Origin of the sequence: Mesorhizobium norvegicum (genome assembly GCF_004919685.1) — a bacterium.
Taxonomy (GTDB): domain Bacteria; phylum Pseudomonadota; class Alphaproteobacteria; order Rhizobiales; family Rhizobiaceae; genus Mesorhizobium; species Mesorhizobium norvegicum.
In genome coordinates this window covers 57,672-98,404 of record NZ_SMYZ01000031.1, presented here as the reverse complement: position 1 = coordinate 98,404, position 40,733 = coordinate 57,672, and the positions used below count along the sequence as shown (strand labels likewise).

Below are 40,733 nucleotides of genomic sequence, written 5' to 3'. Positions count from 1 at the left end.
CTCAAATCATCCCGCTCTAATTGATCCTGCGGTAATAGACCTTGCCGTCAGGCTGCTGGATGCGCTGGTAGTTGGAGCTTGGGGGAGGGGGCGACGCCGATGCAATCCTCTTCCTTGGCGCACGCGGCGCTTCGATGACGCTGGGTTCGCCCGCGCTCGCGCCGTCGAGGGCTTCGGGCGCTTGCGCCAGCGTGCTGGTGGTGAGCTCGGACGGTTCGGCCGCACTCGACATGGCCTCGCCGCCGGCAACCGGCAAGTTCTGCCCCAACCGGGCAATGTTGCCGTCGATCTCGTTGAAGCTGCCTTGCAACTGGCTGTCCAGTTTCTCGAACCGGCTCTGGAAGCCGTTGTTGACCGTGTCGAGCCGAGCCGTGATCCGCTGCTCGAACGCTCCGAGCTGCTCCAGTCGCGCTTCGACAAAACGCAGGTCGCTTATACCCCGATAGAGATAGACCGCAGCCGCCATGTTGATCGCAGTGATCAGCAAGGCGCCGCTGGCGAGGACGATGCCGATCGTCCTTGGGTTGCTGGGTTTCTCGATGGCGCGCTGTTCGCGCTGTTCCTGGTTTCCGATGTCGATCGCCGGCATGTCAGGTTCGCTGATCGTCGTCATTGGACCACCACCTTTGCGCCGACCGCGACGCGCTTGAAAAGATCGATCACATCCGTGTTGGTAAGACGAAAACAGCCTGACGTTCCGTCGAAGCCGACACCCGACGGATCGTTGGTGCCGTGAATGCGGTAGAGCGTGTCGCGCCCGTCCCGAGACAGATAGAGCGCCCTTGCGCCGAGCGGATTGTAGGGGCCGGCGGGCACCATTTTCGGCAGCTCCGGCTGGCGGGCCCGCATTTCCTGTGGCGGGCGCCATTCCGGCCATTCGGTCTTGGCTCCCACCTTGACGACGCCGGACCAGCCAAACCCGTCGCGTCCGACGCTGATCTGGTAGCGCAGCGCCTGGCCCTGGCGGGTCACCAGGTAAAGCGCTTTCTCGTCCTTGCGGATGATGATCGTTCCGGGTTGCTCGGTGGTTGCGAAGGCAACGGCCTTGCGCAGGCTAGGCCCCATCGCCGGCAGCGGCGGCCGTTCCGAAAGCGCCGATCGCGCCTCGGCGAAGTCCTGGACGGACAGCGCCAGCGCCACGCCGAGCACGCAGGCGCCGGCCAGCCTCGGGGCGATCCGATATTTATCGGGCAGCGTCATCGAGCCGTTCTTTGAACATCCGCTTCAGATCCTTGTTGAAGCGCGCCCGCCCATCCACTTCGGAAGGTGGGATGGCCCTGTTCAGCGCATCGGTCAGAAGCGCGTTGTCCAGCGCGACCGACTTGATGTGCGGCGCCTTGAATATCTTTTCGAGTTCACTGCGCGAAAAATGGTTCCCGAACCATTTGCGCTTGTGCTTGTTGGCGACCAGCGTGATGTTGACCGCGTTGCCGCGCAGCTCGCGGATCTTCTTGTAGAGCCGCTTGCCTTGCCGCAGTGAAGCGACGTTGAGTTCGAAGACGATGAAGATCTCGTCGCTCGTCGACAGCACGGAATTGTGCCAGGGCGTTTCGAGATTGGGCAGGTCGATGACGATGTCGTCGAAGCGGTAGGCGACGAGGTCCAGCAGCCGGAAGACGAAATCGCTGCCGTGCGGTTCGAAGGGCAGCTGCGGCCGCTCGAACGCGTAGAGGGTGAGGCCGGACGGGCGCGACAGCTTGATCACATCCATCAGCTCGACATCGAGCCGTTCCGGCTGGCCGATGATGCCGGCAAGATCGAACTGGTTGAACAAATTGAGATAGGCGCCGCAATTGGCGCTCTGGAAATCGAGATCGACCAGGCAGGTGGACGCCGCGCGCTCGGCCGATTTCGAAGCCAGGAATTCGGCCGCCGACAGCGCCAGCGTCGTGGCGCCGGCGCCGCCGCTGGCGCCGATGAAGGTGATGATCCGGCTTTTCGTGCCCTGGTTGCCGGTGTCGTGGAAGGTCACCGCGTTGAGCAGCTCCTTGCCGTCGAGCGGCTTGTGCAGCCAGTCCGAGGCGTTCATGCGCACCAGCACGCGCGTCTGTTCCGACGTCAGCTCGTCGGAAACCGCGATCAGCGGCACGTTGGCCCAGAGCGCGCGCGCCTCGACGATACCGGGCCTGCCGAGCAACTCGCCATTGCCGAGATCGAGAATGACGATGCCCGGGCGCGTATCGGCGGGCGGCCCCTTGAGAAAGTCGTTCGTCTCGGAAACCCGCACATCATAAATCGCCAGCGCATCGAGCCGCGTCGCCACGTCGCGCTTGAAATTCGGATCCGACGAAAACAGCGCAACCTGCTTTCGCTTGGTCGGCGTAACCTTGGTGTTGATGGCATTCATGGATAGGTGCTCTTCATGTCTTCGCCCGTGACCGTGCTCAGCATGGAGGGCATGGTGATGGTTCCGAATCCGAGAAAACCGGCCAGAAAGAAGAACTGGAAGGGATGTTTTTCAATGCTGACGGTGATCGTTGGTACCGGCCCACTGGGGCGCGTCCAATAGCCGAGGCCCGAAGCCTGATACTGAATCTGGACCTCGGATTTCAGAAGGGTTGGCAGGAATGTCAGCATTCCTGGCCGGTTGCTGCTGCCGCTAAAGATGAAGTCGAAAGCGGCTTGGTTCACAGTGAGGTTTTGGCATGTGGCGCCTGTTCCACAGGTGCAAGACACAACTCCGGCGGCACTGGCAGTACAGATATAGCTGTAAGTGTTGATTGGAACCGCCTTTCCCACGTCCAGTGAGTCGCTGGGTGTTATTGCCTCGAGCAGAAGTCCGCTGGCGATCGGAGCGGAAATCTGCGCCAGCCTGGCGCCAGCCTGCACCGCTTTGTTACCAGCATTCCATTGGTAGAAGGCGTAGCCGAAGTCGACGAAACCAAGCAGCAAAGTCAGCAGCATGGGCATTGCAATGGCCGCCTCCACCATTGTCGCGCCGGATTGGTTTCTCCAGAACGTGCCTTGCGAGATCACCATCCCAAGACACGCTCCTGATGGAACACAGTGAGCTTAACGTTACCAAAGCCGAGATAAGACCAGAGGCCCAGAGTAGGATACGGATATGAGGCGCTGACCTCCACGACAACGACGGTGCCAGTGCTGCTGAGATAGAGCTGGGTGCCGGTAGCGGTATCGATCGCCGGGGTCGATAATACTGGCTTGATGGTGACTTGACCCGTGGTCCACCCGGTAACCCTCGCACTACCGCCCTGGACGGCCCCGTTCACTGCGAGGTTTGTTGCCAACACTGAACAAGTATTCCAGTCACTGCTGCAGCGCGCCATATAGCGAGAGGCATCCTCGACGCCAGCTTCGAGAAGCAGACGCGTGTTGAAGATGTTCGAGAACTCGAAGACACCCGCTGCCAGCAGCAACACGAGTGGCGTGACGATCGCTATCTCGACCAAGGCAGCGCCTTGGTCGTCGTGGTGGAACCGAAAGAGGAACTGTCTCAGTTTGATGAACATGGCGCTACCGGTACAATTGCGCTTCGTTTCGAAAAGCCTTGTCGACAAGGGTGTTATTGGCGAAGCCGCCATCGACGTCGACTATCTCCAGACTAATCGGCTTCTCCCCGGCAGATGGGTCTTCTGGATCCTTTGTGTTGTCCTGCTTCTGGACCGGGGTGTTGATGAACACGCTCGCGTAGCCATCCGGCTTGAGTTGAACATGGCCATTGATCTTTGCCTGATTGGCGATGCAGTTGATAATTGCCATATTCATGAGCCGGCGTTCGGGATCTGCCGTCGGCGTATCTCCCTTGAAGCATGACGGCGTACCGGATTCTTTGGTGGGCGCTATTGACTTGTCGCCAACCAGACCGTGAGAAATCTCGTATTTGTAGACGTCATATCTGGAAGCTGGGGCGGAAGTGGTGCCGGTCGGGTTGGTGGCGCTCGGGATATTTGGATATGCCACCCCGTGGTTGATCGACCAGTAATTTGTCCAGAAGCTTTGGGATGATATCTGGTCTGACATTCCCTTTGCGTCGACATAGTTGGTTCCGGTCGGGAGGGGCAGCGCCGTATTATCCGTAACGGGGTCGTATTTGCTGCAGCCGGTCTTCTGGCCCTTGCGAACGTTGCTCGACGGTCGGTACGCCCAGTCCTTATTATCCTTGTTCAGGGACCCGCTGTAGAGATCGAAGCGGACGTTCAGGCCCGTATTGACCTGGCCCAGGGTGACGCCGGTTTTCGTGGTGAGTTTATCGCGGCTATAGCAAGTGCCGGATGTGCCGATGGCAATGGCATCGCGCAGTGAACTCAGGTTGTTGTCGATCAGCCCAAAATTGCCGGGGCCAGGGTTGGAATCAACCTTGAGGATGCGGAATTCGCGGCTGTAAGTATCCCCCGATGCGAACGCCTGCTGGATCGTCTTGCTGGTGGACGGGTCGGTTGTCTCGAACGGATTGCACATGAAGATCGGCACGGTTTCACAGATCGACTGAACAAACCCAGCGACAGCCTGGGCCCGGATGTCCATCGTATCCTTGCTGCCGACGAAGCTTGCTGGAAAGATGGTAGCGAATGCCCCGGCACCCTTCGCCAATCCGGACGCGTTTATCGTCACTTCCGCTAAAGACACCACTTTAGGATCGGTGCTGGCCCAGTTCACGCCGTTTGCATCGACGCCAGCGCTGGTCAATGTGGTCTCGTCGCTGGCTGGTATCCCGGTCAAGAAGGTGATGGTCACGTCTGCCAGAGCGAGAGTGTGACCGGCGCCTTGCTCTGAATACAGGGTCTGGTTGGCGAGCAGGGTCGTCACGGCCCGGTTGGCTCGAGTGATCGAATCCGACCTCCCGTCAAGTTCGGCGGCAGCCGCCAATGCAAGACCGTCAATACCCTTTTGCAACTGATGGTGAAGCCCGGTCGCCCGGCTCATGTCGAAGGCCAGCAGCGAAAAGCCAATAAGCACGGGCAGCATGATCGCCACGAGGATCATCGCTACGCCGCGTTGATCGTTCCAGAAGGCACGAATGGTCCCCAACATGACCTTACTCTCTTTCACCTCGCGCCAGGGCTCCTCGCATGCCCGGCGCCCTCCGCATCCTTCCGTTCAGTTCACTGCGTCACACCCGACCCGCCGACATTGACCGTGATCGCCGGCGGCGGCGGCGGTGGCGGCGGAAATTTGTAGCTGTGGGCAATAGCGGCGGCGCGCGTGCCGTCGCCTTCGATGTGGGTGTTCCGGGAGGCCGGATTGAGCGGGTCGACCGTCTGCAGCATCGAATTGAATTTTTGCGTGTCGCCGGCGGCCAAGGTCACCGAGTCGTAGTGGTTCAGATAGTCCGCGGCGCAGCCCGACAGAGCACCGGCGCACAGAATGAGGATCAAGGCGCTATTTCTTGACATAGAGCATCTTGTCCTTCGATTTGAAGTCGAGCATGTGGCCATAGGGGCCGGTGACGCCATCGCCCGTTTCATACTTTCGGATCATGTCCTTGTTCACCTCGAGCTGACCAAGCACGAAGAATTCCGGATCGTTGGCCGGCCGCGTCTTGTCGAAGGGCGTGGCCAACTGCTCGCCGGGCTTCACCGGCCGCACGATGTGCGGCGTGACGATGACGACCAGCTCGGTCTCTTCCTTCTGGTTGCTCGAATTGCGAAACAGTGTCCCGATAATCGGCACCTGGCCGAGCCACGGCACCTGGTTCTGCAGCTTGGTTGTCTTGCTCGACAGAAGCCCGCCGACGGCGAAGCTCTGGCCGTCGCGCAGTTCGACGACGGTTTCCAACTTGCGGTTGGTGAAGATTGGGTCACCGGCGGTGGTGAAGCCGGTCAGATCGCTGACCTCCGGCGCCAACTGGATGTGGATCTTGTCGTCGGCGAGCACGATAGGCGTGAACAGAAGATTGACGCCGAACTGCTTGTACTCGATCTGGACTTCGCCATCCTTATTGACGCTGCGGATCGGCACCTGGCCACCAGCATTGAAGCTGGCCGGCTCGCCGGAAAGCGTGGTCAGATTGGGCTCGGCCAGCGTGCGCACCACGCCCTTGGCCTCAAGTGCCTCGATGACCAAATCGACTTTGATGTTGCTGTCAATGACGCGGGTGATCAGCGCCGCGAAGGGATTGCTGTTCGACAACAGGCCGACGAGAACATTGCCCGGTCCGGCCACCACATTGTCCTCGTCGAGGGCGGCACTGCCCGTTCCGACGCGGGTCGTGCCATCGCCGTTCCTGCTCCGGATCGACACGCCGAGATCGCGGCCGGCGTTTCGCTTGGCTTCCAGCACACGCACTTCGAGATTGACCTGCTGGCTGTCGTCAACGGTGACGGCATTGATGATGGCGTCGGGGCCATATTGCTGCGCGACTTCCATGATCGCCGCCAGCGTCGCGCCGTCCTTGACATGACCGCCAAGCCGGACCCTGCCATTGACCGAGCCAATTTCGATGCGCGACCTTGGCGACACCTGGCGGATCGCCTGCGCCATGTCGCTGACGTCGACGCCGACCTCGATCTGGATGACGCCAAGCGAGCGCTTGTCTGTTGAAAACAGATTGACCGTGGTGGTGCCGGCGCCCTTGCCGATGACATAGAGTGTGCGGTCAGTCATCGGCTGGGCATCGGCGATCTTCTCGTCGCCAACGACGATGTCGCCCAGATTGGCATTCACCTGGATCGTTACCGATTGCGACATCGGCAGGAAGATCCGATGGACGCTGGGGTTCGACACGTCGATGAAACGGTCGGCTGCATCGGCCGCCAGGCTCGAAAGCAACAGCGCTGCCAGACACGACAACGCGGCCGCCACCATCCTCAACCAAGTCCCCTGCATCCCCAACTCCCCACTCGCTGCCGGTGCTGGCAGCCTCATTTTATTAGTCGCACCTTATCATGGTTGTCGCGGCACATCATATGTCTCGAGCTTCACGCCCCGAAAAACGCCCACGGTAGCACGCGACGGTGGCTCGGGTGTGACATATTTGACGACTTCCTTAACGACTTCCCGTACTTCAGGAGCCGACACCACGGCCGGAGCCGGCTTGACCTTGCTCAACTGGTCGAGACGGCTTCCCACTTTTTCAACGGCCTGCGTCAAACCAGCTATCTTGTCTTCGGCGCGTTTGCGCTCCTCCGCGGCCGCGGCTTCCGCTGCTGCCTTCCTGTCGAGTTCCGCCTGCCTAGCGGCGACGTCGGCCGGCGTTTCACCGGTCAGGTCGGAAAGCGTCACACGTTCGGTCGTCTCGCCCTTGCTGGCCGCAGCCTGGCGAAGCGCCAGCGACAATTGGCCGGCGCCGGCTGCCAGGGTCAGCTTCTGCGCATCCTTGGTGCTGGCCTCGAGCGTCACCGATTTGACGACGGTCGGGCTATCCTTGCTCACATCGGCAACCTGGTCGACGGCAAGCACCTTCATGCTCTGCAGCAGCACGTCGACGAAACTCTTGTCGTCGCCGTCGCCGCGCTCGGTTCGCGTCAGCAGGACATCGACCCGGTCGCCCGGGAAGACGAAGCCGGCCACGCCGAGCACGTCGTTGACCCGGATGGATACTGCCTTCATGCCTTCGCCGAGCACCGCCGAAAGCGTGGCGCGCTGGCCGGGGCCGGTGATCTTGGTGGCCAGCACAGGTTCGTTGACGCCGATCGCCTGAAGCGCCTGCTTGCTGCCTCCGCCCGCCGGAAGGTCTTTCGTCAAGAGCTCTTCCGTCGTCTTGAAAGCGCCGTCCGGAATCGCGCCCGCCGGCCATGCGACCTCACGCAGTTTGTCAGCGGACAGCGTGTCGCCGAACTTCAACGCGACGGCAGCCACCACGACCGTATCGCGCGGGACGTCGTCCGTCCGCGCCATGGCATTGCGCTGGCTGGCCAGCCAGATATTGGCGAGCACCACCGCCAGCACGCCGAACACGCCGGCGAGAACGATCATGATAAGTGTATTGACACGCATCTTCCCACCCCACTATCGCCCAGCGGGCGAATGTCAGCCCCTTCAAAGCGCAAAATCCTGGGCCGAAATCGAGCGATTCCGGCCCAGAAAGTTCTTAGCAAGTGCCGCCGGCACCGCCAGTGCTGGATAAACCCTTAGTGTTCAGGTTCGCGCAAAGGCCGGTGAACTGACTGCCGACCCATCCGCCGATGGCAATAACCGCAACGATCGATGCCGCGGCAATGATGCCGATCAGGATTGAGTATTCCACCATCGCAGCGCCGTTTTCATCGTCGTGGAACTGCCTGGCTACGTCGGTAAGACGGTTCATGGCTATCTCTTCTTGATCAACTAGGCGTGGCGCAAGTGCCAGTGCCAGTGCCAGCAGCGTCGAGACCCTTGCCGGAGATCTTCGCGCAAAGGCCGGTGAACTGGCTGCCGACCCATCCGCCGATAGCAATAACCGCAACAATCGATGCCGCGGCAATGATGCCGATCAGGATTGAGTATTCGACCATGGCAGCGCCGTTTTCATCGTCGCGGAACTGCCGGGTCATCGTCATGAGCTTCTTCATGTCAATTTCTCCCTTTGGAGGTTTGAACCCGACGAGACAGAGCAAAGGATGAAATCCATACCCAAGCATCCCCCGTCATCTCGATCCTAGGTCCCGAGAAAACGCGGAGTCAAACGACATTAACGGTTCCTTAACTTTCCAATACATGAACTTTCGAGTTGAGAGCGGCCCTAAATTTCAGCAAGACCTTGATTCGTTTAATTTTTCAAGCGCTCTTAACCATTCGTTCACAATTATGACGCCCCGCTAATTAAGCCCTACCTACTTTAGCGATACCGCATATCCCTTTATATCTAAGGGGTTATAGCCAATTATGGAATGGATACCGATGTCGGATTACGCAATGGGCACGGGGCGCTCCAAATCTTAGTGAACCATGTTTGGCGGCGTGGAGACCAGAAATAAAAACGATATTTTTCTTGGCGCACTCCTTAACTATGTTGAAAGTATTGGCCGCGTGTGAGGCGCTCCTGCGCTTGTGCGTCGCGTGGTTAACGTTTAGTTTCCGCTAATATGCGCTGGTGGGGAGTATAGGGGATTATGCTGGGGCGGTTCATCAAGGGTGGCGAGGCGCGGATCGAGCCAAGGGTGGAGTCGACCACGGTTGTCTCTGCCGTCCCGGCACTATCGCCTGTTGCTGACGTCGAATCGCACGGCGACGATTTCCTGACGCTCAAGGTCGAGCTTCACCGCCATTTGATTGACCGATTCAATCTCTCCGCGCTCGAGACGTCATCCAAGGACGAGATCCTGAACGAAATCAGGCCGATCGTGCGCGAGTTTGTGCGCAGCCGGAGCGTGCCGCTGAATGCACGTGAACTCGACCAATTGACCAGTGAGACAGCCGACGAGATGCTCGGGCTCGGGCCGATTGAGCCGCTGCTCAAGGACGATACGATCACCGACATAATGATCAACACCCACAAGCGCGTCTTTATCGAGCGGCGTGGCATCGTCGAAGAGACGGCAATCCGCTTTCGCGACGAGGCGCATCTGCTGAGGGTCATCAACAAGATCGTCTCAAACATCGGCAGGCGCGTCGATGAATCGTCGCCGATGGTCGATGCCCGGCTGGATGACGGCTCACGCGTCAACATCGCGGTGCGGCCGGTCTCGGTCGACGGCCCGCTGGTGTCGATCCGCAAATTCTCGAAAAATCCCTATTCGCTCGAGCGTTTGATGGCATTCAATTCGATCCGTCCGCCCATGATCGAATTGCTGCGGATCGCCGTGCAGGCTCGCAAGTCGATCCTGGTTTCCGGCGGCACCGGCAGCGGCAAGACGACCTTGCTCAACGCGCTATCGAGTTACATTCCGTCGAGGGAGCGTCTGATCACCATCGAGGATGCGGCGGAGCTGCAATTGCAGCAGCCACATGTCGGGCGGCTGGAAACGCGTCCGCCCAATGTCGAGGGCAAGGGCGAGGTGCGCCAGCGCGAATTGCTGAAAAACGCCTTGCGCATGCGGCCGGACCGCATCATCGTCGGCGAGGTGCGCGGCGAGGAGGCCTTCGACATGCTGCAAGCGATGAACACGGGCCATGAAGGCTCGATGACCACCATCCACGCCAACACGCCGCGTGATGCGATCTCGCGGCTGGAACAGATGGTCGGCATGGCGGGCATGCCGATGACGCATGATTCAATCCGGGCGCAGATCGCATCCGCCATCGACATCATCGTCCAGACACAGCGTCTTTCGGACGGAGGCCGGCGTGTGACCTCCATATCGGAACTGACGGGCATGGAAGGCAATGTCGTCCAGCTCCAGGAAATCTATCATTTCGTCCGCCGAGAGGTCACAGCCGAAGGCAAAGTCATCGGAGACTTTCGCGCAACCGGTGTCCGTCCGCGCTTTGCTCCGGAGGCGGCGACGCTCGGGCATCATTTTGCCAAGGATGCCTTCAATCCGCAGGTTGCCCTCTGATGCCGACGGGTCAAGCTCTGCTGTACTTCATCTACGTGCTCGCGGCGGCCTCGGTCATTCTCGCCGGAGAGGCACTATATCTTTCGTTTGCCGGTCGCCGGTCGCGGATGGGCGTGATCAACCACCGGCTGAGGCGGTTGGCTGACGAAGCGCCAGCTGAACAGACCCTGCAAGGATTGCTGCGCGAACGTGGGCTGACGGAGTCGGGTGATTTTCTGTTTGGCATGATCTGGCTGAACAGGCTCTATACTCAGTCCGGTATTACCGGAAACCCGATATTTTTCGCTGCGACGTTTCTCAGCGCGGGACTGGCACTTGCGTTGCTGATGTCGATCTTGTTGCACTTCTCTGCCTTGGTGTCGCTCATCGTTTTTCTGGTAGTCGGATTCGGCCTGCCGCTTTTCGTTCTCCGCCGCGCCCGCAACAAACGAATTCTGAAATTTGCTAGACAGCTCCCGGATGCGCTCGACATGATCGTCCGTTCGCTGCGAGCTGGACATCCGGCTTCGGTGGCGGTCGGGCTCGTAGCGCGGGAGATGCCGGATCCGCTCGGCACCGAGTTCGGCATTGTCTCCGATGAAATCACCTTTGGTCTGAGCATAGAGCAGGCCGTGCGAAAGCTTTCGCAGCGTGTCGGCTTCGAGGGCCTTCATCTGTTGTCGGTGTCGCTGTCGATCCAGTCCAAGACGGGCGGCAATCTTACCGGGATCCTGGCCAATCTCTCCGTGGTGCTGCGCGATAGGCAGAAACTCAGGATGAAGATTCGCGCGCTTTCGGGCGAGGGTCGTGTGTCCGCGTGGATCATTTCACTGTTTCCGGTGGTTATGTTCCTGATCCTTCTGCTGCTTGCCCCGTCCTACTACGGCTCCGTCTGGGGCAGTCCGCTTATCTTGCCAGTGTTCACGATTTTCGGGCTGTGGGCGCTATTGGGCGACTTTATCATGTACCGTATGGTCAATTTCGATTTCTGACGGGAGCGAATCATAAACTTGTTTTCGAATATCCAGGATCTGAGCTTTTTGATCTCCGTTGCCGTCTTCGTGGCGGCGGTTGCGTTGTTCCTGTTCGGCGCGCTTGTCTTCTTGCCGGCGTTGCAGACGCGGACGCTGGTCGCGCAAAGCCTGATGGCCGAAGGGATTGCCGATCGCCGTTCGCTCGCTGGACAAGAACTGCTTGCAAAGATTTCCGCGCAACGGCCGGTCGACGCCTATTTCCGGTCGATGGAGAAGGAGCGGGACGAACCAAATGCGCTTGAGGCGAAGCTGTTTCGAGCCGGCTTCTATCAGGCCAGCGCTCCGCTCATTTACACCTTGTCGCGGCTTGGTGCTGTCTGTGCCGGCTTTCTGGCTGCCTATGCGCTCTTGTCGCGAGTGCTCCCACCTCAGTTGCCCAGTTTCATAGGTTTTGCCGGCTCGGCTCTGTTCGGGCTAGCGTGCATCGTGATGCCCGCCATCCTGCTCGATCGCTTCGAGAATGGGCAGAAGGAGATCTATCGCCGCGCCTTTCCCGATTTCATGGATATGATGATCACTTGCGCGGACGCGGGCATGAGCCTGGAGGCAGCGGTGGAGCGCGTCAGCAGCGAACTGGCTGGCACGCATAAATGGCTCGGCATCCAGCTCGCGATCATGAATCTGCAGTTGCGTGCCGGCAAGCCGCTGCGCGAGGCGTTGCGCGACCTCGCCGACCGAATCGGTCTTGACGAGGCGCGGGCTTTGGCCGTGCTTTTTCGGCAGTCGGAAGAACTCGGCACCAGCCTGACCGACGCTTTGCGGGTCTACAGCGAAGAGATGCGCAGCCAGAGAATTCTTCATGCTGAAGAACGTGCCAACGCCTTGCCTGTCAAAATGATGATTCCGTTGGGGCTGTGTATCTTCCCGGTGGTGATGATGGTGATCATGTTGCCGGTGATCATCCGCATGAAGGGCATTTTCTTCTAGTTACGTATATGATTTGGTCCTAACGTGAGTCGGGACCCTTTTTGGGGACACAATATGAAGAAGGCTATCGCGGCCGCAGCCTGCCTGTTGACGGTAGTGCTTGCCGGTTGCCAGACAAACGGGGCGGACACAACCGACGGTGTCGTTCGCACCAACGAGCCGTCGAAAGGCGACGTAACGTCCTTTGGCGATGCCTTCGATGGGCTGAAGACGGTCAGCGACGTCGAATATTACGCCTCGGACCAGGCTGTTGCCGAAGCCAAGAACCAGTTCCGTGCCGAGAATTACGGCAATGCCGGTGCGCTGTTCTTCAAGGCGACGCAACTGGCGCCCAACGATGGTGGCGCCTGGATGGGCCTGGCTGCCTGCAGCGACCGCATCCATCGCTTCGATCTTGCCGACCGGGCCTATGCCCGTGCCTTCAAGCTGGTCGGCGCTACGCCTGAATATTACAACAATGTCGGCTATTCCTACCTGCTGCGGGGCAAGCTGCAGGATGCACGCAGCAATTTCCTCAAGGCTTATGAACTGGCGCCCAACGATCCGACAGTAGCCAACAATCTGAAGCTTCTGTCGTCCAGCGTGCAGAATATCGAGCGCTAGCATGTTGCTCGTCGAATCTCTGCTGCTGAAGGCGCTCGCGATCCCTCTGCTGGCAAGGATTGCCTGGCTCGATTTCACTACCCAGAAGATTGCCAATCGCGACGTGCTGCTGCTGCTCTGCCTGGGCGCGGGGGGCATGCTGCTGCTGTCGTTGCAGTCCGGATCGTGGTGGGACATGGGCTTGAGCGCGGTTGCTGGCCTCGTGCTGTTTCTTGCGTTGTTCCCGTTCTGGATCTTGCGCAAGATCGGCGCCGGCGACGTCAAGCTGATGGCGGTCGTCCCTTTCCTGACCGGCGGAACCGATCTCGTCGTGTTTTCTATGCTGCTGCTGGTTTTCGCCCTCGTCACTGCAGCGGCCATGAAAAATCCGTTCCTGCTGCCCGCAGGCGCCTTTCGCCTCTATGTTCAGCATCTCGACCGCAAAGGCGTTGTGCCGTTCGGCGTGCCAATCTCGGTCGCGGCGATCTGTACGATAGCGTTCCTGATCTACAAAAGTCTGGTGTTGGCGAGCAGCTCAGGAATTCTGGATCAGCTGAACTGAACCTCGGCAGTCCGCTCTGCTATGCGAAAATGCGGGACATCCAGCCGCATTCATAGGCAACGCCAACCAAAACGCAAATGTTGCGCTGTGAGGATCGAGCGCGATCATCGCAGTGGCTGAAATCACAATTGAGATCGGCGCCAGGACACGAAGCACGGGAAGAAGGTTTGGCATTTGGCCAAGATAGGCCGGACAGATTAATCAAAAATTGAGACGGCATAGCCGTTAACTCTTTGGAAATCATCTTCTTGTCGGGGCGCGGAAGTGATGTTTCAATGACTGCTTAGGTAGGGGATGAAAATGTTGAACGAGGATTTTTTTGGTCGTATTGCCATCATCTTTGTCGTGACGGTTTTGGCGACGTCCAGTGCGATACCTCTGTTCCTCTATTTCCGTCAGGATACCTCGGCAATTTCGCTCGCAGTTGTCACTCAACTGGCGTCAACCGTGTTTCTGTTGCTGCAGCTTGTGATGACCATCACCCGCCTTCCGCCGAAGGGAACTGCGCAAGGAATTGAACCGAGAGTAACCGCGGTAGCTGGAACATTTATCGTCCTGCTCACATTGACCCTGACGCCGGCATTGCAAAATGAGGCGGCGCAAGTCACGGCCCTCTGCTTGGTCTTCATAGGTACGGCCAGTTCGATTTTCTGTCTTTATTGGCTGGGCCGTTCCTTCTCTCTCATGGCGACAGCTCGTCGCCTGGTTACCACTGGCCCGTACTCGATTGTCCGGCATCCGCTTTACATCTGTGAGGCGGTATTCGTTCTCGGGATGATCCTTTCGCATTTTTCAATGCTGATGGTAGCACTGGGTGCGCTTCAATTTATTTTGCAGTATAGGCGCGCGAGAAATGAAGAGGCTATCCTTAAGCAAACCTTCCCAGATTACGACGATTACGCTCGGCGCGTTCCCATGCTCTTGCCACGGTTCCTTGGTGGGGCCATACCAAACTCTGGCGGCCAATAATCAGGACTCGCCCTGTTGATCTGGTCTTTGCAAGTACTTCGCTTCGTTGCCGCGCTGATGGTCGTATATGTCCACGCAGCCCAGACTGCCGTTAAGGTCACTGGATCTAATGGCCTGTTACCTCACGATTTTCAGGTGGTCGGCTTCGCAGGCGTAGACATCTTCTTTGTCATATCAGGGGTGATTATTGCCAAGACGGCACCTGGTCTGACTTGGCGATCTTTCGCTTGGAGACGGTTCCGACGCATTGTTCCGCTCTACCTGCTGATCAGCATCCCGTATGCGATCGTCGCCTACAAAACCGGCTTCGGCTGGCGGGACGCGCTGGCGACGCTCCTGCTATGGCCGGCTACCGATCAAATGACCGCGCCCGCACTGCCAGCCGCCTGGACGCTATGCTTCGAAATGCTGTTCTACGCCGCCGCCACCATCGTTCTCATCGACCGGCGACTGCTGTCGGGACTCGTTGGTATCTTCGGCCTCGCAATGATATTTCGCTCGGCGGGTCCGGTGCTGCAGTTCCTTGGCAACCCGCTGATCATCGAGTTCGGCTTTGGCGTCGTTCTCGCCTATGCACCTAGGTGGAAATCGGCGGTGTGGTGCCTGCCGGTCGGCGCCGCGGCGATGATAGCTGTCGGGTTCATTGGGATAGCGCCGCAAGGGGGCACGATGGAGTTCCTCGCGGGCGATAACGGCTTTCAGCGTGTGCTGGTCTATGGTCTCCCGGCGGCGATGATCGTCTTCGGCACGATGCAGATCGACGCGCAGCCGAGCGTCTGGACGGTTCTCGGTGATGCCTCCTATATGCTGTATCTGATCCACACTCTGCCGATAACACTGCTTCTGATGGTGTGGACGGCTTTTCCGATTTCTCCGGACCTTATCATCGTGATCGGCACAGCTACGTCAGTTCTTTTCGCTTGGCGGATGTACATTCGGTTCGAGTTGCCTCTGCGCAAATTCCTGCGCCGGCATGATCCCCATCAGAAGATTGGCTGCCGTCAACCTGGCTTGGGATTGCGGGATTGACGGATATGCTTCGATACTGGCTACCCGATTATATGGGCCGTTGCCGGACGCATAGCGAGACCTTGGTCACGGAGCTCGATGCCAATCGATGTTTCATTCTATCTCAGTAGCTGTGTAAAGATCTTGTCCAGAGATAAACAACCACAGGGGAAGACAATATGACACTTCACCTTTCGGCGGATGCCCCGGCTTCAGTCGCCCCGCAGAAATATCTCTTCGGTCCGTTCATCGACTTTTTCATGCTTGGTGGGAGCGCGTTCCTGCTCCTGCCAATCCTTTTCCTCGTGCCTCTTAAACACGAAGGTCTTGTGGCGGGGGTAACGCTCTTGCTCGCCAATCTGATAAACCATCCACATTTTGCCCATTCCTATCAGATTTTCTATCGCAATTTTGCGCGCAAGGTGCGCGCAGACGGATACGACAGGAATCTCCAGATCCGTTACATTTTCGCGGGCATTGTCGTTCCGCTGATCATGGGCGCTTTCTTTGCCTATGGCTCCGTAACCGGGAACGCTCGCTTGCTGGGATATGCAACCAATGCGATGGGCTTTTTCGTGGGCTGGCACTACGTCAAGCAAGGCTACGGCATGCTGATGGTGGACGCCGTGTTGAAGCGCAAGTTCTTCAAGGAACAAGACAAGAAAGTGTTGCTGATCAACGGCTATGCCGTGTGGCTGTTCGCATGGCTTCAGACAAACGTGGTGATCACCGAAAGGCAGTTCTGGGGCCTGGATTACTACACATTCGCTGTCCCGCCATGGCTCCTCAACATCGCGCTTGCGGTCGCCGCTGCCTCCTCGGCGGCTACCGTCGTGATGTTTGTCAATCGTTGGCGCAAGCATGGCGGCACGCTGCCGTATAACGGCGTCGTCGCTTACGTCGTGTCGCTTTATGCCTGGATTCTGTTCGTGACGATAAATCCGCTATGGCTGCTTGTGGTGCCGGCGCTCCATTCGCTGCAGTATTTGGCGGTGGTCTGGCGTTATCAGACCAATGTCGAACGCGACCGTGCGGATGCCGTCAAGGATCCGGAATTCAAGGTCCTGTCCATTCTCGGACCGCTATACAGGCTGCGGGTGCTGGCATTCATCATCGCCGGCACAATTCTGGGCGCTCTTGGTTTCTGGCTCGTGCCGATGGCGCTGACGGCCTTGGTTCCTTACAACAAAGAGGTGCTCGGCTCGTCGCTTTTCCTCTTCATAGCGTGGATATTCATCAACGTGCACCACTACTTCCTGGACAACGTGATGTGGCGCCGCGGCAACCCGGAAGTATCGAAATATCTGTTTCGCTAGCCACGTAACCCTCTGCTCGCGAGACGTTCAGTCCCGCAGCAGATCGAACATCAGCTTGAAGAAGCGGTCCGCATCGACCTCATATGCGATGCGGGCATTGTCCTTTTCACCGCGCTCGCTCCAGAAATCGGCGATGGTCGCGCCGAAGGCGTAGGTGCCGGACAGATCGACGCCGATATGGGCAGGGCGCGTGCGCACCAATGTCGGGTCGATGGCCAGCGCCAATGCCAAGGGATCGTGCATGGCGCCGCCGACGCCCATCGAGTTGCGGTGCAGCTTCTCGTAGAACAGCAGCCAGTCGTTGACGAGCCGGCCGAGCGGCGTGTCGATCGTCGCGAGTTCGGCATATTGCGGCGCCTCGATCAGCACCTGCATGGTGACGTCGAGGCCGACCATCAGGATCGGCACGCCGCTGTCCAGAACGATCTTCAGCGCTTCGGGGTCGCAGAACGCATTGAACTCGGTCGGCGTGATGATCTCGCTCTTGCGATAGAACACGCCGCCCATCCAGATCAGTTCCTTGATCTTGGGCAGAACGTCGCGATGCTTGAGGATCATCAGGCCGATATTGCTGAGCGGGCCGGTGGCGACGACCAGGATCGGTTCGGCCGCGGCGCGCAGTCTGTCGGCCAGGAAATCGACCGCATGCCGGTCGACCGGCTTGATCGTCGCCTGCGGCAGGTAGGGCGAGCCCTCGAGGCCGCTTGGACCATCGGCGGTGCCGAGCACCAGCGGGCGCGCCAGCGGTCGGTGACAGCCCTGCGCGACAGGCACGTCGCCCGCGCCGATATACTCCAGGATGCGCAAGGCATTGGCCGTTGTCTTCTCGACCTCCGCGTTGCCGCAGGTCGTGGTGACGCCAAGCAGTTCGATGGCAGGCGAGCGATGCGCCATGACCAACGCAATGGCGTCGTCGTGGCCAGGGTCGCAGTCGAACAGGATGGGAGTTGGCTTGATCATCATGTCGTCTTTCACGCCGCCCGCTCGTAGCGCGCTATGGTTTTCTTGAAGCTGTCGAGGAAACGCCGGCCGTCGAGGCCCGTGCAGATGCGGGTCGTCCTGGGTCCGCCGCCGGGCAACAATTGCCGGCCGCGATAGGCGACGGTCTGGCCGCGCGCCAGCCTGCCGTCGAGCACGACGTCGGCGAACAGCGGCTCGGTCATCGTCGCCAGGTCGGGATCGAAAGCCAGCGCTACGGTGATCACGTCGTCCATCGGGAAGCCGACGAGGTCGAAGAATTCGCGCCAGATGTCGATGTAGATCGGAAAGCTGTCGGCGATCATCTCAAGGACGGGATTGTCCCTGGCCACGGCCTGCATGTCGGCGATGTCGTCGCGTGTCAGCATCGAATCGGCGACGCGGTTGTCCTCACAGATGTCGAGCGGGACGAGAATCTTCTCGACATCGGCGTTCAGCACGATGCGCGAGGCTTCCGGGTCGGCCCAGATGTTGTATTCCGACAAGGGCGTGATGTTGCCCGGGGTCTGGAAATTACCGCCCAGTACGATCAGTCGCTTCAGTGCGCCGGTCAATCCTGGTTCCTGCAACAGGGCCATCGCCGCATTGGTCAGCGGGCCGGTCGTCACCAGCGTGATCTCGCCCGGGTTGGCCATGACCGTGCCGATGATGAAATCGACCGCATGTCCCGATGTCGCTTGCCGCACCGGCGTCGGCGCCGGCGGGTTGAACTTCTTCAGGCGATCGCCGAAACGGGCAACAAGCCGTTTTTCGAAATGGACCGGCGCCTCCATGTCGGCCTTGGCGTTGCCGACGATCGGCCGCCACGCGCCGGCGTGAACGGGGATGTCGTCACGCCCGGCGAGCGTCAGCGTGTTGAGGACGACGTTGGTGACCTGCTCGATCGGGCCGGCCGCGCCCGTCACGGTGGTCACGCCTTCGAGCCGGACATTCGGGTTCACGGCTGCAAACAGCACGGCGAGAATATCGTCGCCGGCCGAATCCACGTCGAGGATTATGCGTTCCATAGAGGGTTCCTTCATGAGGGACTTTTGCCGCCGGGCTCGGCGTTCTTGTCTACCGACAGCAGTTTCCGCATCGACTCCAGCGTCTCGGCGATGACCCTTGGACGCGCCCTGTAGGACAGCGCGAACAGGGCGACCAGCGCGACGACATAGGGAACGGTGAGGACCAGATAGGACGGATAGCCGAACGTCTGCAGGCGCAACGAAAAGGCGTCGGCGAAACCGAAGAGCAGGCAGCCGGCAAGTACTTTCAGCGGATCGCCATTGGAAAAGATCAGGATGGCGACCGCCATGAAACCACGGCCCGATGACATGTTCTCGGTGAACATGGTGATGTAGCCGAGCGACAGATGCGCGCCGGCGAGGCCCGCCAGCAAACCGCACAGCAGGGACGCGATATAGCGGACGCGGGTGATCGAGATGCCGAGCGCCTCGGCGGCTTCCGGCTTCTCGCCGACGACGCGGATATAGAGGCCGAGCCGGGTCCGGTTGTAGCACAGAACCAGCAGCGGCACGGCGATGAAGGCGACATAGACGAGCGGCGTGAAGCCGGAGATCAGCGGTGCCCACGAGCCGAGAAGGTCGCGGGCACCGGGCAGCTGGACTTTCGGCAGGCCGACGATACCGTGCCCGACGATCGATCCGCGCGTGCCGAAGATCGCTTTCATCAGCGAGATCGTCATACCGCCGGCCAGGATGTTGAGCGCCAGCCCGACGACCACTTCATTGGCTTTGAAACTCACCACCAGGACAGCAAAAACCAGGGCGAAGACGAGCGCCGCCGCGACGCCGCAGGCGACGCCCGCGAGCGCGGAACCCGTCCAGATCGACCCGAGGACGGCGAAGAAGGCGCCGACCAGCATCTGCCCTTCGAGGCCGATGTTGAAGATGCCGGCCTTGGTGGTGAACGAGCCGCCAAGCGCGACCAGAAGGATGGGCGCGGTGGTGCGAAGCGTCGCTGCGATCAGCGCGACGTTGACCAGTCTGTCTAGAATTTCCATCGCCGTTCCCCCGCCCGGCTGTCGCCGCGCTTTCTTACAAGCACCTGGGCCGACACGCTGAGGATGATCAGCGCCTGGATCACGGTGATGATTTCGCGCGACGCGCTGGTGTCGACTTCGAGCAGCAGCGATCCGTTGCGCAGGGCGCCGAAGAACAGCGCGGTGAAGATGGTGGCGACCGGCGAGCCATTGGCGAGCAGGGCGGCGATCAGCCCATCGAAGCCGAAACCGGGAGCAAATCCTTCCATGAAGCGGTGATGGACGCCGAGCGTCTCGACGCCACCGGCCAGCCCGCCGACGGCCCCCGAAAGGAGCAGGACCATGAAACCCTGCCGTTTCACGTTGACGCCGCCATATTCGGCGAATTTCGGTGCCGAACCGACCATCGTGACGCTGTAACCCCATTTGGTGTAGCGGAAGACGAGTGCCGCGCCGACCGCCAGCATCAGGCCAATGACCAGGCCCCAGTTCAACCGCGAGAAGGTGAAGATCTCCGGCAGATAGGATGTGGGCAGGATCGGTGGCGTCTCCGACCAGCCACCCGGCCGCTTGAACAGGAAGATGGTGAAATAGGACGTGAGCAGCACCGCCACGTAGTTCGACAGGATCGTCGAGACGACCTCGTTGGTGTTGTAGCGGGCGCGGAAGTAGGCGGGGATTGCGACCCAGGCCGCGCCTGCCACGACCGCGAGCGCCAGTGCAGCCAGCGTGTGAATGCCCGCGGGCAGGGGCATGGCAAAGCCGACCCAGGCGGCAGCGAAGCCGCCGAGGAAAAGCTGGCCCTCGATGCCGACGTTGAACATGCCGCCGCGCAGGCCGATGCAGGCAGCGACACCGCAGATCAGGATCGGCGTCGTCTGCAGCAAGGTCCCGGCAATCTTCTCCTGATCGCCGAAGGCGCCCCGCAACAGTGTCATGAAGACACGCACTGGGCTTTCGCCAACCATGAGGATGATGATCGCGCCCATCAGCAGCGCCACGCCGATGGCGATGATCTGGCCGGAAACGGCACGCAACTGGTCTTTCATCATGCGGTCTCCGCGGCTAACTCCGGCGCGGCCACGCCCGCCATCATCATGCCGATGCGCTCCTCGTCGGCGTCATCGCCGGCGACCTCGCCCATGATCCGCCCGTTGAACATCACCAGGATGCGGTCGGCAAGGGCGGCCAGCTCATCGAGCTGCACGGAAATCAGCAAGATCGCGCGGCCGGCGGCGCGCTGGCGCATGATCTCGTCATGAATGGCCTCCTGGGCGCCGATGTCGACGCCACGCGTTGGCTGATCGATCAGCAGGAAGTCGGCGCCGTTGGTGAATTCACGTGCCAGAACGACCTTCTGGATGTTTCCGCCCGAAAGCCGCTTGACGGCATCGCCCGGTCCGCGCGCGCGAATATCGAAGTCCTTGATCAGCGTTTCGGCATTTTGACCGATGGCGTTCCAGTTGAGCACGCCGCCGCGGCTCCACGGTGCGCGATGCTGGCGGCCCATCAGGATGTTGGCCGATATCGAAGCGTTGCGATCGACGCCGCGCACCATCCGATCGCCTGGAACATGGGCGAGGCCTGCCTCGCGGATTGCGGCGGGGGAGAGAGCGGTGAGGTTTTGGCCCTTCAGCCACGCCATGCCATGACTTGCCGGCCGCAGGCCCGAAAGCACTTCTGCAAGCTCCGTCTGACCATTGCCGGCCACACCCGCGATCCCCACCACCTCGCCGGAGCGGACCGTGAAACTGGCGTCGCGAAGGGCCGGCAGCAGGCGATCGTCGCGCGCCCACAAATCTTTCACTTCGAGGACCACGTCGCCGTGCAGCGACGCGCGCGGCCGGCGGTCGAAGCTGACCTCGCGGCCGACCATCATGTGCACCAACTCGTCCTTGCTGAGTTCGGCCGTCGGTCGGGTCGCCACCTTCTTGCCATTGCGCAGCACCGTCACCGTGTCGGACACTTCCATCACCTCTTCCAGGTGGTGCGAAATGAAGATCACCGTCATGCCCTCCGCTACGAAGCTGCGCAGCGTCTGGAACAGTTCACGGCTCTCTTGCGGCGTCAGCACCGCGGTCGGTTCGTCGAGGATGATGGTGCGCGCGCCGCGCACCAGAACCTTCAGGATTTCGATGCGTTGCTCTATGCCGACCGAGAGCAGCCCGACGCGCTCGGTCGGATCGACCTGCAAGCCGAAGCGCTTCGACAGTTCGCGCGTGCGCGCAACCTGTGCAGCGTGGTCGATCAACCCATGGCGACGGATTTCCATGCCGAGAAAGACGTTGTCGGCAACCGAGAGCGAGGGAACCAGCTTGAAATGCTGGTGAACCATGCCAAGGCCGGCCTTTATCGCCACGGATGGGTCGGCGATCACGATCTCTTCGCCGTTCAGCTGGATTGAGCCTTCGTCTGGCTGCAAGAGGCCGAACAGGATGTTCATCAGCGTCGTCTTGCCGGCACCGTTCTCGCCGATGATGGCGTGGATTTCGCCGCGGCGGACCGCAAGGTCGATGCCGTCATTGGCGACGAACACGCCAAAACGCTTGGTAATGCCAGTCAACTCGACGGCCATTGCGGCAGTGCTGTGGAGGGTCGGCGACCCCGGCGTGTTCGACAACATGGCTCTCGCAGATTGGACGCTGATCCGCCGCGGCAAGCCGCGGCGGATCAGCGTAGCGCTTTCTTGGGAGGGAGGCGCTTTTGTTGGCTTACTTCGCCTTGGCGATCACGATCTTGCCGTCGAGGATGCCCTTCTTGATCTCATCCAGCTTGGCTGTCACGTCAGCCGGGATCTTGGGTGCGATGTCATCGCAGACCTTGACTTCGACGCCGCCAGAGGCGAGGTCGAACGTGCGGGTGCCGGCGGTGATCTTGCGGCCCTCGACCTCGTCCTTGATCAGCGTATAGACGGCGATGTCGCCGCGTTTCAGCATGCTGGCCAGCACATTTCCGGGGGCCGAGCCGCACATGTCGATGTCGACGCCGATCGAATATTTGTCGACCGCGGCACTTGCCTGCATGACGCCTTCGCCCGTCGGGCCGGCAACGTTGTAGACAATGTCGGAGCCTTGGCCGTAAAGCGCCTGGGCAAGCTCGCTGCCCTTGGCGGGATCGTCAAAGGTTCCGGCGAAGACGGAGTTCACCTTCACATCTGGCGCGGCGTATTTGGCGCCTTGCTCGTAACCACCGAGGAAGTTGCGGATCACCGGGATATCGCGGCCGCCGACGAAGCCGATGGCCTTGCCGTCACCGATCTTGTCGAAGGCGGTGCCCTTGGCCTCGATCATGCCGGCAAGCGCGCCGGCGACGAAGGATCCCTGTTCCTCTGCAAAGTTGGCGTAGATCATCTTGGGGTTGTCGAGCACCCCATCGATGAACACGAAGCGCTGGTCGGGATATTCCGCGCTGACCTTCTGCAGCGAGTCCACCAGCTCCCAGCCCATCACGAAGATGAGGTCGTATTGTTTGCCCTTGGCAAGGTTCTCGAACTGCTGCTGGTAGTCGAGCGCGCGATTGCCGGTGTCGACCAGCTTGAGGTCGATGCCGAAATCGGTCTTGGCCTTGTTGAGGCCGTTGACGATCGAAACGCCGAAGCCCTGTGCAAAATATCCCGAGATGGCGGCCACGGAAACCTTGGCCTGTGCGGCGGCCGACCCGAACGAAACGGCAAGCATCGTGCCGGCCAGAAATAAACTCTTGAGCGCCCTTTTCATGTCATTCCCCTTCAGCTTTTTTCAGCTTTTGAAGCCACGCTTTGACCATCCCCAAATGTCGCCAAGACAGCGGCGAGTTCGTTGATGGTCATATGAGTTTAGGAGCGGCTCAACAGGCTGTCAATCGCCATCCGATGCAGTTTTCTTGGCCCTTCGTTCGCCTCCTCGACGTCGGTGCTTGACAAATATCGACGATGCATAATTGTTGATACTCTAACGAGTTTTCATGAACGACGGGACGAAGGAAGCGAACAATGCCGGCTGTGTTGGTCAGGAAATTTCTGGTTCAGGTCGAAGAGATCTTCCATGAGGGCGGGCCCCAGGCGGCACGCCCGCTGAAGCGAGGCGCGGTCGTCGCCGTCATCGCCAATCCCTTCGCCGGACGCTATGTCGAAGAGATCACCGGCTTCATGGAGGACCTGAAGCCGCTTGGTCTCGATATGGCCCGGCGCCTGATCGACGCCATTGGTGACGGCGGCCAGGCCATCGAAGGCTATGGCAAGGGGGCCATCGTCGGCGCTGCCGGCGAGCTCGAACATGGAGCACTCTGGCACAATCCGGGCGGCTACGCGATGCGCGAACTTCTCGGCAACGCCAAGGCCATCGTGCCCTCGACCAAGAAGGTCGGCGGCCCCGGAACGCGCATCGACATCCCGATAACGCACATCAACGCCTCCTACGTGCGCAGCCATTTCGATGCGATCGAGATCGGCATTGCCGACGCGCCGCGCGGCGATGAAATGGCGGTCATCCTGGCGATGACGACCGGCGCACGTATTCATGCACGGGTCGGCGGCCTTGCCGCAGCTGACATCAAGGGCGAGGACGGATTGCGATGAACCCGGAAATCCGCCGCATCATCACCATCGTCGAGGAAACCCGGATCGAAGGCGGTCGCCCCGTCGATCCGCCGACGCGGCGTGCCGCTTCCATTGCGGTGATCCGCAACCCCTATGCGGGCACCTATGTCGAGGACCTGTCGGCGCTGAGCGCTGTCGGCGAAGCGTTGGGAGACATCTTGCCCAAGCGCGCTGTCGCTGCTCTCGGCATTGCCGGCGACCGGGTCGAGAGCTTCGGCAAGGCGGCCGCCGTCGGTGCTGACGGCGAACTCGAACATGCCGCTGCCATCCTTCACCCAAAACTCGGTGCCCCGTTCCGCGATGTGCTCGGCAAGGGTGCCGCGCTCATTCCCTCATCGAAGAAGCGCGGCGGCCTCGGCGTGCCGCTCGACATTCCGCTCGGCCACAAGGATGCGGCGCGGGTGCGCAGCCATTTCGACGGCATGGAGGTTCGCGTTCCGGATGCACCGCGTGCCGACGAGATCGTCGTCGCTATCGCCGTCACCGATTCCGGCCGGCCGCACCCGCGCGTCGGCGGGCTGACCAAGGACAAGATCGTCGGCGAGGATGGCGTCAGCTAGAGCAATTCCAGGAAAAGTGCGCAGCGGTTTTCCCGGGAAAAGCGCATGGCGCTTTCCCTTGGGAACCGCGTAAAAACAAAGTGCGCGTGAAGGTCGTCGCCACTACGCAACTCTGATTTCCGGCACCCGCATCGCCGGCGGAGTGTTGCGGCTTCGGCCGGTTCGCACCACGCCGTCGATGACGACCATTCCAATGCCTGGGAGATTGCCGAGCGCCACGCTGTCGAGCAGCCCGTCGCCGGCGCCGCCGATCGCCTGATCCATGAAGATCAGGTCGGCGGCGCGCCCGACCTCGATGATGCCGCGATCATCCAGTCCGCGCACACGCGCCGTGTTGCCGCTGGCAAAACAGAACGCCACTTCCGGCGCGATATCGCCAAGCGAAGCCAGCATGGTGAGGATCCGCAGGATGCCGAGCGGCTGCACGCCGGATCCGGCCGGGCTGTCCGTGCCGAGGATAACGCGCGCAAGTTCGCCGCGCTGCCTTGCCAGGTCGAGCACGAACAGTCCGGTGCGCAAATTGCCGTTGTGGACGATTTCCAGCGCCCTCGAACCCTTCTCGCAGATCTGCCGTATTTCCGCCTCGGGCAGGGCGGTTGGCCCGCCATTGACGTGGGCGACGATGTCGGCGTCGACCTCCAGCACGACATCCGCGCCGATGCGGCCGGAGCCGGGCAGGGACGGACCGCCCGTGTGGGTCATCGAGGTCATGCCGTATTTGCGCGCCCAGGCGATCATCTGCCGGCCGGTCGGGCCGTCCTTGACGCCGCCAAGTCCGACCTCGCCGACAAGTGTCACGCCGGCTTCGGCGAGGTAGCGGAAATCCTCCTCGGTGAGGCCGGGCTCCAGGATCGGTGCGCCGGCCAGGATCTTCATGCCGTTCGGATGGAAATTGGAGAAGGTGCGCTGGGCGGCGATCGCCAGCGCCTTCAGTCCGACCAGGTCGCGCGGGCGGCCCGGCGTGTGGACTTCGCCCGCCGAGATGATGGTGGTGACGCCGCCATGCACGGTCGAATCCATCCAGCCGATCTGGTTCTGCCGCGGCGTCCAGTCGCCGGCCACCGGATGGGCGTGGTTGTCGATAAGCCCCGGCGCAACCGCGCAGCCCATCGCATCGATGATCGTCGCCGCGCTGCCGCTGTCAATGTCGCCTGCCTTGCCAATGCCGGTGATGCGCCCATCGGCCACGACGATGGTGTCGGCATCGATGATCGGTTGTGCGAGATCGCCGCTCAGCATGAGACCGATGTTGCGGACGACGAGCGTGTTGGCAGACGACTGGGGGTCGGACGACATCGGTTCTCACTTCTGCTGTTATGGAAAAAAGGTCTGGACTCGGCCTATTTGCCGCCGTCGCCATTCGATGGATCGTCGTCGTTGATACGCTGGAGCAGGCGAAGCAGCGTCGCCTGCTCGGCCGGTGAGAGCGGCGACAGGAACCGCCGTCCGACTTCGACGCTGCGTTCGAGCCGCTTGAGCGTGTAGTCGGTTCCCTTGCCGGTCAGCGCGATCATCGACAAACGTTGGTCAGTGTCGGAAGCGCTGCGCGTGATCAGCCCGTGTTTGAGCAGTTTGCGCATGACGATGCTGATGGTCGACGGGTCCATCGCCGTCAGCCGGCCGAGATGGTTCTGCGAGACCTCGCCATGCTTGAGGATCGTGGCGAGTGCCGCGAACTGGGTCGGCGAAAGGTCTTCGCCGGCCATGACCTGCTGGAAGCGCAGCGTCGCGCGCTGATGCGCCCGGCGGATGACGTGCGCCGGGTGGCGGTCCAGTTCGTAGCCGGTCTCGGCGTATTGCTGCAGCACCTGCTCACGGCTCAACGGCGCCGCCTTGCCACCTGGCTCTTTCGGTGCAGCGCCTTTTTTGGGTTGCGATTTCTTTTCAGTCGTCACACCGGACTCCTATCGCCGCTGTCTCGGATGCCGCCGGCCCGAAAGAGTTCAAGCTGCAACACTCGCCGGTTGAAGCGACGTTCCGTCGCGAAGGGCGGCGACGACATCAGCGGAATCGCTGACCACGCCGAAATGCGTCGCTATGTCGTAGAGCGAACTTTCCTGCTCGCGCGGCCCCGTCGCCGCGCAGCAATCGCTAGGCACCACCACCTCATAACCCTCGAAAAAGGCGTCATGGACGGTCGAGCGTACACAAATGTTGGTGACCACGCCGAAGATGACCAACTGGTCGACCTGCATGTCTTTCAGCGTCAGGTCGAGGTCGGTTTGAAAGAAGGCCGAGTAGCGCCGCTTGATCACGTGGATCTCATCATCGCGGGCGCCGAGGTCCTCGATGATTTCCGGCCCCCAGCTTCCGTCCAGGCAATGCGGCGTGCGCTTCAGCCATTCGCGCTCGCGTCGCATACCGGGCCGATGGCTGTCGTGAACCCAGATCACCGGCACGCCGGCGGCGCGCGCCGCCTCGATGACCGCCAACTGCGGTGCGACCAGTGTCTCGTATCCAGGCAGGACCATGGCCCCACCGGGCTTGCAGAATTCATTGACCATATCGATGACGACAATTGCGGCACGGCGTGGATCGAGGCGCACCGCGTCATCGTGCCGATGTGAGGAAAAACTGTCCACGGGCATGGCGAGCTCCTTTGGTCGATCGTTGATGCTCATACAAAAAACCTTGGCGGATGCCAAGTCAATCCCGTTCGACACAAAGCAGGCTCATCGGCCTTGCGCGCCGGGCTCCGACAAGGGTATTCGCTATTTGTCCAGCGCGAAATGGCCTTGACAACGCTCGTCAAGCATGTGCTCGATTTGTATGACCATCAATGATATTCAAGCCGCTGAATTGCGGATCCGAGGTCGAGATATGAAGACGATCGTCACCGGAGCCAGTGGCCTGCTTGGCCGCCATGTAGCCGAGGCTCTGGTTGCGGCCGGCCACGATGTGCTGGGTCTCGATGCCGTGGCGCCGGACGGGGCGACCTGGCAGCATGCAACCGCGGATTTGACCGATCTGGGGTCGACGCTGCAGCTGGTGCGCGATTGCGACGCCGTGGTGCATGTCGCGGCTATTCCGCGACCGACCGGCCGGGCTGGCGGTGAGGTGTTCAAGACCAATGTCGCGACCGCCTACAATGTGGTCGAGGCAGCTGCCATGGCCGGCGCCAGGCGCTTTATCTATGCCTCGTCCTTCAGCGTTTTCGGCTATCCTTTTTTCGAGAAACCGGTGCGGCCGCCCTATCTGCCGGTCGACCTCAGCCACCCGGTCGGCGCGCAGGATCCGTACGGCCTGTCGAAATGGCTGGGCGAGGAAATCGTCGACGCGGCGGTGCGCCGCGGCGCCTTTTCGGCGGTCAGTATCCGCATGCCGTGGATCCAGACGCCGGGTTCTTTTTTCGACGGCGTCGGTCCGCGCCGCGCCACTGCCGACGGTGCCCGCGACCTGTGGGCCTATCTCGACGCGCGCGACGCCGGGCAGGGCTTCCTGCGGGCGCTTGAATGGCAAGGCGAAGGCCATCTGCGCGTCCTCCTGAGCGCCGCCGACACATTCATGGAAGAGGAAACCAAAGCGCTCGTGCGCCGGGTCTACCCTGATGTCGCGCTGTCGCGGCCGATCGCCGGCTTCGGTACCGTACTCGACACGGTCCATGCGCGCGAAACGATCGGCTTCGAGGCAAGCCATTCGTGGCGTTCCTATCCGAAGCCGGAGGCCGGACAATGAAACGGTTCGACAAACAGAATGTTCTCGTCACCGGCGGCGCCGGCGCGATCGGCGGCGCCGCGGTGCGACGTTTCCGCGACGAAGGCGCACGGGTCGCCATTGTCGACCGCAATGGCGCGGCGGCGCAGCAACTGGCCCGCTCTCTCGGCGAGGACGTCCTGGCGATCGAGGCCGACGTCACCGACGAAGCGGATGTGCGGCGCGCCGTCGAGGCGACCGTCGCGACGTTCGGCGGCCTCGACGTGGTGTTCAACAATGCCGGCATTTCCGGCGCCATCGCTCCCGTTCACGACCTGCCGGTCGAGGACTGGGATACGATCATCCGCATCAATCTGCGTGGCATCTTCCTCGTTCTGCAGGCCTCTCTTCGGGCGATGATCAGGGCCGGGACCGGTGGCTCGATTGTCAACATGGGCTCGTCCATGGCCGGTTGGGACGTCCTTTCGGGCGGTGCCGGCTATGTTGCTTCCAAACACGGCGTGGTCGGCCTGACACGGGTCGCAGCACTCGATGCCGCGCCCTACGGCATACGCGTCAATGCCATCTGCCCCGGCGTGATCGAGACGACGCTTGGCGTGCCGGCTTCCGGCGACGGCGAATTCAAGAGCAGCGTCCAGCATTTCGCCGACCGCATTCCGTTGCGCCGCATCGGCCAGCCGGACGATGTCGCCGCTGCCGTGGCCTTCCTGGCCTCCGACGAGGCGAGGCACGTCACCGGCGTGGATTGGCTGATCGACGGCGGCCAGACCTTGCAGAGCTGGGCCAACGCCCCTGATGGCGGTGCGTTTCCGAAATTTCGCTAAAGTCTCAATTTCGCTAAAGTCTCTTGGGCGGCATTGCCTGGATGATCCGGACGGCAAGATCGAGATCGGCGAGCCCGCCCGAAAGCGGCGTGCGTGGCTTCGCGCCGGCATGGATGCAATCGGCGAAATGCAGCCATTCGCGGCGAAACGACGTATCCGGAACGCCGGCTATCACACGTTCGGACGCGGTTTCGCCCGCCGCTTCGCGCAGCCGGACGGTCGCCGAGGCATTGCGGTAGTAGGGGTTCTGGAATTCGATCCGCACCTCGTCGCGCTCGCCATGCACATGGATCCACTCGTCCCACCATTCATACTGGGCAAGGGCCATGTCGAAGAGGCAAGGAACGCCGCCATAGTCGAGCACAGCCAGCAACTGGTTCGGACCGGTCTGTTGCGCATGGACGACGCGGTCCGGCGTGCCGAAAGCGCCACGCATGACGGCAAGATCGTGGCTGCTGAGGCCCAGCAGCAAGAGATAGAGGTCGCGATAACCGGCATGATCGGCACCGAGTGCCGCTTCGACGCGCTGGGCGACGGCATCGCGTCCCGCCGCGAGCATGTCGGCCGGCACGTCGGTGATGCGGGTCTGGGTGTAGAGCTGGCCATAGCGGTCGAAGCGGCCGGCGAAATCATGGACGTGGATCGACTTCGGCCGGCCGATCGCGGCAATGCGCCCCAGCCCGATCTCATAGCCGGGATCATAGAATTTCATGTAGCCGACAAGGGCGACGAGCCCGCTCCGCTCGGCCTGCTCGACCAGCGGGCGCGCCTCTTCGGGTGTGAAGGCAAGCGGCTTCTCGACGATCAGATGCTTGCCGGCGCGGATCGCGTCGGCGACCATCTCGCCATGGTCGTAGGTGCAGATCACCACCGCATCGACATTCGGATCGGCGAGCAGCGCGCGGTGGTCCGTATACCGCGCGGCGACACCGTAGTGCTCCGCCACTTTGTCGACCGTGCCGGGCGAGATGTCGCACAAGGCGGCGATGCGAAACGCCGGCAATTCCATGAGATAGGGCAAGTGCATCAGCTGGGCGATCTCGCCGCAACCGATGACGCCAACGCCAATGACGCGATCCTGCATGTCAACCCTTCACGGCGCCGGCGGTCAGGCCGGCGATGAACTGCCGTTGCATGGCGACAAAGACGACGATCACCGGCAGTGTCGTGATCGTCAACGCGGCGAAGTAAAGGCTCCACAGCGAGTCGTACTGCTGGAAGAAGCTGACCAGCCCAAGCGGGATGGTCTGCACCGACGGGTCGCGCAGCAGCAGGAAAGCCAGGAAGAAATCGTTCCAGATCTCGATGAAGCCGAAAATGAGGATCAGCGCGACACCCGGCCGGACCAAAGGCAGCATGATGTGGATCAGGATCTCCAGCCGGCTTGCGCCATCGACGCGCGCGGCGTCTTCGAGATCGGCCGGCAGCGTGACGAAGAAGCTGCGCAGGATGAAGACCGAAAGCGGCAGCGATGTCGCGGCATAGATGAAGGCAATGCCGAGCCGGTTGTTGATCAGGCCGAGATCGCGCGCCACCAGGAACAGCGGAATGGCCATCACCTGCGGCGGCACCAGCATGGCCGCCACCGCGACTGCAACCACAAGACCGCGTCCGGGGAAACGAAGACGCGCGACGGCATAGGCGCAAGGCGTCGCGACGGCGACCAGGATGATCAATGCCGAACCGGTGACGAAGACGCTGTTGACGATGCGCGATCCCATGCCGGCGATACGCCAGGCATCGGCATAGTTCTGCAACACTAGGCTCGATGGCGGACCCCAGACATTGCTCAGCATTTCCTGCTTGGTCTTGAGCGAGCCGAACAGCACCCAAAGCAGCGGGTAAAGTGTCTCGAAGAGCACGAGGACGAGCGCGGCATAGATGCCGGCAAGTTCGAGGATGCCGCGCATGCCGAGGCGCTGCATGAGCCCGCGACGGCGATGGCCGGCGGCGCCGTCGTCCAGCGAAATTGGAGGGTTGGCGGCGGCTCTCATCAGACGTCAAGCCTTTGCCGCCGCATCAGGGCCAGCAGGCCGACACTGGCCAGCCCGACGATCAGGAATAGCACATAACCGATGGCCGCGGCGTAGCTCATGGCGCCGTCCTGGAAGGCCTTGCTCATCATGTAGGTGAGCACCACTTCGGTGGCGTGGTTAGGACCGCCCTTGGTCAAGACATAGACGATGTCGAAGTTGCGCACGAAGGCACCGGAAAGGCCCAGGATGGTGTTGATGAAGACGATCGGCATCATCATCGGAACGGTGACGTGCCGGAAACGCTGCAGGGGACCGGCACCGTCCATCTTCGCCGATTCATAGAGCTCCGAGGGGATCGTCTGCAGCCCGGCCAGATAGATGACGGCATGGAAGCCGAGCCATTTCCAGACGTCGACGACGATGATCGAGTAGAGCGCGATGTCGGCGTCGCCAAGCCATGACTGTTTCAGCGCGCCGAGGCCGACGAGATCGAGCCCGCTGTTGAGCAGCCCGAAGACCGGATTGTAGATCCAGGACCAGAGCAGGCCGACGGCGACGAAAGACATCGTCACTGGGATAAAGGCGGCGGCGCGAAAGAAGGTGCGGCCGAGCAACGCCCGGTTGAGAAGCAGCGCCAGCCCGAGGCCCAGCACGTTTTTCAGGATGACCACGGTAACGACGAAAATCAAATTGTTGCGCAGCGCGCCGAGGAAGATGCGATCGTGCACGAGGCGCTTGTAGTTGGAAATGCCTGCCCAGGTCGGGTCGGAAAATCCGTCCCAATTGTGCAGGCTGAGCCAGAAGCCGTTGACGAACGGCCAGAGGTAAAAAAGACCGAAGAGGATCGCGGCGGGCAGGATCATCAAAAAGGCGACAACCCCGTCCCCGGCATCGAAGCGCCAGGCGCCGGATCGGCTCGAAACAGGAGCCGCCTCTTGCGATCGCGTCATCATGCGGCCTTCGCGCCTTGCGGAGTCAGCACCAGCCCGAGCGTGTCCCTGACATAGGCGATGCTCTCGAGCGTGCTTTGCTCCGCTGTCTTCTTGGACGCATCCAGCTCGATGATGGCGAGGCCATCGTAGTTTGCGTCGAGCAGGACGTCGACGATGCCGGCAAGATCGACGACGCCGGCGCCGAGTTCGCAAAAGGCGCCATAGCGGTCATAGCCTTTCAGCGCCGGATCGACCCTGGTGTCCTTGAAATGCATGTAGCGCACGGCCGAAATGTAGGTCTTCACCGCGTCGACCGGATCGGAATTGGTGTGAGCAAGATGCGCCGGGTCGATGCACAGGCCGGCCAGGTTGGTGTCCAGTTCATCCATCATGCGATCGAGTTGGTCGCGGCGCTCGATGAAGGTGTCGAGATGCGGGTGATAGACCGTCTCGATGCCGAGGTCCTTTGTCCGCCTGCCGATGTCCTTGAGTGCACGGCAAAAGGCGCGGTAGTCGTCGGCCGTGTGGGGACCGGCAGCGGCCTCCGAGGGACCGCCGCCGAGAACCAGAACCGGTGAGCCGAACCCTTTCAGCAGCCTGGTCAGCGCGACGAGCACGTCGCGCTCATAGGGCCAGGCGACAGGGTTGGTGAAGATCGCATTGACGTAGAAGGAGGAGAGCTTGATGCCATACTCGCTCTGGCCTTCCGACAGCAGCGCGTAGCGCCGCAAGATGTCGGTGTCGGTGGTCACTCCCATCGGCGCCTGATTGCCGAGCTGCATGTATTTGCGGGCGTACTGGTCCGACAGGCTGGTGAAGGCGAGGATTTCAAACCAGCCAAAGCCTTGGTCGGCGAGAAACTTGATGGCTGGCCTGAGCGGAAGGCCGGTCAGGTCCCAGCTGTTGAGATGATAGCCGATCGAGAAGCGCTGCCGTTCGGCGCGATGTGTCGTCATGTGTTCTCTCCGATGGGCGAGGCTGCCCGAAGCAGGCAGCCTCTGTTTTTCCTACCTGGCGCATCAGTCCGGCTGGATGCGCGCTCACTTGCAGGGGCTCATTTGGGCGGCCAGCTGCCCTGGGCCTTGAGGTCGTCGAAGGTGGTCTGGATCGATGCGGCGGCGTCTTCGGGCGTGGTCGTGCCACCGACGATGCCGGCGATTGCCGAAGCCGTGGCGCTCGCGACTTCCGATGGCCAGATCCAGTCAAGGAACTTGATCGTGTTGGGGAAGGCTTGCTTGCGCAGTTCGACGGCATAGGCATCGTCGACCTGCGGCACGCCCTTGATCGAGGCCGCGATCGGCTGTTCCGGCGCGAGATAGAGCGTCGCGACCTCGGGCCTTGTCAGATACTCGATGAACTTGACCGCGGCATCGAGCTTCTCGGGCGGGATCGAGGAGGCGACGCACATGCCGTTGTCGGCACCGCCGCCATGGCCCGGCGCTCCCGGCGTCCCGTCCATTTTCGGAAAGGCAAAGACGCCCCATTTGAAGTCCTTGGCGCTCGACTGGAGCGACGGGATTTCCCAGGTGCCGCCATAATACATGGCGCTCTTGCCGGCGGCGAAGGCCGCACGCATGCCGTCCTGGTCGACGGAAAGCGAATCCTTGGAAAGGATGCCGTCATCGACCCATTGCTTGATCAGCTTGAACCCTTCGACATCGGGCGCATCGGTGAATTTCGCCGTGCCTTCAAGGTTCTTCTGCGTCTTGCCGACCGGGTCGCCCGAGGCCTGCGAGAAGGTTTCGAAGTACCACATCGGCCACATGACGGTGTTCGAGCCCTGATGCAGGAGAGGGATGACGCTCGCGGCCTTGAACTTCGGCACGGCCGCCTTCAGGTCGTCATAGGTCGGCGGGACAGGGATGCCGAGCTTCTGAAAGAGATCGACATTGTAGAAGATCGTCGACGTCGACAGGGTGGAGATCGGCACGCCGTAGACCTGCCCGCTGACCGTGAAGGCGCCAAGCGCCGCGGCGTCGATCCTGTCCTGGAACGGCTTGATCTTGTCGGTGATCGGCATGACCAGTTTGCGCCTGACATAGGCGCCATTGGTATAGAAGGCCGGGCAGGCGATCAGATTCATTTCCTGGTTTGCCAGCTTGGCGGTCATCACGCGCTGAATGGAATCGGTCTGCGGCCCCTGAGCATCCCACTCGACCGCGGCGACGTCGGGGTTGGCCTTGAGGAAGCCGTCGATGACCTGCTGCTGGATTTTCTTCTGCTCGTCCGGCGGTTGACGCGGCGCGAGTTCGTCGAGCGCCGAGCCGCCGAAAATCTTGAGCGTGATCCCGTCGGCGTGGCCGATGCCGGGCAATGTGATCAGGGCGAGGCTTAGCAGTGCTGTGGCAAGGATGGGGGCGGCGGGACGTTGTTTCGGACGATGGGTCACTCTCTGCTGAAGGGGCATCTGGCTCTCCTTTACGCCAATGCCGAGGGGCAACCTCGGGACCAAGATCGTTGATGGTCATATGATCTTGGTCGCCTGTTGATGTTTTTGTCAATCGGCAAGAATGCCTATTATTTCGTCGACCGCGTCGGCCCCTCGCGGGGTCAAAAAATGTATCGAGGCTTGCTGAAACCGGTCATCCGGTATTGCGCCTGGGTGCCTTGGGAAGATGGCGGGGCGCATCAGTTTGAACTGACGTGCAAATACTTTTCTTCAATCCGGCTGCGCCCGCCTATGCTAATTTGACCAGAGTATTTGGTTCATGGAGCGAAGCAGTGAACGCTCGAAACGCAAAAGAGCACACAAGGTATTTCACGGCGCCGACCACCGGCGTCGAGTGCCTGACGGCGTCGTTCAGCCAGCATCACTACGCCCCGCATGCGCACGACACCTATGTGATCGGGGCGCTGCTGAGCGGCAAGGCCGGCGTCTTCATTCGCGGCGCCCAACGTTTCGCCGGGGCCGGCGATCTGACCCTCTACAATCCGCATGATGTTCATGACGGCGTCCCGATGATGGACGGCTACAGTTACCGGGTGAGTTACCCCGAGGCCGATCTCATCGTCGAAATCGCATCGGAAATGGCGGACAGCGGAGTTCTCGGGACGCCCTCGTTTCCGGAGCCGGTGGTCAAAGACGTGCGGGGCTGCGCCCTCTTTTTCGAGGCCCATCGCGCCTGGGAAGACAATCAATGTCCGCTGGAAGCCGAAGAGCTGATGCTGCGCAGCTACCGCCACTGCCTGTCCAGGCACGCACGGATCGCGCTGAAGCCGACCGGCGCCGAAAGGGGGCCAGTTGCGCGGGCGGCAGCGGTCATGAGCGAACGGTTCGATGAAAAACTGACCCTTGCCGAATTGGTCAGGGAAGCCAGGCTGCCGCGGCAGCGACTGATTGAAGCCTTCCACCGGGACACCGGCTTCACGCCGCATGACTATCTGATCAACCGGCGTGTGGACGCTGCAAAGGCGATGTTGCGACGCGGCCATGATCCGGTTGATGTCGCGGCTGCGTCCGGCTTTGCCGATCAGGCCCATCTCATTCGCACTTTCAAGGCGCGCATTGGCGTTACCCCGGGCGCCTATCAGGCTGCTTTCGCCATGTAGCGGGCTTTGACGGGGTTCGTCCCCCTCGTTTCCACAGCATTCCATAACCCAACCAGCCGGCGCCGAAACGCGCCGCAACGAAGGAGCTTGCCGCAATGAAACGTTTGCCCGAACCGTTCAGGATCAAGATGGTCGAGCCCATTCGGATGACCGAACGGCCGCATCGCGAAGCTGCTCTGCAGGCCGCCGGGTTGAACCCGTTCCTGCTGCGCAGCGAGGATGTTTACATAGATCTCCTGACCGACAGCGGCACCGGCGCGATGAGCGATCGCCAATGGGCTGGCCTGATGCTCGGCGATGAAGCCTATGCGGGTAGCCGCAACTACTATCGGCTGGCTGAAACCATCGACCGGCTTTTCGGATATCCCTATACGATCCCGACCCATCAAGGGCGCGGCGCGGAGCAAATCCTGTTCCCGGAAATGGTCAAGCGGCGTGGCTCGGCCACGCCGGTCTTCCTGTCGAACTACCATTTCGACACGACGAAGGCGCATGTCGAACTCGCCGGCGCAAAAGCGATCAACGTCCTGACCAAATCCGCCATCGACACAGCCAGGCACGACGACTGGAAGGGAAACTTCGATCTGGCGGAACTGCTGCACGCGATAGAAATTCATGGCCGCCAAAACGTTGCCGGCATCATCGCGACCATCACCTGCAACAGCGCTGGCGGTCAGCCCATGTCGATGGCCAACCTGCGAACCGTTTCCGGATATGCAAGGGAAATGGGCATCCCGATGATCATCGACGCGACACGTTTTGCCGAAAATGCCTGGTTCATCAAACAGCGGGAAGTCGGCTACGCCGAGCGCTCGATTCGCGACATCGTGCGCGAGATGATGTGCTATGGCGACATGCTGACCCTGTCCGCGAAGAAGGATGGGCTGGTGAACATTGGCGGTTTTTGTGCTTTCCGCCAGGACGAGGATCTGTTTCGCGCCGTCCAGACCAGATGCGTCCCAATGGAGGGCTTCATCACCTATGGCGGGTTGGCGGGGCGTGACATGGAAGCGGTCGCGATCGGGCTCGAAGAGGCGGTCGAAACCGACTACCTCGCCTACCGCATCGGGCAAGTGGCCTATCTCGGCGAAAGGCTCCGAAACGCCGGCGTTCCGATCCAGTATCCGACAGGTGGACATGCCGTGTTCGTGGATGCCGCCGCTGTCCTGCCGCATGTTCGGCCCGAGCAGTTTCCAGCCCACGCGCTCGCTTGTGAGCTCTACCTTGAGGCCGGTGTGCGCGCGGTGGAGATCGGCTCGCTGATGCTGGGGCGCGACCCGAAAACCGGCGAGCAGGAAGTGTCGGCTCTTGAGTTGCTGCGCCTGACGATCCCGCGCCGCGTCTACACCAACGATCACATGGACTATATCGCCGATGCGCTGATCGCCGTTGCTGCGCGCGCTGAGAGCATCAGCGGACTCGACTTCGAGTATGAACCACCGGTCCTGCGGCATTTCACGGCGCGGTTCCGGTGGGCGGGAAAGGCCCCGGCAACATCCAGCAAGGAACTGGTCGACGCATGAGCCCGCTGGTCAAGCGATACCTCGAAGAGCGGGGTGCGGCGTTCTCCGTGGTGACGCACAGGCCGTTGATCTCGTTCGAGGATGCAAAGGAAATCCTGCCGCACGACCCTCGCAATATGGTCAAGAGCCTGGTGTTTCGTTGCGCGGACGACAGCCTTGCGATTGTCGCGCTGCGGGCAGCGGAGCGCGCCGACTACAAGAAGATCGCGGGCGCACTTGGAGAGCGAAGGGCGGACCTTCGCATGGCCGAGGAAGAGTACGTCCGGAACAGGCTCGACATGGAGATCGGCGGCGTCGTTCCGCTGCCGATCAACGGCGCCCGTGTGTTTATCGATCGTGGCGTCCTTGAATTGGAAGAGGTCGTCTGCGGTACGGGCCGCAACACCGCGACCCTTGTGATTGCTCTTGCCGAGCTGTTGCGGGTCGCTCAGGCAGCGCTGGCAGATCTGTCGAAGGCAGCGGGTGTTGCAGACCAGTCCAGCCCTGCCGCAGGTTGAGAGAGGCGATGCGGCGGCCAGGCGTCAAGCTCTCCAGTCGGCAGGTGAGGACCAGAATTGCCGGTATCGCCCTGATTGGACTTGGCCTGTTCGGCGTGGCCCGTGCGCTGCTTAATTTGCTCGGGTATTGATCTGTCCAGGGCAACGATGTGATTGAAGGCCAAGCCCAATCTTCATGATCTACTTCACGCCGATGCCGGCGGTCAGGCCGCCATCGATCCTGTAGTCCGCGCCGGTGCAGAAGCCGGCCTTCGACGAACACAGGAAAGCGATGAGTTCGGCCACCTCCTCCGGCTCGCCGATGCGTCCGATGGGATGCGCTTCGCCGAAGCGCTTGTAGGCGGCCTCGACATCGGCATCTGTCCCGTTCTCGCCGCGCGCGGCCTTCTCGAGAATCGGAGTGCGGATCGAGCCCGGGCTGACGGAATTGACCCGGATGCCGGAGCGGGCATGGTCGAGGGCCAGGGCGCGCGTCAGCGTGTGGATGGCGCCCTTGGTCGTGGCATAGGCGGCGACGTTCTGCTGGCAGGCAAAGCCCTGCACCGAAGCGACGTTGACGATGGCGCCGCCGCCCCGACGGACCATTTCCGGGATACCGAAATGCGCGGTCAGATAGATCGACCCGACATTGACCGACATCGCCTTGTTCCAGGTCTCGAAATCTGTGCTGACGGCGGTTCCGTACGGATGCACCGCCGCCGAATTGACGATGACATCGAGGCCGCCGAACCGCTCGACGCCAGCCGCGACCGCGTCGCGAACCTGCTCCGGTACGGAGACGTCGGCGCTTATGACCAGCGCCCCGGCTCCGGAGTTCTCCAGTTCCGCTTCCAGCGCCGCGTTGGCTGCGCGGTCGATGCCGCAGGCGATGATCGCAGCGCCTCCTGCGGCAAGGCGTCTGGCGGTGGCCAAGCCGATCCCGGTCGTCCCCGTCACCAAAGCCACTTTGCCGTCGAAATCCTTCATCGCGGGAACTCCTTCTTTCGCTATCCCGGTTTGGGAGAACGATATGCATAAAACAAAGACCTACAGCGCGTCGCCTGAATCCGTTCGAACGCGACGCGCTTTGGTTTGACACTCATTGTGGTCAAACAATAGGTTGCCGTCCTCTCGCAGAAGGAAGCGGCAATGGAACAGTGCTGGCGCTGGTATGGACCGAACGACCCGGTAACACTCGATCATGTCAGGCAGGCAGGCGCGACAGGCGTGGTGACTGCCTTGCACGATATCTATGACGGGCGCGCCTGGCCGCTCGAGAGCATTCTGGAGCGCAAGCGGATCATCGAGGCGGCTGGGCTGACCTGGTCGGTTGTCGAGAGCATCCCGGTCCATAATTCCTTCAAGATCGGTACGCCGGAACGCGAGCGCTACGCCGGCTACTATCGCGACTCAATCCGCGCGCTTGCCAAGGCCGGCATCGCGACGGTCTGCTACAATTTCATGCCCGTGGTCGACTGGACCCGTACGGATCTGGCCTATCGGCTGCCGACGACGGGTTATGCGCTGCGTTTCGATGCGATCGACTTCGCGGCCTACGACCTGTTTGTGCTGAAGCGCAGCAATGCCGAGGCCAGCTACAGCGCCGCCCGCATCGCCGAGGCGGAAGCGCGGCTGAGGGAGCTGAGCAGCGAGGCGATCGACAGGATCGAGCGCAATCTGATCGCCGGCCTGCCGGCGACCGAGCGCAGCTATAACAGGGACAGTTTTCGCGAGGCTCTGGCGGAATACGATGCGATCGGACCGAAGGAGCTGCGCGACAACCTTGCCTGGTTCCTGCGCGAGATCATTCCGGTGGCCGAAGAGGAGGGGGTGCGCATGTGCATCCATCCCGACGACCCGCCCTTCTCGCTCTATGGCCTGCCACGCATCGTCTCGACCGCCGAGGATGGGCGTTTCATCCTCAACGCCGTCGACAGCCCCGCCAATGGCCTGACGTTCTGCACCGGCTCCTACGGGACACGCGCCGACAACGACATCGTCGCCATGGTCAAGGAATTTGCCGACCGCATCCATTTCGCCCATCTGCGCAACATCACCATCGAGGATGACGGCTCGTTCTATGAGGCCGAGCATCTCGAGGGCGGCACCGACATGGCGCATGTCATCCTGGCCCTGATGCAGGAAGAGGCGCGCCGCCGCAGGGAAGGCCGCGCCGACTGGCGCATTCCGATGCGGCCAGACCATGGCCATCTGCTCGCCGACGACATCGGCAAGACCAGGATCAATCCCGGCTATTCGCTGATCGGCCGGCTGAAAGGGCTCGCCGAGTTGCGTGGCATCATGCGCGCTGTGGAGCGGTTCGGGCTGGCTTGAAGCCGTCCTGTCAGTTCGGCTGGCCGGATTTGCCGCCATCACGCCGGGGTTTGCACCCCGTGCTTATACAACCTCGTTCAGCAATGCTGTTCCGGCCACCGCGCGGGTGATGTTTTCGAGCAGCATGTCGACGACGCGCGTCTCGTAACGGCTGGTCTCGCCCGCGCTGTGCGGGGTCACCAGAACATTGGGCAGGCGCCAGATCGGCGAGCTTGCCGGCAGCGGCTCTTCATAGACGCAATCGAGCCCGGCGCCGGCAATGGCGCCGCTGCGCAGTGCTTCGATCAAGGCCGGCTCATCGATGATGCGTCCGCGCGCCACATTGATGAGAAACGTGCTCGGCCGCATTGCAGCCAAGGCGGCAGGACCGATCAGGCCTTCGGTCTCGGGCGTAAGGGGGCAAGTGAGGGCAACAAAGTCGGCTTGCGGCAGCACCTCAAGCAATCGCGCCTGCGACACCACTTGCGCCACGCCTGCCACCGCGACCGGGTCGCGCTTCACGCCGATCACCTGCATGCCGAAGGCATTCGCGAGGCGGGCAAGCCGCGCGCCGATGCGTCCCAGGCCAACGATCAGCAGCGTCTTGCCGTTGAGCTCGTCCTCACGCTGCGAAC

At 61.4% G+C, this 40,733-nt stretch carries 43 protein-coding genes (1 of these 43 only partly in view); 16 read left to right on the top strand and 27 right to left on the bottom strand.

Annotation, left to right across the window (positions count from 1 at the left end; all coding sequences use genetic code 11):
• Positions 1-16: 16 nt before the first annotated feature.
• From FCU66_RS12645 to FCU66_RS12595, 11 genes are all read right to left on the bottom strand, one after another.
• The gene (locus tag FCU66_RS12645) at positions 17-613 is read right to left on the bottom strand and encodes a hypothetical protein (protein WP_136617266.1); all 597 of its coding nucleotides are present in this window, start codon (positions 611-613) and stop codon (positions 17-19) included.
• A complete protein-coding gene (locus tag FCU66_RS12640; RefSeq protein WP_136617267.1) occupies positions 610-1,200 on the bottom strand; it encodes a L,D-transpeptidase in 591 nt (196 codons plus the stop codon). Before FCU66_RS12640 ends, FCU66_RS12645 begins: the two co-directional genes overlap by 4 nt.
• Positions 1,184-2,347: a CpaE/TadZ family protein gene (locus tag FCU66_RS12635; protein ID WP_136617268.1), complete on the bottom strand. Its 1,164-nt coding sequence runs from the start codon at positions 2,345-2,347 to the stop codon at positions 1,184-1,186. The genes FCU66_RS12640 and FCU66_RS12635 overlap by 17 nt, the downstream gene beginning before the upstream one ends.
• Positions 2,344-2,979, bottom strand: a complete 636-nt coding sequence (locus tag FCU66_RS12630; RefSeq protein WP_136617269.1) for a TadE/TadG family type IV pilus assembly protein — start codon at positions 2,977-2,979, stop codon at positions 2,344-2,346. Before FCU66_RS12630 ends, FCU66_RS12635 begins: the two co-directional genes overlap by 4 nt.
• Positions 2,973-3,470, bottom strand: coding sequence for a TadE/TadG family type IV pilus assembly protein (locus tag FCU66_RS12625; RefSeq protein WP_168991816.1), 498 nt, complete (start codon positions 3,468-3,470; stop codon positions 2,973-2,975). The genes FCU66_RS12630 and FCU66_RS12625 overlap by 7 nt, the downstream gene beginning before the upstream one ends.
• 4 nt (positions 3,471-3,474) lie before the next feature.
• Positions 3,475-4,992, bottom strand: coding sequence for a TadE/TadG family type IV pilus assembly protein (locus FCU66_RS12620; protein WP_136617271.1), 1,518 nt, complete (start codon positions 4,990-4,992; stop codon positions 3,475-3,477).
• A gap of 71 nt (positions 4,993-5,063) precedes the next feature.
• Positions 5,064-5,336: a hypothetical protein gene (locus FCU66_RS12615; protein WP_246093873.1), complete on the bottom strand. Its 273-nt coding sequence runs from the start codon at positions 5,334-5,336 to the stop codon at positions 5,064-5,066.
• A gap of 4 nt (positions 5,337-5,340) precedes the next feature.
• Positions 5,341-6,786, bottom strand: coding sequence for a type II and III secretion system protein family protein (locus FCU66_RS12610; protein ID WP_136617273.1), 1,446 nt, complete (start codon positions 6,784-6,786; stop codon positions 5,341-5,343).
• A 57-nt stretch (positions 6,787-6,843) separates the two neighbouring features.
• Entirely contained in the window at positions 6,844-7,896 is a 1,053-nt protein-coding gene (gene cpaB / locus FCU66_RS12605) for a Flp pilus assembly protein CpaB (protein WP_136617274.1), read from the bottom strand.
• A 94-nt stretch (positions 7,897-7,990) separates the two neighbouring features.
• Positions 7,991-8,206, bottom strand: a complete 216-nt coding sequence (locus FCU66_RS12600; protein WP_136617275.1) for a Flp family type IVb pilin — start codon at positions 8,204-8,206, stop codon at positions 7,991-7,993.
• A 16-nt stretch (positions 8,207-8,222) separates the two neighbouring features.
• Positions 8,223-8,450, bottom strand: a complete 228-nt coding sequence (locus FCU66_RS12595; RefSeq protein ID WP_109670104.1) for a Flp family type IVb pilin — start codon at positions 8,448-8,450, stop codon at positions 8,223-8,225.
• A 540-nt stretch (positions 8,451-8,990) separates the two neighbouring features.
• Here FCU66_RS12595 and FCU66_RS12590 point away from each other — a divergent pair.
• The 8 genes from FCU66_RS12590 to FCU66_RS12555 all read left to right on the top strand — a co-directional run bounded on the left by FCU66_RS12590 (position 8,991) and on the right by FCU66_RS12555 (position 16,753).
• Entirely contained in the window at positions 8,991-10,376 is a 1,386-nt protein-coding gene (locus FCU66_RS12590) for a TadA family conjugal transfer-associated ATPase (RefSeq protein ID WP_136617276.1), read from the top strand.
• Complete coding sequence (locus FCU66_RS12585) at positions 10,376-11,347, top strand: type II secretion system F family protein (protein ID WP_136617277.1); 972 nt, start codon at positions 10,376-10,378, stop codon at positions 11,345-11,347. The genes FCU66_RS12590 and FCU66_RS12585 overlap by 1 nt, the downstream gene beginning before the upstream one ends.
• A gap of 18 nt (positions 11,348-11,365) precedes the next feature.
• A complete protein-coding gene (locus FCU66_RS12580; RefSeq protein ID WP_136617278.1) occupies positions 11,366-12,316 on the top strand; it encodes a type II secretion system F family protein in 951 nt (316 codons plus the stop codon).
• Positions 12,317-12,370: 54 nt separating this feature from the next.
• The gene (locus tag FCU66_RS12575; protein WP_136617279.1) at positions 12,371-12,919 is read left to right on the top strand and encodes a tetratricopeptide repeat protein; all 549 of its coding nucleotides are present in this window, start codon (positions 12,371-12,373) and stop codon (positions 12,917-12,919) included.
• A 1-nt stretch (position 12,920) separates the two neighbouring features.
• Positions 12,921-13,460 (top strand): prepilin peptidase, encoded by a 540-nt coding sequence (locus FCU66_RS12570; protein WP_136617280.1) that lies wholly within the window; start codon positions 12,921-12,923, stop codon positions 13,458-13,460.
• A 300-nt stretch (positions 13,461-13,760) separates the two neighbouring features.
• Positions 13,761-14,429, top strand: a complete 669-nt coding sequence (locus FCU66_RS12565; RefSeq protein WP_136617281.1) for a methyltransferase family protein — start codon at positions 13,761-13,763, stop codon at positions 14,427-14,429.
• A 15-nt stretch (positions 14,430-14,444) separates the two neighbouring features.
• Positions 14,445-15,458 carry an acyltransferase family protein gene (locus tag FCU66_RS12560; RefSeq protein WP_136617282.1) on the top strand — a complete coding sequence of 338 codons (1,014 nt, stop codon included), beginning with the start codon at positions 14,445-14,447 and terminating at the stop codon, positions 15,456-15,458.
• A 158-nt stretch (positions 15,459-15,616) separates the two neighbouring features.
• The gene (locus tag FCU66_RS12555) at positions 15,617-16,753 is read left to right on the top strand and encodes a hypothetical protein (RefSeq protein WP_136617283.1); all 1,137 of its coding nucleotides are present in this window, start codon (positions 15,617-15,619) and stop codon (positions 16,751-16,753) included.
• 27 nt (positions 16,754-16,780) lie between these two features.
• Here the strand turns inward: FCU66_RS12555 and FCU66_RS12550 are convergent, their stop codons facing one another.
• The 6 genes from FCU66_RS12550 to FCU66_RS12525 all read right to left on the bottom strand — a co-directional run bounded on the left by FCU66_RS12550 (position 16,781) and on the right by FCU66_RS12525 (position 23,431).
• Positions 16,781-17,716 (bottom strand): nucleoside hydrolase, encoded by a 936-nt coding sequence (locus tag FCU66_RS12550; protein ID WP_136617375.1) that lies wholly within the window; start codon positions 17,714-17,716, stop codon positions 16,781-16,783.
• Positions 17,717-17,724: 8 nt separating this feature from the next.
• The gene (locus tag FCU66_RS12545) at positions 17,725-18,738 is read right to left on the bottom strand and encodes a nucleoside hydrolase (RefSeq protein WP_136617284.1); all 1,014 of its coding nucleotides are present in this window, start codon (positions 18,736-18,738) and stop codon (positions 17,725-17,727) included.
• Positions 18,739-18,749: 11 nt separating this feature from the next.
• Positions 18,750-19,736: an ABC transporter permease gene (locus tag FCU66_RS12540; RefSeq protein WP_136617285.1), complete on the bottom strand. Its 987-nt coding sequence runs from the start codon at positions 19,734-19,736 to the stop codon at positions 18,750-18,752.
• Positions 19,724-20,767, bottom strand: coding sequence for an ABC transporter permease (locus FCU66_RS12535; protein WP_168991819.1), 1,044 nt, complete (start codon positions 20,765-20,767; stop codon positions 19,724-19,726). The genes FCU66_RS12540 and FCU66_RS12535 overlap by 13 nt, the downstream gene beginning before the upstream one ends.
• Complete coding sequence (locus FCU66_RS12530; protein WP_136617286.1) at positions 20,764-22,338, bottom strand: ABC transporter ATP-binding protein; 1,575 nt, start codon at positions 22,336-22,338, stop codon at positions 20,764-20,766. Before FCU66_RS12530 ends, FCU66_RS12535 begins: the two co-directional genes overlap by 4 nt.
• 88 nt (positions 22,339-22,426) lie before the next feature.
• The gene (locus tag FCU66_RS12525) at positions 22,427-23,431 is read right to left on the bottom strand and encodes a BMP family lipoprotein (protein ID WP_136617287.1); all 1,005 of its coding nucleotides are present in this window, start codon (positions 23,429-23,431) and stop codon (positions 22,427-22,429) included.
• A gap of 254 nt (positions 23,432-23,685) precedes the next feature.
• Between FCU66_RS12525 and FCU66_RS12520 the strand changes: the two genes are divergently transcribed.
• Together FCU66_RS12520 and FCU66_RS12515 are read left to right on the top strand one after the other, a co-directional pair.
• Entirely contained in the window at positions 23,686-24,270 is a 585-nt protein-coding gene (locus FCU66_RS12520) for an amino acid synthesis family protein (protein ID WP_136617288.1), read from the top strand.
• Positions 24,267-24,851: an amino acid synthesis family protein gene (locus FCU66_RS12515; RefSeq protein WP_136617289.1), complete on the top strand. Its 585-nt coding sequence runs from the start codon at positions 24,267-24,269 to the stop codon at positions 24,849-24,851. The genes FCU66_RS12520 and FCU66_RS12515 overlap by 4 nt, the downstream gene beginning before the upstream one ends.
• A gap of 102 nt (positions 24,852-24,953) precedes the next feature.
• On the opposite strand, the gene FCU66_RS12510 is transcribed toward FCU66_RS12515, so the two are convergent.
• From FCU66_RS12510 to FCU66_RS12500, 3 genes are read right to left on the bottom strand one after another with little or no spacing between them, the layout of a single operon-like run.
• Positions 24,954-26,147, bottom strand: a complete 1,194-nt coding sequence (locus FCU66_RS12510; protein ID WP_136617290.1) for an amidohydrolase family protein — start codon at positions 26,145-26,147, stop codon at positions 24,954-24,956.
• Positions 26,148-26,191: 44 nt separating this feature from the next.
• Positions 26,192-26,746, bottom strand: a complete 555-nt coding sequence (locus FCU66_RS12505) for a MarR family winged helix-turn-helix transcriptional regulator (RefSeq protein ID WP_136617291.1) — start codon at positions 26,744-26,746, stop codon at positions 26,192-26,194.
• Between the two features lie 48 nt (positions 26,747-26,794).
• Entirely contained in the window at positions 26,795-27,439 is a 645-nt protein-coding gene (locus tag FCU66_RS12500) for a cysteine hydrolase family protein (RefSeq protein ID WP_136617292.1), read from the bottom strand.
• A gap of 232 nt (positions 27,440-27,671) precedes the next feature.
• Between FCU66_RS12500 and FCU66_RS12495 the strand changes: the two genes are divergently transcribed.
• Complete coding sequence (locus FCU66_RS12495) at positions 27,672-28,526, top strand: NAD-dependent epimerase/dehydratase family protein (RefSeq protein ID WP_136617293.1); 855 nt, start codon at positions 27,672-27,674, stop codon at positions 28,524-28,526.
• Positions 28,523-29,329, top strand: a complete 807-nt coding sequence (locus tag FCU66_RS12490; protein WP_136617294.1) for an SDR family NAD(P)-dependent oxidoreductase — start codon at positions 28,523-28,525, stop codon at positions 29,327-29,329. Before FCU66_RS12495 ends, FCU66_RS12490 begins: the two co-directional genes overlap by 4 nt.
• Before the next feature lie 13 nt (positions 29,330-29,342).
• Here FCU66_RS12490 and FCU66_RS12485 read toward each other — a convergent pair whose 3' ends face one another.
• The 5 genes from FCU66_RS12485 to FCU66_RS12465 form a co-directional block, all read right to left on the bottom strand.
• On the bottom strand, positions 29,343-30,413 hold the full coding sequence (locus FCU66_RS12485) for a Gfo/Idh/MocA family protein (RefSeq protein ID WP_136617295.1): 1,071 nt from the start codon (positions 30,411-30,413) through the stop codon (positions 29,343-29,345).
• Between the two features lies 1 nt (position 30,414).
• A complete protein-coding gene (locus FCU66_RS12480) occupies positions 30,415-31,323 on the bottom strand; it encodes a carbohydrate ABC transporter permease (RefSeq protein ID WP_136617296.1) in 909 nt (302 codons plus the stop codon).
• Positions 31,323-32,255, bottom strand: a complete 933-nt coding sequence (locus FCU66_RS12475; RefSeq protein WP_246093872.1) for a carbohydrate ABC transporter permease — start codon at positions 32,253-32,255, stop codon at positions 31,323-31,325. The genes FCU66_RS12480 and FCU66_RS12475 overlap by 1 nt, the downstream gene beginning before the upstream one ends.
• Entirely contained in the window at positions 32,255-33,193 is a 939-nt protein-coding gene (locus FCU66_RS12470; RefSeq protein WP_136617298.1) for a sugar phosphate isomerase/epimerase family protein, read from the bottom strand. Before FCU66_RS12470 ends, FCU66_RS12475 begins: the two co-directional genes overlap by 1 nt.
• A gap of 98 nt (positions 33,194-33,291) precedes the next feature.
• Complete coding sequence (locus FCU66_RS12465) at positions 33,292-34,644, bottom strand: extracellular solute-binding protein (RefSeq protein WP_136617299.1); 1,353 nt, start codon at positions 34,642-34,644, stop codon at positions 33,292-33,294.
• Positions 34,645-34,958: 314 nt separating this feature from the next.
• Between FCU66_RS12465 and FCU66_RS12460 the strand changes: the two genes are divergently transcribed.
• The 3 genes from FCU66_RS12460 (at position 34,959) to FCU66_RS12450 (ending at position 37,806) form a co-directional block, all read left to right on the top strand.
• Entirely contained in the window at positions 34,959-35,786 is an 828-nt protein-coding gene (locus FCU66_RS12460; RefSeq protein ID WP_168991820.1) for an AraC family transcriptional regulator, read from the top strand.
• A gap of 95 nt (positions 35,787-35,881) precedes the next feature.
• Positions 35,882-37,309: a tryptophanase gene (locus FCU66_RS12455; protein WP_136617301.1), complete on the top strand. Its 1,428-nt coding sequence runs from the start codon at positions 35,882-35,884 to the stop codon at positions 37,307-37,309.
• Positions 37,306-37,806: an aminoacyl-tRNA deacylase gene (locus tag FCU66_RS12450; protein WP_136617302.1), complete on the top strand. Its 501-nt coding sequence runs from the start codon at positions 37,306-37,308 to the stop codon at positions 37,804-37,806. The genes FCU66_RS12455 and FCU66_RS12450 overlap by 4 nt, the downstream gene beginning before the upstream one ends.
• A gap of 180 nt (positions 37,807-37,986) precedes the next feature.
• Here the strand turns inward: FCU66_RS12450 and FCU66_RS12445 are convergent, their stop codons facing one another.
• Positions 37,987-38,772, bottom strand: a complete 786-nt coding sequence (locus tag FCU66_RS12445; protein ID WP_136617303.1) for an SDR family NAD(P)-dependent oxidoreductase — start codon at positions 38,770-38,772, stop codon at positions 37,987-37,989.
• Positions 38,773-38,934: 162 nt separating this feature from the next.
• Between FCU66_RS12445 and uxuA the strand changes: the two genes are divergently transcribed.
• The gene (gene uxuA / locus FCU66_RS12440) at positions 38,935-40,119 is read left to right on the top strand and encodes a mannonate dehydratase (RefSeq protein ID WP_136617304.1); all 1,185 of its coding nucleotides are present in this window, start codon (positions 38,935-38,937) and stop codon (positions 40,117-40,119) included.
• Positions 40,120-40,182: 63 nt separating this feature from the next.
• Here uxuA and FCU66_RS12435 read toward each other — a convergent pair whose 3' ends face one another.
• Positions 40,183-40,733, bottom strand: the 3' portion of a protein-coding gene (locus FCU66_RS12435; RefSeq protein ID WP_136617305.1) for a D-2-hydroxyacid dehydrogenase. Its footprint extends 325 nt past the window's final position; the window shows 551 of its 876 coding nt (coding positions 326-876); its start codon lies off the right edge, out of view; it ends in the stop codon at positions 40,183-40,185.

Excerpts from the sequence above, each read along its gene's own strand:
- FCU66_RS12520 (WP_136617288.1), top strand. The coding sequence starts at position 23,686 with ATGCCGGCTGTGTTGGTCAGGAAATTTCTGGTTCAGGTCGAAGAGATC.
- FCU66_RS12530 (WP_136617286.1), bottom strand. The coding sequence starts at position 22,338 with ATGTTGTCGAACACGCCGGGGTCGCCGACCCTCCACAGCACTGCCGCA.
- FCU66_RS12555 (WP_136617283.1), top strand. The coding sequence starts at position 15,617 with ATGACACTTCACCTTTCGGCGGATGCCCCGGCTTCAGTCGCCCCGCAG.
- FCU66_RS12515 (WP_136617289.1), top strand. The coding sequence starts at position 24,267 with ATGAACCCGGAAATCCGCCGCATCATCACCATCGTCGAGGAAACCCGG.
- FCU66_RS12645 (WP_136617266.1), bottom strand. The coding sequence starts at position 613 with ATGACGACGATCAGCGAACCTGACATGCCGGCGATCGACATCGGAAAC.
- FCU66_RS12635 (WP_136617268.1), bottom strand. The coding sequence starts at position 2,347 with ATGAATGCCATCAACACCAAGGTTACGCCGACCAAGCGAAAGCAGGTT.
- FCU66_RS12450 (WP_136617302.1), top strand. The coding sequence starts at position 37,306 with ATGAGCCCGCTGGTCAAGCGATACCTCGAAGAGCGGGGTGCGGCGTTC.
- FCU66_RS12455 (WP_136617301.1), top strand. The coding sequence starts at position 35,882 with ATGAAACGTTTGCCCGAACCGTTCAGGATCAAGATGGTCGAGCCCATT.
- FCU66_RS12610 (WP_136617273.1), bottom strand. The coding sequence starts at position 6,786 with ATGCAGGGGACTTGGTTGAGGATGGTGGCGGCCGCGTTGTCGTGTCTG.
- FCU66_RS12620 (WP_136617271.1), bottom strand. The coding sequence starts at position 4,992 with ATGTTGGGGACCATTCGTGCCTTCTGGAACGATCAACGCGGCGTAGCG.
- FCU66_RS12540 (WP_136617285.1), bottom strand. The coding sequence starts at position 19,736 with ATGGAAATTCTAGACAGACTGGTCAACGTCGCGCTGATCGCAGCGACG.
- uxuA (WP_136617304.1), top strand. The coding sequence starts at position 38,935 with ATGGAACAGTGCTGGCGCTGGTATGGACCGAACGACCCGGTAACACTC.
- FCU66_RS12445 (WP_136617303.1), bottom strand. The coding sequence starts at position 38,772 with ATGAAGGATTTCGACGGCAAAGTGGCTTTGGTGACGGGGACGACCGGG.
- FCU66_RS12585 (WP_136617277.1), top strand. The coding sequence starts at position 10,376 with ATGCCGACGGGTCAAGCTCTGCTGTACTTCATCTACGTGCTCGCGGCG.
- FCU66_RS12490 (WP_136617294.1), top strand. The coding sequence starts at position 28,523 with ATGAAACGGTTCGACAAACAGAATGTTCTCGTCACCGGCGGCGCCGGC.
- FCU66_RS12630 (WP_136617269.1), bottom strand. The coding sequence starts at position 2,979 with ATGGTGATCTCGCAAGGCACGTTCTGGAGAAACCAATCCGGCGCGACA.
- FCU66_RS12570 (WP_136617280.1), top strand. The coding sequence starts at position 12,921 with ATGTTGCTCGTCGAATCTCTGCTGCTGAAGGCGCTCGCGATCCCTCTG.
- FCU66_RS12485 (WP_136617295.1), bottom strand. The coding sequence starts at position 30,413 with ATGCAGGATCGCGTCATTGGCGTTGGCGTCATCGGTTGCGGCGAGATC.
- FCU66_RS12495 (WP_136617293.1), top strand. The coding sequence starts at position 27,672 with ATGAAGACGATCGTCACCGGAGCCAGTGGCCTGCTTGGCCGCCATGTA.
- FCU66_RS12565 (WP_136617281.1), top strand. The coding sequence starts at position 13,761 with ATGTTGAACGAGGATTTTTTTGGTCGTATTGCCATCATCTTTGTCGTG.
- FCU66_RS12575 (WP_136617279.1), top strand. The coding sequence starts at position 12,371 with ATGAAGAAGGCTATCGCGGCCGCAGCCTGCCTGTTGACGGTAGTGCTT.
- FCU66_RS12510 (WP_136617290.1), bottom strand. The coding sequence starts at position 26,147 with ATGTCGTCCGACCCCCAGTCGTCTGCCAACACGCTCGTCGTCCGCAAC.
- FCU66_RS12600 (WP_136617275.1), bottom strand. The coding sequence starts at position 8,206 with ATGAACCGTCTTACCGACGTAGCCAGGCAGTTCCACGACGATGAAAAC.
- FCU66_RS12470 (WP_136617298.1), bottom strand. The coding sequence starts at position 33,193 with ATGACGACACATCGCGCCGAACGGCAGCGCTTCTCGATCGGCTATCAT.
- FCU66_RS12475 (WP_246093872.1), bottom strand. The coding sequence starts at position 32,255 with ATGACGCGATCGCAAGAGGCGGCTCCTGTTTCGAGCCGATCCGGCGCC.
- FCU66_RS12465 (WP_136617299.1), bottom strand. The coding sequence starts at position 34,644 with ATGCCCCTTCAGCAGAGAGTGACCCATCGTCCGAAACAACGTCCCGCC.
- FCU66_RS12550 (WP_136617375.1), bottom strand. The coding sequence starts at position 17,716 with ATGATGATCAAGCCAACTCCCATCCTGTTCGACTGCGACCCTGGCCAC.
- FCU66_RS12625 (WP_168991816.1), bottom strand. The coding sequence starts at position 3,470 with ATGTTCATCAAACTGAGACAGTTCCTCTTTCGGTTCCACCACGACGAC.
- FCU66_RS12535 (WP_168991819.1), bottom strand. The coding sequence starts at position 20,767 with ATGATGAAAGACCAGTTGCGTGCCGTTTCCGGCCAGATCATCGCCATC.
- FCU66_RS12590 (WP_136617276.1), top strand. The coding sequence starts at position 8,991 with ATGCTGGGGCGGTTCATCAAGGGTGGCGAGGCGCGGATCGAGCCAAGG.
- FCU66_RS12500 (WP_136617292.1), bottom strand. The coding sequence starts at position 27,439 with ATGCCCGTGGACAGTTTTTCCTCACATCGGCACGATGACGCGGTGCGC.
- FCU66_RS12595 (WP_109670104.1), bottom strand. The coding sequence starts at position 8,450 with ATGAAGAAGCTCATGACGATGACCCGGCAGTTCCGCGACGATGAAAAC.
- FCU66_RS12480 (WP_136617296.1), bottom strand. The coding sequence starts at position 31,323 with ATGAGAGCCGCCGCCAACCCTCCAATTTCGCTGGACGACGGCGCCGCC.
- FCU66_RS12545 (WP_136617284.1), bottom strand. The coding sequence starts at position 18,738 with ATGGAACGCATAATCCTCGACGTGGATTCGGCCGGCGACGATATTCTC.
- FCU66_RS12640 (WP_136617267.1), bottom strand. The coding sequence starts at position 1,200 with ATGACGCTGCCCGATAAATATCGGATCGCCCCGAGGCTGGCCGGCGCC.
- FCU66_RS12525 (WP_136617287.1), bottom strand. The coding sequence starts at position 23,431 with ATGAAAAGGGCGCTCAAGAGTTTATTTCTGGCCGGCACGATGCTTGCC.
- cpaB (WP_136617274.1), bottom strand. The coding sequence starts at position 7,896 with ATGCGTGTCAATACACTTATCATGATCGTTCTCGCCGGCGTGTTCGGC.